This is a genomic window from Allobosea sp. LjRoot9, assembly GCF_964252745.1.
Lineage (GTDB): Bacteria > Pseudomonadota > Alphaproteobacteria > Rhizobiales > Beijerinckiaceae > Allobosea.
This window is the reverse complement of the sequence record NZ_CAXUPC020000012.1, coordinates 112,900-167,710: the sequence shown is the minus strand read 5'-3', so window position 1 is coordinate 167,710 and position 54,811 is coordinate 112,900. Positions and strand designations below refer to the sequence as shown.

58 protein-coding genes and 1 tRNA gene (2 of these 59 running past the window's edge) are annotated in these 54,811 nt (G+C 65.2%); 35 read left to right on the top strand and 24 right to left on the bottom strand.

Features of this window, described 5'->3' with window-relative positions:
* Positions 1 to 600, top strand: the 3' portion of a protein-coding gene (locus ACSQ3P_RS29290) for an SGNH/GDSL hydrolase family protein (protein WP_436168948.1). 615 nt of this gene lie to the left of the window's left edge; only the last 600 of its 1,215 coding nucleotides appear in the window; its start codon lies beyond the left edge, outside the window; its stop codon occupies positions 598 to 600.
* A gap of 274 nt (positions 601 to 874) precedes the next feature.
* On the opposite strand, the gene ACSQ3P_RS29285 is transcribed toward ACSQ3P_RS29290, so the two are convergent.
* Positions 875 to 2,296, bottom strand: a complete 1,422-nt coding sequence (locus ACSQ3P_RS29285) for a glutamate synthase subunit beta (RefSeq protein ID WP_069688475.1) — start codon at positions 2,294 to 2,296, stop codon at positions 875 to 877.
* Positions 2,297 to 2,300: 4 nt separating this feature from the next.
* Positions 2,301 to 7,001, bottom strand: coding sequence for a glutamate synthase large subunit (gene gltB / locus ACSQ3P_RS29280; RefSeq protein WP_436168947.1), 4,701 nt, complete (start codon positions 6,999 to 7,001; stop codon positions 2,301 to 2,303).
* Positions 7,002 to 7,616: 615 nt separating this feature from the next.
* Between gltB and ACSQ3P_RS29275 the strand changes: the two genes are divergently transcribed.
* Positions 7,617 to 8,678, top strand: coding sequence for a threonine aldolase family protein (locus ACSQ3P_RS29275; RefSeq protein WP_436168946.1), 1,062 nt, complete (start codon positions 7,617 to 7,619; stop codon positions 8,676 to 8,678).
* 83 nt (positions 8,679 to 8,761) lie between these two features.
* Entirely contained in the window at positions 8,762 to 9,625 is an 864-nt protein-coding gene (locus ACSQ3P_RS29270) for a hypothetical protein (protein WP_436168945.1), read from the top strand.
* 125 nt (positions 9,626 to 9,750) lie between these two features.
* Here the strand turns inward: ACSQ3P_RS29270 and ACSQ3P_RS29265 are convergent, their stop codons facing one another.
* Positions 9,751 to 10,221: an Hsp20 family protein gene (locus ACSQ3P_RS29265; RefSeq protein WP_436168944.1), complete on the bottom strand. Its 471-nt coding sequence runs from the start codon at positions 10,219 to 10,221 to the stop codon at positions 9,751 to 9,753.
* A gap of 309 nt (positions 10,222 to 10,530) precedes the next feature.
* Between ACSQ3P_RS29265 and ACSQ3P_RS29260 the strand changes: the two genes are divergently transcribed.
* Positions 10,531 to 11,586: an alpha/beta fold hydrolase gene (locus tag ACSQ3P_RS29260; protein WP_436168943.1), complete on the top strand. Its 1,056-nt coding sequence runs from the start codon at positions 10,531 to 10,533 to the stop codon at positions 11,584 to 11,586.
* On the opposite strand, the gene hisN is transcribed toward ACSQ3P_RS29260, so the two are convergent.
* Positions 11,491 to 12,273, bottom strand: a complete 783-nt coding sequence (gene hisN / locus ACSQ3P_RS29255) for a histidinol-phosphatase (RefSeq protein WP_436168942.1) — start codon at positions 12,271 to 12,273, stop codon at positions 11,491 to 11,493. The two genes, ACSQ3P_RS29260 and hisN, sit on opposite strands and share 96 nt — an antisense overlap.
* A 389-nt stretch (positions 12,274 to 12,662) precedes the next feature.
* On the bottom strand, positions 12,663 to 13,583 hold the full coding sequence (locus ACSQ3P_RS29250) for an N-formylglutamate amidohydrolase (protein WP_436168941.1): 921 nt from the start codon (positions 13,581 to 13,583) through the stop codon (positions 12,663 to 12,665).
* Between the two features lie 261 nt (positions 13,584 to 13,844).
* Between ACSQ3P_RS29250 and cpdR the strand changes: the two genes are divergently transcribed.
* The 3 genes from cpdR (at position 13,845) to ACSQ3P_RS29235 (ending at position 15,088) form a co-directional block, all read left to right on the top strand.
* Positions 13,845 to 14,204 (top strand): cell cycle two-component system response regulator CpdR, encoded by a 360-nt coding sequence (gene cpdR, locus ACSQ3P_RS29245; protein ID WP_054143348.1) that lies wholly within the window; start codon positions 13,845 to 13,847, stop codon positions 14,202 to 14,204.
* Positions 14,205 to 14,333: 129 nt separating this feature from the next.
* Positions 14,334 to 14,408 (top strand) — tRNA-Val (locus ACSQ3P_RS29240).
* 167 nt (positions 14,409 to 14,575) lie between these two features.
* The gene (locus ACSQ3P_RS29235) at positions 14,576 to 15,088 is read left to right on the top strand and encodes a hypothetical protein (RefSeq protein WP_436168940.1); all 513 of its coding nucleotides are present in this window, start codon (positions 14,576 to 14,578) and stop codon (positions 15,086 to 15,088) included.
* Between the two features lie 116 nt (positions 15,089 to 15,204).
* On the opposite strand, the gene ACSQ3P_RS29230 is transcribed toward ACSQ3P_RS29235, so the two are convergent.
* Positions 15,205 to 16,101, bottom strand: coding sequence for a hypothetical protein (locus tag ACSQ3P_RS29230; RefSeq protein WP_436168939.1), 897 nt, complete (start codon positions 16,099 to 16,101; stop codon positions 15,205 to 15,207).
* A gap of 23 nt (positions 16,102 to 16,124) precedes the next feature.
* Positions 16,125 to 16,841 carry a hypothetical protein gene (locus ACSQ3P_RS29225; RefSeq protein ID WP_436168938.1) on the bottom strand — a complete coding sequence of 239 codons (717 nt, stop codon included), beginning with the start codon at positions 16,839 to 16,841 and terminating at the stop codon, positions 16,125 to 16,127.
* Positions 16,842 to 16,875: 34 nt separating this feature from the next.
* Between ACSQ3P_RS29225 and ACSQ3P_RS29220 the strand changes: the two genes are divergently transcribed.
* The gene (locus ACSQ3P_RS29220) at positions 16,876 to 17,757 is read left to right on the top strand and encodes a GIY-YIG nuclease family protein (protein ID WP_436168937.1); all 882 of its coding nucleotides are present in this window, start codon (positions 16,876 to 16,878) and stop codon (positions 17,755 to 17,757) included.
* Positions 17,758 to 17,769: 12 nt separating this feature from the next.
* Here ACSQ3P_RS29220 and ACSQ3P_RS29215 read toward each other — a convergent pair whose 3' ends face one another.
* Complete coding sequence (locus ACSQ3P_RS29215; protein WP_436168936.1) at positions 17,770 to 18,798, bottom strand: PIN domain-containing protein; 1,029 nt, start codon at positions 18,796 to 18,798, stop codon at positions 17,770 to 17,772.
* 392 nt (positions 18,799 to 19,190) lie between these two features.
* On the opposite strand from ACSQ3P_RS29215, the gene ACSQ3P_RS29210 reads away from it, so the two are divergent.
* The gene (locus ACSQ3P_RS29210) at positions 19,191 to 19,370 is read left to right on the top strand and encodes a hypothetical protein (RefSeq protein ID WP_436168935.1); all 180 of its coding nucleotides are present in this window, start codon (positions 19,191 to 19,193) and stop codon (positions 19,368 to 19,370) included.
* A gap of 49 nt (positions 19,371 to 19,419) precedes the next feature.
* Here the strand turns inward: ACSQ3P_RS29210 and ACSQ3P_RS29205 are convergent, their stop codons facing one another.
* The 12 genes from ACSQ3P_RS29205 to ACSQ3P_RS29150 form a co-directional block, all read right to left on the bottom strand.
* Entirely contained in the window at positions 19,420 to 19,779 is a 360-nt protein-coding gene (locus tag ACSQ3P_RS29205) for a response regulator (RefSeq protein WP_436168934.1), read from the bottom strand.
* A 90-nt stretch (positions 19,780 to 19,869) separates the two neighbouring features.
* Positions 19,870 to 20,604 carry a flagellar type III secretion system pore protein FliP gene (gene fliP, locus ACSQ3P_RS29200; protein ID WP_436168980.1) on the bottom strand — a complete coding sequence of 245 codons (735 nt, stop codon included), beginning with the start codon at positions 20,602 to 20,604 and terminating at the stop codon, positions 19,870 to 19,872.
* Complete coding sequence (locus ACSQ3P_RS29195) at positions 20,604 to 21,116, bottom strand: flagellar basal body-associated FliL family protein (RefSeq protein ID WP_436168933.1); 513 nt, start codon at positions 21,114 to 21,116, stop codon at positions 20,604 to 20,606. Before ACSQ3P_RS29195 ends, fliP begins: the two co-directional genes overlap by 1 nt.
* Positions 21,116 to 21,820 carry a flagellar basal body L-ring protein FlgH gene (gene flgH, locus ACSQ3P_RS29190; protein ID WP_310146598.1) on the bottom strand — a complete coding sequence of 235 codons (705 nt, stop codon included), beginning with the start codon at positions 21,818 to 21,820 and terminating at the stop codon, positions 21,116 to 21,118. The genes ACSQ3P_RS29195 and flgH overlap by 1 nt, the downstream gene beginning before the upstream one ends.
* A complete protein-coding gene (locus ACSQ3P_RS29185; protein ID WP_436168932.1) occupies positions 21,817 to 22,329 on the bottom strand; it encodes a MotE family protein in 513 nt (170 codons plus the stop codon). Before ACSQ3P_RS29185 ends, flgH begins: the two co-directional genes overlap by 4 nt.
* A 233-nt stretch (positions 22,330 to 22,562) precedes the next feature.
* A complete protein-coding gene (gene flgI, locus ACSQ3P_RS29180; RefSeq protein WP_436168931.1) occupies positions 22,563 to 23,684 on the bottom strand; it encodes a flagellar basal body P-ring protein FlgI in 1,122 nt (373 codons plus the stop codon).
* Positions 23,684 to 24,148, bottom strand: a complete 465-nt coding sequence (gene flgA, locus ACSQ3P_RS29175) for a flagellar basal body P-ring formation chaperone FlgA (RefSeq protein WP_436168930.1) — start codon at positions 24,146 to 24,148, stop codon at positions 23,684 to 23,686. The genes flgI and flgA overlap by 1 nt, the downstream gene beginning before the upstream one ends.
* A 12-nt stretch (positions 24,149 to 24,160) precedes the next feature.
* Positions 24,161 to 24,949 carry a flagellar basal-body rod protein FlgG gene (gene flgG, locus ACSQ3P_RS29170; protein ID WP_069688498.1) on the bottom strand — a complete coding sequence of 263 codons (789 nt, stop codon included), beginning with the start codon at positions 24,947 to 24,949 and terminating at the stop codon, positions 24,161 to 24,163.
* Positions 24,950 to 24,978: 29 nt separating this feature from the next.
* The gene (locus tag ACSQ3P_RS29165) at positions 24,979 to 25,317 is read right to left on the bottom strand and encodes a flagellar hook-basal body complex protein FliE (protein WP_436168929.1); all 339 of its coding nucleotides are present in this window, start codon (positions 25,315 to 25,317) and stop codon (positions 24,979 to 24,981) included.
* Positions 25,317 to 25,736, bottom strand: coding sequence for a flagellar basal body rod protein FlgC (flgC, locus tag ACSQ3P_RS29160; RefSeq protein ID WP_069688500.1), 420 nt, complete (start codon positions 25,734 to 25,736; stop codon positions 25,317 to 25,319). Before flgC ends, ACSQ3P_RS29165 begins: the two co-directional genes overlap by 1 nt.
* A 38-nt stretch (positions 25,737 to 25,774) precedes the next feature.
* Positions 25,775 to 26,155, bottom strand: coding sequence for a flagellar basal body rod protein FlgB (gene flgB, locus ACSQ3P_RS29155; protein WP_436168928.1), 381 nt, complete (start codon positions 26,153 to 26,155; stop codon positions 25,775 to 25,777).
* Positions 26,156 to 26,327: 172 nt separating this feature from the next.
* Positions 26,328 to 27,002, bottom strand: a complete 675-nt coding sequence (locus ACSQ3P_RS29150) for a response regulator transcription factor (RefSeq protein WP_436168927.1) — start codon at positions 27,000 to 27,002, stop codon at positions 26,328 to 26,330.
* A 411-nt stretch (positions 27,003 to 27,413) separates the two neighbouring features.
* Between ACSQ3P_RS29150 and ACSQ3P_RS29145 the strand changes: the two genes are divergently transcribed.
* Genes ACSQ3P_RS29145 through ACSQ3P_RS29085 form a run of 13 tightly spaced genes read left to right on the top strand, consistent with a single transcriptional unit; the run spans position 27,414 to position 37,699 of the window.
* Entirely contained in the window at positions 27,414 to 28,682 is a 1,269-nt protein-coding gene (locus ACSQ3P_RS29145; RefSeq protein WP_436168926.1) for a flagellar hook protein FlgE, read from the top strand.
* 46 nt (positions 28,683 to 28,728) lie between these two features.
* Positions 28,729 to 30,207 (top strand): flagellar hook-associated protein FlgK, encoded by a 1,479-nt coding sequence (flgK, locus tag ACSQ3P_RS29140; RefSeq protein ID WP_436168925.1) that lies wholly within the window; start codon positions 28,729 to 28,731, stop codon positions 30,205 to 30,207.
* 4 nt (positions 30,208 to 30,211) lie between these two features.
* Positions 30,212 to 31,264, top strand: coding sequence for a flagellar hook-associated family protein (locus ACSQ3P_RS29135; RefSeq protein WP_436168924.1), 1,053 nt, complete (start codon positions 30,212 to 30,214; stop codon positions 31,262 to 31,264).
* Between the two features lie 43 nt (positions 31,265 to 31,307).
* The gene (gene flaF, locus ACSQ3P_RS29130; protein WP_436168923.1) at positions 31,308 to 31,655 is read left to right on the top strand and encodes a flagellar biosynthesis regulator FlaF; all 348 of its coding nucleotides are present in this window, start codon (positions 31,308 to 31,310) and stop codon (positions 31,653 to 31,655) included.
* 20 nt (positions 31,656 to 31,675) lie between these two features.
* Positions 31,676 to 32,140 (top strand): flagellar biosynthesis repressor FlbT, encoded by a 465-nt coding sequence (flbT, locus tag ACSQ3P_RS29125; RefSeq protein WP_436168922.1) that lies wholly within the window; start codon positions 31,676 to 31,678, stop codon positions 32,138 to 32,140.
* Between the two features lie 9 nt (positions 32,141 to 32,149).
* Positions 32,150 to 32,428, top strand: a complete 279-nt coding sequence (locus ACSQ3P_RS29120; protein WP_436168921.1) for a flagellar hook capping FlgD N-terminal domain-containing protein — start codon at positions 32,150 to 32,152, stop codon at positions 32,426 to 32,428.
* 10 nt (positions 32,429 to 32,438) lie between these two features.
* Complete coding sequence (locus ACSQ3P_RS29115; RefSeq protein WP_069688509.1) at positions 32,439 to 32,705, top strand: flagellar biosynthetic protein FliQ; 267 nt, start codon at positions 32,439 to 32,441, stop codon at positions 32,703 to 32,705.
* A gap of 43 nt (positions 32,706 to 32,748) precedes the next feature.
* Positions 32,749 to 34,836, top strand: a complete 2,088-nt coding sequence (gene flhA / locus ACSQ3P_RS29110; RefSeq protein ID WP_436168920.1) for a flagellar biosynthesis protein FlhA — start codon at positions 32,749 to 32,751, stop codon at positions 34,834 to 34,836.
* Positions 34,833 to 35,588, top strand: coding sequence for a flagellar biosynthesis protein FliR (fliR, locus tag ACSQ3P_RS29105; protein WP_436168919.1), 756 nt, complete (start codon positions 34,833 to 34,835; stop codon positions 35,586 to 35,588). Before flhA ends, fliR begins: the two co-directional genes overlap by 4 nt.
* Positions 35,589 to 35,594: 6 nt before the next feature.
* Entirely contained in the window at positions 35,595 to 35,996 is a 402-nt protein-coding gene (locus ACSQ3P_RS29100; RefSeq protein ID WP_436168918.1) for a hypothetical protein, read from the top strand.
* A gap of 54 nt (positions 35,997 to 36,050) precedes the next feature.
* Entirely contained in the window at positions 36,051 to 36,728 is a 678-nt protein-coding gene (locus ACSQ3P_RS29095; protein WP_436168917.1) for a rod-binding protein, read from the top strand.
* Positions 36,729 to 36,734: 6 nt separating this feature from the next.
* A complete protein-coding gene (locus tag ACSQ3P_RS29090) occupies positions 36,735 to 37,247 on the top strand; it encodes a hypothetical protein (RefSeq protein WP_436168916.1) in 513 nt (170 codons plus the stop codon).
* Positions 37,244 to 37,699: a hypothetical protein gene (locus ACSQ3P_RS29085; protein WP_436168915.1), complete on the top strand. Its 456-nt coding sequence runs from the start codon at positions 37,244 to 37,246 to the stop codon at positions 37,697 to 37,699. Before ACSQ3P_RS29090 ends, ACSQ3P_RS29085 begins: the two co-directional genes overlap by 4 nt.
* Before the next feature lie 127 nt (positions 37,700 to 37,826).
* Here the strand turns inward: ACSQ3P_RS29085 and fliI are convergent, their stop codons facing one another.
* From fliI to ACSQ3P_RS29070, 3 genes are read right to left on the bottom strand one after another with little or no spacing between them, the layout of a single operon-like run.
* Positions 37,827 to 39,152 carry a flagellar protein export ATPase FliI gene (gene fliI / locus ACSQ3P_RS29080; protein WP_436168914.1) on the bottom strand — a complete coding sequence of 442 codons (1,326 nt, stop codon included), beginning with the start codon at positions 39,150 to 39,152 and terminating at the stop codon, positions 37,827 to 37,829.
* Between the two features lie 53 nt (positions 39,153 to 39,205).
* Complete coding sequence (flgF, locus tag ACSQ3P_RS29075) at positions 39,206 to 39,931, bottom strand: flagellar basal-body rod protein FlgF (RefSeq protein WP_436168913.1); 726 nt, start codon at positions 39,929 to 39,931, stop codon at positions 39,206 to 39,208.
* Positions 39,932 to 39,933: 2 nt separating this feature from the next.
* Positions 39,934 to 41,019, bottom strand: a complete 1,086-nt coding sequence (locus ACSQ3P_RS29070) for a DUF1217 domain-containing protein (RefSeq protein ID WP_436168912.1) — start codon at positions 41,017 to 41,019, stop codon at positions 39,934 to 39,936.
* Positions 41,020 to 41,176: 157 nt separating this feature from the next.
* Between ACSQ3P_RS29070 and motA the strand changes: the two genes are divergently transcribed.
* The 13 genes from motA to ACSQ3P_RS29005 all read left to right on the top strand — a co-directional run bounded on the left by motA (position 41,177) and on the right by ACSQ3P_RS29005 (position 54,031).
* A complete protein-coding gene (motA, locus tag ACSQ3P_RS29065) occupies positions 41,177 to 42,094 on the top strand; it encodes a flagellar motor stator protein MotA (protein ID WP_436168911.1) in 918 nt (305 codons plus the stop codon).
* A gap of 1 nt (position 42,095) precedes the next feature.
* The gene (locus ACSQ3P_RS29060; protein WP_310146547.1) at positions 42,096 to 43,043 is read left to right on the top strand and encodes a flagellar motor switch protein FliM; all 948 of its coding nucleotides are present in this window, start codon (positions 42,096 to 42,098) and stop codon (positions 43,041 to 43,043) included.
* The gene (locus ACSQ3P_RS29055) at positions 43,024 to 43,341 is read left to right on the top strand and encodes a hypothetical protein (protein WP_436168910.1); all 318 of its coding nucleotides are present in this window, start codon (positions 43,024 to 43,026) and stop codon (positions 43,339 to 43,341) included. Before ACSQ3P_RS29060 ends, ACSQ3P_RS29055 begins: the two co-directional genes overlap by 20 nt.
* 64 nt (positions 43,342 to 43,405) lie before the next feature.
* A complete protein-coding gene (gene fliN, locus ACSQ3P_RS29050) occupies positions 43,406 to 43,807 on the top strand; it encodes a flagellar motor switch protein FliN (protein WP_436168909.1) in 402 nt (133 codons plus the stop codon).
* Positions 43,808 to 43,820: 13 nt separating this feature from the next.
* Positions 43,821 to 44,876 carry a flagellar motor switch protein FliG gene (locus ACSQ3P_RS29045; RefSeq protein WP_436168908.1) on the top strand — a complete coding sequence of 352 codons (1,056 nt, stop codon included), beginning with the start codon at positions 43,821 to 43,823 and terminating at the stop codon, positions 44,874 to 44,876.
* A 14-nt stretch (positions 44,877 to 44,890) separates the two neighbouring features.
* Positions 44,891 to 45,955, top strand: a complete 1,065-nt coding sequence (locus ACSQ3P_RS29040; protein WP_436168907.1) for an EscU/YscU/HrcU family type III secretion system export apparatus switch protein — start codon at positions 44,891 to 44,893, stop codon at positions 45,953 to 45,955.
* A 171-nt stretch (positions 45,956 to 46,126) separates the two neighbouring features.
* On the top strand, positions 46,127 to 47,365 hold the full coding sequence (locus ACSQ3P_RS29035) for a flagellin (RefSeq protein WP_436168906.1): 1,239 nt from the start codon (positions 46,127 to 46,129) through the stop codon (positions 47,363 to 47,365).
* A gap of 135 nt (positions 47,366 to 47,500) precedes the next feature.
* Positions 47,501 to 49,111, top strand: a complete 1,611-nt coding sequence (gene fliF / locus ACSQ3P_RS29030) for a flagellar basal-body MS-ring/collar protein FliF (protein ID WP_436168905.1) — start codon at positions 47,501 to 47,503, stop codon at positions 49,109 to 49,111.
* The gene (locus ACSQ3P_RS29025) at positions 49,108 to 49,803 is read left to right on the top strand and encodes a hypothetical protein (protein WP_436168904.1); all 696 of its coding nucleotides are present in this window, start codon (positions 49,108 to 49,110) and stop codon (positions 49,801 to 49,803) included. Before fliF ends, ACSQ3P_RS29025 begins: the two co-directional genes overlap by 4 nt.
* Before the next feature lie 2 nt (positions 49,804 to 49,805).
* A complete protein-coding gene (locus ACSQ3P_RS29020) occupies positions 49,806 to 51,089 on the top strand; it encodes a MotB family protein (protein ID WP_436168903.1) in 1,284 nt (427 codons plus the stop codon).
* The gene (locus tag ACSQ3P_RS29015) at positions 51,086 to 52,288 is read left to right on the top strand and encodes a chemotaxis protein (RefSeq protein ID WP_436168902.1); all 1,203 of its coding nucleotides are present in this window, start codon (positions 51,086 to 51,088) and stop codon (positions 52,286 to 52,288) included. Before ACSQ3P_RS29020 ends, ACSQ3P_RS29015 begins: the two co-directional genes overlap by 4 nt.
* Positions 52,285 to 53,502: a flagellar hook-length control protein FliK gene (locus ACSQ3P_RS29010; RefSeq protein WP_436168901.1), complete on the top strand. Its 1,218-nt coding sequence runs from the start codon at positions 52,285 to 52,287 to the stop codon at positions 53,500 to 53,502. Before ACSQ3P_RS29015 ends, ACSQ3P_RS29010 begins: the two co-directional genes overlap by 4 nt.
* Complete coding sequence (locus tag ACSQ3P_RS29005; protein ID WP_436168900.1) at positions 53,450 to 54,031, top strand: transglycosylase SLT domain-containing protein; 582 nt, start codon at positions 53,450 to 53,452, stop codon at positions 54,029 to 54,031. Before ACSQ3P_RS29010 ends, ACSQ3P_RS29005 begins: the two co-directional genes overlap by 53 nt.
* Positions 54,032 to 54,057: 26 nt before the next feature.
* Here the strand turns inward: ACSQ3P_RS29005 and ACSQ3P_RS29000 are convergent, their stop codons facing one another.
* Positions 54,058 to 54,811, bottom strand: the 3' portion of a protein-coding gene (locus ACSQ3P_RS29000; protein WP_436168899.1) for an MFS transporter. Its footprint extends 449 nt past the window's final position; only the last 754 of its 1,203 coding nucleotides appear in the window; its start codon lies beyond the right edge, outside the window; the stop codon is at positions 54,058 to 54,060.

Here is a 54,811-nt window from a genome sequence, read left to right as displayed (position 1 = left end):
GTGCAGAACCCCCGCCTCTCCGCCGATTTCGTTTCCTTCAACGAGCTCTACCGCCAGCAGGCCGAGAAGGCCGGCGGGCAATATCTCGATCTCTGGGGCGCCTTCGTCGACGCCGAGAACCGCTATACGGCGATGGGGCCGGATGTCTCGGGCCAGACCACACGGCTGCGGCTCGGCGACGGCATCCATTTTACGACGGCGGGAGCGCGCAAGGCCGCGCATTTCGTCGATGTGCTGATCCGCCGGCAGATCGAAAGCCAGCCGCAGCCGGGCCTCGTCGCCGTGCCGGTAGCGCCAGCAACCGGCGCACCGACCGATCCCGAGCTTCAGGCCGGCGGCATCGAGCGGCTGATCGACGCCATGGTCGGTAATCTGCCCGCCGCGCCCGGGCTGCCGACCGCCTTGCAGGTCAAGCCGCTGGCCGGGCCGATCCAGCCCCTGACCGGGCAGGCGAGCGCGGGCGAACAGGCGCTGCTGGTCTCGATCCCGGATGCCCGGGGACGCGGCGAGGCCGCAGCCCAGCTCGACCGCATCTTCGGCGAAGGCATCGCGCCCGAGCCGAAGCCCGGGCGTCTCGACGACTACAAATGGCCCCGCTGAATCCGGTCTACTCAATCCTGACCGACTCCGGGGAGCTTGTCGCGAAACTCGCTCCGGCTAGAGCATTTCCGAGCGAAATGGACACCGGTTCGCGTGAAGAAAATACGATAAAACAAGGAGCTAGAGCATTTTCGCGATTCGGAGAAACGCGGAAATGCTCTAGTCGGCTGGCGTGGCTTTCGAGAACCGGAGCGCAGCGGACTTCAAGTCCGTCAGCACCGGAAGCGCAGAAAGCCGCGTCAGACGGCCGCCGGAGTAGAGTTACGCGGCAGGCTCACCTTGGCAGGATCGTCTCGCCCATCAGGTGCTTGTCGATCGCATGCGCCATCTGGCGGCCTTCGCGGATGGCCCAGACCACCAGCGACTGGCCGCGCCGCATGTCGCCCGCGGTGAAGACCTTCTCGACCGAGGTCTTGTAGGCGAGCGTGTTGGCCTCGACATTGCCGCGCTTGTCGAGCGTGACGCCGAGCTTCGCCAGCAGACCCTCATGGACCGGCGAGACGAAGCCCATGGCGAGCAGCACGAGATCGGCCTTGAGATCGAACTCGGTGCCCTCGATCGGCTTGAACTGACCGTCGACCCTGGCGCAGCGCAGCTTGCGGACCTGGCCGTTCTCGCCGATGAACTTGATCGTGCCGATGGCGAAGTCGCGCTCGGCGCCTTCTTCATGGCTCGACGAGGTGCGCAGCTTGAGCGGCCAGTTCGGCCAGGTCAGCGCCTTGTTCTCCTTGACCGGAGGTTCCGGCATGATCTCGATCTGCGTCACCGAGAGCGCGCCCTGGCGCACCGAGGTGCCGATGCAGTCGGAGCCGGTATCGCCGCCGCCGATGACGACGACATGCTTGCCCGAAGCCAGGATCGGCTTGGCGTTGCCGGTCGCAGGCTCGGCCCCGACACGGCGGTTCTGCTGCGGCAGGAAATCCATCGCGAACTGGACGCCGTCGAGCTCACGGCCCTCGATGGCTAAGTCGCGCGGCTTCTCGGCGCCGCCGGTCAGGCCGACGGCGTCATATTGCGCCAGGAGCTCGGCAGGATCGATATCGACGCCGACATTGACGCCGTAATGGAAAATGACGCCCTCGGCCTCCATCTGGCGGACGCGGCGCTCGACATGGGACTTCTCCATCTTGAAGTCCGGGATGCCGTAGCGCAGCAGGCCGCCGGCCCTGGCCTGACGCTCATAGAGATGCACCTCATGGCCGACGCGCGCGAGTTGCTGCGCGGCGGCGAGGCCCGCCGGCCCGGAGCCGATCAGCGCGACCTTCTTGCCGGTCTTGACCTTGGCCGGCTCGGGCGTGATCCAGCCCTCCTGCCAGCCCTTGTCGACGATGGCGCATTCGATCGACTTGATGGTGACCGGCGTGTCCTCGAGGTTCAGCGTGCAGGACGCCTCGCAGGGCGCCGGGCAGACGCGGCCGGTGAACTCCGGGAAGTTGTTGGTCGAGTGCAGATTGGTCAGCGCCTCGCGCCACTTGTCGTTGTAGACGAGGTCGTTCCAGTCCGGGATCTGATTGTTGACCGGGCAGCCATTGTGACAATAGGGGATGCCGCAATTCATGCAGCGCGCCGCCTGGTCACGCGTCGCCTCGACCCCGAGCGGGATCACGAATTCCTTGTAGTTCCGGATCCGGTCCGAGGCCGGAAGATACTTCCGGTCGCGGCGGTCGATCTCGAGAAAGCCGGTTACCTTGCCCATCGTCTTACTCCGCCGCGACCGACATGCTGGCCTGCGCCTGCTCGATTTCCTGTAGCGCACGCCGGTACTCGACCGGCATGACCTTGACGAATTTGGGCAGGTACTCCGCCCAGTTGTCGAGAATGTCCTTGGCGCGAAGCGAGCCGGTATAGCGCAGGTGATCGCTGATCAGCTGGTGCAGGCGCTCGGCATCGTAGCCGGACATATTGGCCATCACGTCGATGCGGCCCTTGAACTCGAGATCGCCGCCATGGTGGTGGATGCGCTGCATCAGCTCCTCCTCCTCGGTGACCGGTTCGAGGTCGACCATGGAGAGGTTGCAGCGCTTGGCGAAGCTCTTGTCCTCGTCGAGCACATAAGCGACACCGCCCGACATGCCGGCCGCGAAGTTTCTGCCGGTCTGGCCGAGCACGACGACGACGCCGCCGGTCATGTATTCGCAGCCATGATCGCCGGTGCCCTCGACCACCGCAATCGCGCCGGAATTGCGCACCGCGAAGCGCTCGCCGGCGACGCCGCGGAAGTAGCATTCGCCCGAGATCGCGCCGTAGAGCACGGTGTTGCCGACGATGATCGACTGCTCGGCCAGCGGCCGGGCATCGGGCGAAGGCTTGATGATCAGCTTGCCGCCGGAGAGGCCCTTGCCGACATAGTCGTTGGCCTGGCCGGTGAGGTCGAGCGTGACGCCGTTGACGACCCAGGCGCCGAAGCTCTGGCCGGCGGTGCCGGTGAGCTTCACCGTGATCGTGTCTTCGGCCAGGCCGGCATAGCCGTAGCGCTTGGCGACCTGGCCTGAGAGCATCGCGCCGGTCGAGCGGTCGACATTGCGGATCGGGCTTTCGATCACGACCTTGTCGCCCTTTTCGAGCGCGCCTTGCGATTTTGCGATCAGCATGCGGTCGAGCACCGTATCGATCGGGTGCTGCTGCAATTCGACATGGCGGATCGCAACCTCGGGGCCGACGTCGGGCTTATGGAAGATGCGGGTGAAATCGAGCCCCTTGGCCTTCCAGTGTTCGATCGCCTGCTTCTTGTCGAGCCAGTCGGAGCGGCCGACGAGGTCGTCGAAATTGGCGACGCCCAGGCTCGCCATGATCTCGCGCACGTCCTCGGCCAGGAAGAAGAAGAAGTTGATGACGTGCTCGGGCGCGCCCTTGAAGCGCTTGCGCAGGACGGGATCCTGCGTCGCGACACCGACCGGGCAGGTGTTGAGATGACATTTGCGCATCATGATGCAGCCGGCGGCGATCAGCGGCGCGGTCGCGAAGCCGAACTCGTCGGCCCCGAGCAGCGCGCCGATGATGATATCCCGGCCCGTGCGCAGGCCGCCATCGACCTGCAGCGCGATGCGGCCGCGCAGCTTGTTCATCACCAGGATCTGGTGGGTCTCGGCGAGGCCGATCTCCCAGGGCGAACCAGCATGCTTGATCGAGGTCAGCGGGGACGCACCCGTGCCGCCCTCATAGCCCGAGATGGTGATGTGGTCGGCGCGCGCCTTGGCGACGCCCGCCGCAACCGTGCCGACCCCGAGCTCCGAGACGAGCTTGACCGAGACGTCGGCGGCCGGGTTGACGTTCTTCAGATCGAAGATGAGCTGGGCGATGTCCTCGATCGAATAGATGTCGTGATGCGGCGGCGGCGAGATCAGACCGACGCCAGGGGTGGAATGGCGCACCTTGGCGATGCGGGCATCGACCTTGTGGCCGGGAAGCTGGCCGCCCTCGCCGGGCTTGGCGCCCTGCGAGATCTTGATCTGCATCATCGCCGAATTGACGAGATACTCCGTCGTCACGCCGAAGCGGCCCGACGCCACCTGCTTGATCGCCGAGCGCATCGAGCGCCCGTCGGCCATCGGCGCGAAGCGCTCAGGCTCCTCGCCGCCCTCGCCGGTGTTCGACTTGCCGCCGATCGTGTTCATCGCGATGGCGAGCGTCGAATGCGCCTCATGGCTGATCGAGCCGAAGGACATCGCCCCCGTCGAGAAGCGCTTGACGATGGACGCTGCCGACTCGACCTGCTCGATCGGGATCGGCTTGCGCTGGAGCGCATCCGCGTCCTTGATCTCAAACAGGCCGCGAATGGTCGAGAAGCGCGAGCTCTGGTCGTTCACCAGCTCGGCATAGGCCTTGTACTTGTCCTGCGCATTGCCGCGCACCGCGTGCTGGAGCAGCGCGATGTTCTCCGGCGTCCAGGCATGGTCCTCGCCGCGCAGGCGGAAGGCGTATTCGCCGCCGATATCGAGCGAGTCGCGATAGATCGGCGAATCCCCGAAGGCGTCGCGGTGGCGGCGCACGGTCTCCTCGGCGATCTCGGGCAGGCCGACACCCTCGATCGAGGAGATCGTGCCGGTGAAATACTTCTCGATCGTCTCGGTCTTGAGCCCGACAGCGTCGAAGATCTGCGCACCGCAATAGGACTGGTAGGTCGAGATGCCCATCTTGGACATGACCTTGAGCATGCCCTTGCCGACCGACTTGATGAAGCGCTTCACCACCTCGTAGCGGTCGACTTCCTTCGGGAATTCGCCGGCCTCGAACAGAGCCTCGAGCGTCTCGAAGGCGAGATAGGGGTTGATCGCCTCGGCGCCGAAGCCGGCCAGGCAGGCAAAGTGATGGATCTCGCGCGGCTCGCCCGATTCCAGCACGAGGCCGACCGAGGTGCGCTGACCCTTGCGGATCAGGTGGTGGTGCACGGCCGCCGTCGCCAGCAGCGCCGGGATCGGGATGCGGTCCGGGCCGACCTGCCGGTCGGACAGGATGATGATGTTGTAGCCGCCATTGACGGCAGCCTCCGCGCGCTCGCAGAGCCGCTCGATCGCATGCTCCATGCCGGCCGCGCCATCGCGGGCGGGATAGGTGATGTCGATCGTCTTGGTGTCGAAACGATCCTCGTAATGGCCGATGCAGCGGATCTTCTCGAGATCGTCATTGGTCAGGATCGGCTGGCGCACTTCGAGCCGCTTGCGCCGCGAGGTACCCTCCAGGTCGAGGATGTTGGGACGCGGCCCGATGAAGGAGAGGAGGCTCATCACGAGCTCCTCGCGGATCGGGTCGATCGGCGGGTTCGTGACCTGCGCGAAATTCTGCTTGAAATAGGTGTAGAGCAGCTTCGACTTCGACGAGAGCGCCGAGATCGGCGTGTCCGTGCCCATCGAGCCGACAGCTTCCTGGCCGGTCACGGCCATCGGCGCCATCAGGATCTTGGTGTCTTCCTGGGTGTAGCCGAAGGCCTGCTGGCGATCGAGCAGCGGCACATCGGTGCGCTGCGCCCGCGCCTCGACCGGGGGCAGTTCCTCCAGCACGATCTGGGTGCGCTTCAGCCAGTCCCTGTAGGGGTTGGCGAGGCAAAGGCTCGTCTTGATCTCGTCGTCGCCGATGATGCGGCCCTGTTCGAGGTCGATCAGCAGCATCTTGCCCGGCTGCAGGCGCCACTTCTGGACGATGCGCTCCTCGGGGATCGGCAGCACGCCGAACTCGGAGGCCAGCACCACGAGCCCGTCATCGGTGACGAGATAACGCGCGGGACGCAGGCCGTTGCGGTCGAGCGTCGCGCCGATCTGGCGGCCATCGGTGAAGGCGATCGCGGCGGGCCCATCCCAGGGCTCCATCAGCGCGGCGTGATATTCGTAGAAGGCGCGCCGCTCCTCATCCATCAGCGGATTGCCGGCCCAGGCTTCGGGCACCAGCATCATCATGGCGTGAGCGAGCGAATAGCCGCCCTGGACCAGGAATTCGAGCGCGTTGTCGAAGCAGGCGGTGTCGGACTGGCCCTCATAGGAGATCGGCCAGAGCTTCGAGATATCGGGGCCGAACAGTTCGGAATCGACCGAGGCCTGGCGCGCCGCCATCCAGTTGACGTTGCCGCGCAGCGTGTTGATCTCGCCGTTATGCGCCACCATCCGGTAGGGATGGGCAAGCCGCCAGGACGGGAAGGTGTTGGTGGCGAAGCGCTGATGGACCAGCGCCAGCGCGCTGACGAAGCGCGTGTCGGTCAGATCCTTGAAATAGGAGCCGAGCTGGGTCACCAGCACCATGCCCTTGTAGACGATGGTGCGGGCCGACATCGAGACCGGGTAATAGGTCGCGGTGGCGCGATCCTGGCGCTTATAGACCTTGTTGGAGACCGACTTTCTGAGGACATAGACCTTGCGCTCGAAATCGTCCTCATCGGCGATCTCGGCCGGGCGGCCGACGAAGAGCTGGCGATGGACCGGCTCGCTCTCCTTCACGGCCTCGCCGAGATCCGACGAGTCGACCGGCACGTCGCGCCAGCCCAGGAAGATCAGCCCCTCCTCGGTGACGGCCTGCGCCACGATCTCCTCGCAGACGGCGCGATCCTCGGCTTCCTGGGGCATGAAGAACTGGCCGATGGCGTAGTGACCGGCCGCCGGCAATTCGATGCCGAGCTTGGCGCACTCCTCCATGAAGAAGCCATGCGGAATCTGGACGAGGATGCCGCAGCCGTCGCCGAGCTTGGGGTCCGCCCCGACAGCGCCGCGGTGGTCGAGATTATGCAGGATCTGCAGGCCCTGCTGGACGATCGCATGGGTCTTGCGGTTCTTCATGTCGGCGATGAAGCCGACACCGCAGGAATCCTTCTCATAGGACGGGTCGTAGAGCCCCTGGCGCTCGGGCATTGCAGGATCACGCACTGCCGGGAAAGCCGCAGCTGCCGCCGCCACGCTCGACTTGCTGGTTTCGCTCATCGTCAAACCCCGCTTCACGCTGCCTGCCAGCTTCCGCCAACAGTCGCCTTCGAGTCCACACTATCCTTCGCCGCGCCAGCCCTCGTGCCGAGCCCGATCGGGCAAGCAGCAAGGATGGGGCCAACGTGGCCAAGTCATTCCTGGGGAGGGTGGCTTGCGCTGTCTTGGGGCGCCCGCGTCCTCCGCAGGCGCCTCGGGCTTGTCGCCCTGCCGCGCCTGTCTAAGCCGCCGCTTTACGGGCGGCGCGCGCACGATTGGTTTTGGCGGTTGTAGCCTTACCCCTCGTCATGTGTCCGCTCCGTTGCGATCGGCCGCCGCAAGCGCTAGGCGGCTCACGGTCGGCGCAGTGAAAATGGGACAGCAACACTGTCCTATTGCGATGAATTTGCCAGAATTCTAATCTCGGCACAAGCGCCGATTACGAGCAGGGCCGAAATTTTATTGCGATATCGCTCGCCCCCGAGACATATCCGGAGCGAAAGCCCAACATTGCCAGCACGCTTCTTGTTTTCCGCCGGTTTTCCGACCCCCGCCGCGTTTCGACCATCGTCGCATGCAGACCGGCGATCCGCCGATGCGCTTGTTAGCGTCACAGCCCGGCGCTACCCCTTGGATATGAACTTCTTCAGCGACAACACCGCCGGCGCGAGCGCTCCCGTCATGGCAGCATTGGCGGCCGCCAATGACGGCACCGCGACAGCCTATGGCACCGACGCCTGGACGGGCCGCGTCGAGCGCCTCTTCGCCGAGATCTTCGAGCACGAGGTCACGGTCTTCCTCGTCGCCAGCGGCACGGCGGCCAACTCCTTGGCGCTCGCCAGCATCACCCGTCCCTGGGGCGCGGTGCTGACCCATGAAGAAAGCCATGTCGCCGACGATGAATGCGGCGCGCCGGAATTCTTCAGCGACGGCGCCAAGCTCGTCGGCCTGCCAGGCGCCGGCAACAAGATTTCGCCCGGCCCCGTGACGCAGGCCCTCGCCCGCATGCGCGAAGGCGCGCTGCATCAGGTCCAGCCGCAGGCGATCTCGATCACGCAGGCTACGGAATGCGGGCAGATCTACACCCAAGCCGAGGTGCGCGCCCTGAAGGACGCCGTCGCGCCGCGCGGCCTGACCATGCATATGGATGGCGCCCGCTTCACCAACGCGCTCGTCGCGCTCGGCTGCTCGCCGGCCGCAATCACCTGGCAGGCCGGCGTCGACGTGCTGACGTTCGGCGGCACCAAGAACGGCGCCTGGGCGGCGGAAGCCGTGATCTTCTTCCAGCCCGAGGCCGCAGCCGAGATGAAGTGGCGGCGCAAGCGGTCGGGCCACACCCTGTCCAAGGGCCGGTTGATCGGGGCGCAGTTCGAGGGCCTGCTCGGTGGCGGCCACTGGCTCGAACTGGCGCGCCACGCCAATGCGATGGCCAAGCGCCTGGCCGATGCGCTCATCGCCCTGGACATCCCGCTCGCCTGGCCCTGCCAAGTCAATCAGGTGTTTCCGATTCTGTCGGCGGACCTCCAGACGAAGCTGAAGGCGGCCGGCGTCGGCTACCTGCCCTGGTCGCAGACCGCGCTGCCGAAGGATATCCCTTTCGCGGAGGGCGAGACCATCGGCCGCTTCGTCATGGCGTTCTCGACCGGCGAGGCGGATGTCGAGCGCCTGATCAATGTGTTCACCGCGGCAAAAGGCTGAATTCTCCCCCGATTTCAGCCGCACGCACGCCGTAATCCCTAAGGAAGACTGAAGACCCAGTTCAGTCGCCCAAAGGAGACGACATGGTATTTCGATCGACCGCGCCCTCGCGCCTGGTCCTGACGAGCCTGGCGGTAGCCGGCGCGCTCGCAGGTTCCGTTGGCGGAGCGGCAGCGCAGTACTACCTCTATGAGGAGGAAGAGGCCTATCCGCGCGGCTATTACGAACGCTACGCGCCGCTGCCTCCCGCTCCGGTCCCACCCCGCTCCATCGGCCGCGTCGCCGCGCGCGACTTCGGTCTCGCCCGCGTCGACCGGATGGTGCGCACCGGCTCCTCCTATGTGCTCGACGGCCAGACTGCCAATGGCGGCCGCGCCCGCCTGATCTTCGACGCCCATAGCGGCGACCTGATCGACCGCATCCCCCTGCCCGATGCGCGGCCGAGGCCCGCACCCGCCCCGCATATCGCCCGCGTCGATCCGCGCGACGACAGGCCGGCGCCGCGGCTGGTGCCGCGCCCACCCGAGCGCCCGCCCGCGCTCAAGCCGCCAGGCCAGGCGAGCGCGCCGGCGACGATCCTGCCGCCGAGCCCGGCCGCGCCGCCGCGCGCGACCGAACCGCTCACCCCAGCGGAAAAGCCGGCCGCGACGGCCAGCGCCCCAGCGACGACGGCCCCGAGCTCGCCAGTGGCCCCGGCGCTGCCGACACCCGGCCCGGTCAACCCCGCGACCGGCACGGACAAACCGCAGCTCGTCAATCCCCAGCTCGTCAACCCCAACGACGTGCGCGGCACGGACGAGGCGGAGCGCAAGCCGCCGCTGGCCCGCGCCGACCCCTCGGGCATCGCTGTCGCGCCCGTCGAACTGCCGCCGGTCCAGCTCCCGGATGCGACGCCCTCGACGCCGAAGCCTGAGACGCCCGCCGTTCCGGTTACGCCGCTGGACTGAGGCAAGCCCGCCTTACGGCCCTCGGCCAAAAAATTGGCCAAGAAAAAGGGCGTCCCCGGTCACCCGGGGACGCCCCATTCGTTTCAGGGTTTCAGGTCAGGCGCGCGTTACGCGGCCTTGCTGCGTTACGCGGCCTTGGCGACCTTGGCCTCGAGCACCTTGGCGGGCTTGGCCCCGCCGATCGCGATCTGGCGCGGCTTCTTGGCCTCGGGGATCTCGCGGACGAGATCGATATGGAGCAAGCCGTTCTCGAGGCTGGCGCCGGTCACCTGCACATAATCGGCAAGCTGGAAGCGACGCTCAAAAGCGCGCGCCGCGATGCCCTGATGCAGAACCTCGCGTTTTTCAGCGGATTCGGTGCCCTGCTTCTCGCCACGCACCGTCAGCGCATTCTCCTTGCTCTCGATGGCAAGGTCGGCTTCGCCAAAGCCCGCGACCGCGATGCTGATGCGGTAGGCGTTTTCGGCGGTGCGCTCGATGTTGTAGGGCGGATAGCTCGGCGCGGCCTCGGCGGTGGTGGCCTGGTCGAGCAGCGAGAACAGGCGGTCGAAACCGACGGTCGAGCGATAGAGCGGGGAAAGATCGAAGTGACGCATGATGTCCTCCTGGGAAGCGACAAGTTCGGTCCAGCCCGCCTCATCATGAGCACGGGCCTGGTTTAGCCTCGCGCAGCCGGTCTTGGCCTGCGCAGAGATGATCTGGTCTCGCCTTTTCGGCTTTTCAAGGGGGCGCGAAGACAGGCATAAGCAAGCTAGTGCGGCCGCGAAGGCCCGCCCGATTCGAAAGCCCTTCGATCGCATCGCATCCGGGCTGGCATGTCCGCGTGCGAGACTTGATCGACAACTCGGGGTTAAGCGCATGGCTCACGCGAAAGACCGGTTTCCTCTTCTGCGCGCCCTGCCCTGATGGCCGAGGCCCAGCTCTTCGCCCATCCCGATTATCCCGTCCCGGGGCATGGCAAGGCCTGGTTCGCGAAAACGCGCGATGGCGCGCAATTGCGCTTCGCAAGCTGGCGACCGACGGTCAAACTGGTGCGCGGCACCATCCTCCTCGTCCAGGGTCGGGCCGAATTCATCGAGCGCTACAGCGAGACGATCGTCGAGCTGCGCCGGCGCGGCTTCCATGTGATCAGCTTCGACTGGCGCGGCCAGGGCGGCTCGCAACGCTTCGTGCGGCGCTGGCGCAAGGGCCATGTCGGCTGGCTCAGACATTATGAGCACGACCTCGCCCTGGCGCTGGCGCAGATGCGCGAGACGCTGCCCGAGCCCTATTTCGTGCTGGCGCACTCGATGGGCGCGGCCCTGTGCCTGGACGCCGCGCGCCGCGACGCCTTGCCGGTCTCGCGGCTGGTCGCGCTCGCCCCCATGCTGGGCCTCTCCATGATCGAGCGCCCCGATATGGCGCGGCGGCTGGCAAACCTGCTGTTCTGGCTCGGTCTGGGAAAATCCTTCGTGCCCGGCGGCGGCGACACCGCGATCGCGACCAAACCCTTCGAGGGCAATCGGCTGACCAGCGACCCCACCCGCTATGCCCGCAACAGTGCGCTCTCGGCCGGCGCGCCGCATCTGTGCATCGGCGACCCGACGATCGGCTGGGTGCATGCGGCCTTCCCACTGATGGCGCGCTTGAACGCTCCCTCCGCCGCCCGCGAGATTCGCGTGCCGACGCTGGTCATCGCCGCCGGCCAGGACCCGATCGTCTCCACCCCGGCGATCGAGCGTTTCGCGGCACGGCTCAAGACCGGAGCCGCACTCGTCCTGCCGACCGCGCGCCACGAGATCCTGATGGAGAGCGACGAGATCCGCGCCCAGTTCTGGGCGGCCTTCGACGCCTTCATTCCCGGCGAGGACCAGATCGCGGCCAGCTCAACCGGCGAGCAGGCTGAGCGCGGCCTGATGCAGCGTCTTGTTGCCGGCGGCGATGACCGTGCCGCCCCCGGCGGCGCTGCCGCCATCCCATGAGGTGACGATGCCGCCCGCGCCCTCGATGATCGGGATCAGCGCGACGATGTCATAGGGCTTGAGGCCGGCTTCGATCACCAGATCGACATGGCCGGCCGCGAGCATGCAATAGGCATAGCAATCGCAGCCATAACGCGGCAGCCGCACCTGGCTTTCGACGCGGGCATAGGCTTCGGCCTCCGCGCCCTTGAACAGCGCCGGCGAGGTGGTCATCAGCGTCGCTTCGCTAAGATTCGTGATCTGGCGCGTGCGCAGGACGCGCGGGCCGTTGGGCCCCTCATAGCGCGCCTGGCGGCCATCGCCGGAATAGCGCTCGCCCGTGAAGGGCTGGTGCATCATGCCATAGACCGGCACGCCGCCGCGCGTCAGCCCGATCAGCGTGCCCCAGACCGGAATGCCGGAGATGAAGGCGCGCGTACCGTCGATCGGATCGAGCACCCAGACATATTCGGCGTCGATGTTCTCATTGCCGAACTCCTCGCCGAGCACGCCATGGGCGGGAAAGCTGCGCTTGATCAGATGGCGCATCACGTTCTCGCCGGCCCGGTCGGCCTCCGTCACCGGATCGAACACGCCGCCGAGCGATTTGTCCTCGGTGGCATGATGGGCGCGAAAGAACGGCAGGATCGCCTGGCCGGACTGCGTCGCCAGTTCGGCGATGAAAGCGCCGAAATCGACAGTGCTCATATACCAGCCTCCCGTTATTTTGTTGCTGCGCAGCATTGCATCCGACCGTAGCCCTGCGGCACGAGCCTGTCATGCAAGCGGAATCATCGGAAAACAAGGGAATCGGCCGGTAATCCGCCATCATTCTTGCGTCTGACGCATGGCCCATAAGACTTTACGCAAACCCACTTGCGTTTTTGCGCTGCACCGTCATATTGTGCACTGCGAAGGGGCGATCACCTCAAGCCTTCGTTGCCCTCCTTGGGCGTTTCCTCCCTAGACTTGGGCCGCCACGCAAGTGTGCGGCCCTTTTTTCTGGGTTGCGGTGGCAAGCAATCCGGCCGCCGGGGATTTTGTGTTTCGCATCGGCCTGCTCCGAAAACCGCAACCCGCTTTTCGTAGCCGCTGCTCTATTCGGCCGCCTCGCGCCATTCGTCGAGCCAGCCGCTCCAGCGCGCGAAGCAATCCGCCATCGCAGCGGTCACGCCCCGCTCCAGCTCCGTAAAGCCGGCATGCGGCTCCAGCGTCGCCTCATTCATGTAGAGTGCGCGGTTGATCTCGATCTGCAGCGCATGCACGCCCGAGGTCGGCGCGCCGTAATGCTCGGTGATGAAGCCCCCGGCATAAGGCCGGTTGCGCGTGACGGTCAGGCCCAGCCGCCGGAAGGCCTCCTCGGCGATGTCGACGATATAGCCCGACGCGCTGGTGCCGAAGCGGTCACCCAGGATGACGTCGGCCTTGGCGAGCCCGTCGCGGTCGAGCCCGGTCGACGGCATCGAATGGGCATCGACCAGGATACAGGTGCCGAAGGCGCCATGCGTGCGCTGGATCAGGCTGCGCAAGCCGGCGTGATAGGGGCGGTAGAGCGCATCGATCCGCGCCAGCCCCTCCTCGACCGGGATGCGGCCGAAATAGATCTCATGCGCATCGCCGACGATTCGCGGAATCGTGCCGAGCCCGCCCGCGACCCGCATCGAGCGCGTATTGGCGAAGGCCGGCAAACGCCCATCGAACATGCGCGGATCGAGCTCATAGGGCTCGCGATTGACGTCGAGAAAGGCGCGCGGGAACTCGGCGACCAGGAGCGGGGCTCCAAGCGCCACGGCCTGGGCGAAGAGCAGGTCGATATAGGCGTCCTCGGAGCGGCGCAGGCTGCGCAACGGCAATCGCGCCCGCTCGACGAAGGCCTTGGGATAGCGCCGTCCGGCATGGGGCACGTCGACCACCACGGGCACGACCTGCAGCGCCGGCTGATGCAGCGTGAAGGGCCGCTCGATCTCGGCGACGACATCCTCGGGATCGGCTTTGAAGAAGGCGGTTGGGACGCTCATGTCGCCGAACTGAAGCACACAAAACGGCGCTGTAGAAGCATTACCCGCGCGGCTGTTTAACCAAGACCGGATTCACGCGTTGTTTACCATGCGCATGCCTTATAGAAGGACATGGTTCCAAGCCCGCAGCTGGCCGGCTAACCCGGCTGCTCGCCGGCCCGGGATATGGCGCAGGCGCCAGACAATACGACCGGATGGAAACCGCCGCGCCCGGCGGCCTTCATCTTGAGACAGGCCTTTCGGGACGGACATAGCAGGCCCATGACGAAGATACTTCTCGCCGAAGACGACAACGACATGCGCCGCTTCCTGGTCAAGGCCTTGCAGAATGCGGGCTATGACGTGGCCTCGTTCGACAACGGCCTCTCGGCCTATAACCGCCTGCGCGAAGAGCCCTTCGAGCTGCTCCTGACCGACATCGTGATGCCGGAGATGGACGGAATCGAACTGGCGCGGCGCGCCACCGAGCTCGACCCAGACATCAAGGTGATGTTCATCACCGGCTTTGCGGCAGTCGCCCTGAACCCCGATTCGCAGACGCCCAAGGATGCCAAGGTGCTGTCCAAGCCCTTCCATTTGCGCGAGCTCGTCAGCGAGGTCGAAAAGCTTCTGGCGGCCTGACGCTTTTGCAGCTCAAGCGGCTTGCAAGGCGCCGCATGAGCCGCTATAGCCGCACACCTCGCAACATGGTCAGCCGGCAACGGTGACACCCTGTTCCGGCAGCCGCGACGATATCCCGACGCGGCAGACGGGCGCGTAGCTCAGCGGGAGAGCACTACGTTGACATCGTAGGGGTCACAGGTTCGATCCCTGTCGCGCCCACCATTTTTCCTCGGTGTTTACTGGGGTTTACGGCCTCCCTCCGGGGAGGCCGTTTTCGTTTTGGGGTCGCGACAACGAAAAGAGAACCCGGCGAGCGGGGCTCCCAGACGGCAAGCCCGTATGAGAGCATAGCACCCGTTGCCCGCGTCATGAGACGCGAAGGAACCGCCATGATCGTCCGCACTGTGTCCGAGATCGACAAGCACCTCGCGACGATCGAGCTGTCGACCAAGCACGCGATCCAGGCGCTCGCCGCGCTCACGTCGCCGGCGGATGCGCTCCGGCAGATGAAGTTCGGAAAGACGGGGCGCCATCCGATCGAGGACCGGGCCCTCAACGTCGTCGAGCAGATCAATCAGACTTTCAGCTACCTAGTGGCGCTCAACGCTGCCAAATGGCTGCTTGAGGCGCATCCCGACGCCGGCGGGTTTTCCCTGGCTCCGGGAGCGCATGCGTCGCAGCGGCTGGATATCATGAGCATCGAGCCGGACCTCGTCGGCGGTGAGGCCTTCGCAGCGACGAGCCCGCAGAGCAATCGCAAGCTCGACAAGGATCTGAAACGTCTCGCCGGCGACCCCGCCCGGCATCGCTACGCCTTCTTCTACTCTCCCGGCTACGATCCCGGGCGCCATCCTCAGCTCGAAAAAGTCGAGGGGGTCCAGGTCCGCTGCGTTGACATCTGACGCGACGTCGGAATCTCGGGCAGCGTTCCGGATTGAAGAAGACAACGGGCTCTCTTCACCGTCGGCGCAGCGGCTTCGAAGGTCGCTGATTACCTCACCCGGGCGATCGGATGAGGCTAATTCAAGTAGACACCCTGTACGCCGGCATTGGTGAACATGGCCTTATTCTGATCGCAGACGGCTTTGTGTCCGTCCTGTCGTAGATCAGACCGGTTCCGAACGAGAATCTCGCCTAAAGCATCGACGAATTTGTCGCCGAATTTTTGGCCCTCATCCATCAGGGCCTTGTGCCGCTTCTGAATGAGAGCCTCATCGATCCGGTAAAACGGTTTGCACGTGAGAGCTATCACGTGTGCGCCTGCGACGATCGCTATCCCGTACATCTCGTCACGGGCAACGTCGGTCTTCACTGGATTTTCTTCATAGCTGGGGCGTTGCACGCGCCCGCTCGGATCGGTGACCGGCGCACCCTCCAGAAACGCGATCTTCAATCGCCGTGCGTCTTCGGGGGTGAGCCAACGCATCCCCTCGGGCGGTGCCGACGCTATGAAGCGGATGGCTTCTCGGCTTAAACCGAGATGGGTCAAGAACGATCCGATTTCCGCATTGCCCATGCCCGTCTCGATTGGCTTGCCATCCCGGATGACGTAAGCGGCGTGGAAGCCAATCCTGGCGCCCTTGCTGAAGTATCGACGCTTTCCCGAGAGCCACACCAAGCCGCAGGCCGACGCACATTCATCGACGACCATCGTCGCCAACCCCTGGATATTCACTGCCGCGCCTATCCGGAATGCCTCGTCGATCGACCCCCCCGGACTGGACAGCACTACCAGTCCCCGATTGATGCCGTTGACCTGCCGCTCGAACTCCGCGGCGTCGCCCCGGACGAACAGCCCCCTGACTATAATGGCGGGAACCTGCTTCGGATCTGGGTTGCGCACCAGCTTGATCTCGGCGGCGAGCGAATAGCTTCCGGCGAGTATGGCAGCGCAAAGGCCGAGAACGATCCGCATGAGAAGCATTCCAGTCGAGGAGGCTATTGGATTGATAGCGGCGGCGGTTCGTTTGGTGAAGCCAGACCGTTCGGCCAAAGGACGGCTTGAAGCCTCGGCTCAAGCCAGTCGGCCAGCTTCTCGACCTCCGCGATCGCCGCGAACAGGTCGGCGCGCGCGATCGAGACCTGCAGGTTAACCGTCGCGTATTCGCTCAGGACAGCCGACGACGCGAACACCTTGTCATGCTCGCTGATGAAGAACGGCGGGACGTAACGCTTCCTCGTCTGCGGGTTATGCGCCGGCTGCCGGCTGTGTAGGTCCTTGCTGTGTTGCGCATCGTTACGCGCCAGGATCACCTGCTCGATTATCCCGAAATCGACGGGACAGTTTTTCCAGTCGCCGCCGACGATCTCGCCGAACACTTGCTTGTAGAATGGGATGAGACCCTTCTTGCGGAGTTGGCGACGCGTCTGCTCGGTCAACTTGAACCCCAGCAGGCGCTGCCACGTGAGGAAGAACGTCTTCAGGGTGTCCGAGAGCATCGAGATGCTTGCGATCCCGGCCGCCTCCAGCCCATACCACGCTTCCTGGTATTCGATCTGGAATGCCGGCTCGTCGCCATCCTCATTGTACGGCTGAATGAACGGCTCCTCCTCCTCTTCGATCTTGCGCAGCATCTCGCGGAACGGCGGGGCGGCGTTGTCGTAGAAATACCGGATGAAGCGCGTCCGTTCCTTCAAGAACCATTCGACTTCCATCGCGATGCCGCCGCTCCTGTGATACGTCGGTACGATGCTGTTGAATGACCTGCTCGGCAATGTCGGCGTGGACCCCACGCGCACATTGGTGCTGCGGCACAGGCCAATGGAAAGCCGACTGGCGAAGGCGTTGCCGCTGATCGCGAGCGAGCGCCCGCACCTCTTCAATATCTTCCAGTCCTATCAAGGGCCTTCCGTCGAACGGTCGATGCTCGGCCTTGAGGGCGGCTGGCTCGCAAGCTTCATCGCGTACGGCCCGGCGAAGGCCGCGTTCGTCGGGATCTATAAGATTGGGAATTCGGCCCCGCACACCCGCGAGCAGTTCTGGGCCTGCCCCGAGAATCAGGCCCTCGCCAAACATGGCTATTGGGGATTCACCGAGGCCGAGACACGGACGCATCAGTTGCGATTCGACCTCACCGAGACCAGGCACTATGCCGACTGGCGCGGTAAGCTGATCGTGGGTTGGCCGCCGCCGGAGCGCGGCTGGTATCGGCGGGCGCACAACAACATCATGCCGGTGCTGGCGATCCGTGAGGAGAGCGCGTTCGCCACCGCACTGCCGGAGTGGGACGAGGCCGAATTCACTTGGGCGGAACTGTCGATCCTGCCTCAGCGCTGGCGAGCCGCCCTTGAGCACTGGCGCGGGATCTACGCGATATGGGATTCGACCGACGCCAAGACATATGTCGGCTCGGCCTATGGTCGGTCGAACATTTTGGGCCGTTGGGAAGCCTATGGGGCGACCGGCCACGGCGGCAACAAGCTTTTGCGCGAGCGCGACCCGTCAAACTTCCGGTTCACGATCCTTCAGCGCGTCTCCCCCGACATGCTGGAGCCGGACGTCATGCGACTTGAGAGAACGTGGAAGAACCGGCTGCACACCCGGGCACCTTACGGCTTGAACAAGAACTGACTAAGTCGGGGCCTAGGTGTCGAGCATGTCCCACTCGTCGCCGAGGACCCATCTCAGCGCCGACAGTTTGCCGCTTAGCATTCCCCATTCGAAGTCGTCCCAGGGTCCCAGGTTTTCAATTCCGACCTCTTCCTCCGTTCGCCTCGCGGCTGCCTTCGCTCCTTCGTAGATCGAGCGGGGCGACTGCTTGCCGTGCTTCGACCGATCGTAGAGCGCATCATCGACGATTTGCCACTCGCCGGCCTCGATCTGGTGCATCCAATATATATGCCGATTGTACCAGATCTGGCGCCTCAGCAGTTCCACCGCGTCGAGCATTTCGGACAGCGAACGGTCCGGCTCAAAATGGTTGAAATCGGCGATGTAGTCTTCGAGAAGATCGGGATGGATGTCGTTGAGCACATCAGCAATCGAGACCGAGTACGTCGACCATTCCGGTTCGAAGATCGCGGCCAGGTCGGGATGCGGTATCTGGTGATTGAGGCCGCTGAAATCCTGGTGGTTCAATGTAACAAACGCGAATCGGTCTCGACTTCGCTTTCTGCGCGCCTTGACCGCGTCATCATAGATCTCGATCAGGACGGCGTCGCCCGTGCTGTTCTTAGTCTCGTTGAAAGGCTTCTTCTTTCCCAACGCCCGATCGAATACGCGCGTCTTTAACGCGTCGGTTGTCTCGACGACCGACGCGGCATTCAGGATCTTCTCGATCAGGTCCACCGACTCCTGCACCGCGCCGCCCTTGAACGCGATCTTCTGGTCGAGCTCGTTGAGCGCGTGCATTGTCGCCTGCGCCGCCTCGGGGGTGAGGAATCTCTCGGCTGCGTCGCGCACCGTCTTGAAATGCGATTTGGCCGAAACCTCGGCTTGCTTCACCACCCGCTCCTTGTTGCGTTCGAACTCGTCGAGCACGACGCGGGGCATGATGAGCTCGATCGACTTGTCATTGATCAGGTCCTGTAAGGCCTGGATCACCGGCTTCTTGCGATGGTCTTTTACTAGGTCGAGCCAGACGCATGTATCGATGAGGATCTTCAGCTTCATAGCAGCCCCCGAATTCAAGTCGGCATAGCGGGCTAAGCGGAAATTTTGGGGCAGTGCAACCAGGCCGTGAGGTCCCTCGCGGCCCTGCCCGGAACAATGGTCTCCAGTTCACCCTGAAGGACATTTTCATGCTCCGATATCTAGACCAGCTGCCCCACCACGGCTGAGTCCAATTCGAGGCGTCTGCAAGGCGCGGGGCGTCGCCAACTTCGAGCGGAGCCTCATCGAATTCGCACGCAAGCCGCCCTGACGACTCGTGCGCACTGAGGTACGGCTCGGGCGAGCCTCATAGGGCGGCGGAAAACCACCGCCGGCATCCTTTTTGCACGTCACCGTCTTCGTGAAACTGACATCGAACGCAGGCTATGAGCCCGCGATCAGTGGAGTTGCCGATGACCTTGCAGCAACGCGTGCGCATTCACACCGAAGACGACCACGAACGCGCGACACAGCGGATCGACGAGATCGCGCATGCCCAGGCAGGCTCGCGCGAAGAGGCGGAGCTCCTCGCTCTGCTGGAAGCCGTCGAGCGCTGGGAGAGCCATCAGGAGTGCTGGTCCGACTGGCTTTGACGGGCAGCCGCCGACGCAAGCCCCGCCATCGACGCGCCTGTTCTCGCCCTCAGCCCTGATAGCGGGCGACGATGCCGAGCAATGTCGAGGGCTCAAAAGGTTTGACCATCCAGGCGCTGGCGCCGGCGCGACGACCTTCCGCCTTGATCTCGGCGCCGTTCTCGGTGGTCAGCATGATGATCGGGATGTTCTCCCCCTCGGGCCTCGCCCGGCAGGCGCGGGTGAACTGGATGCCGTCCATCAGAGGCATGTTGAGGTCGGTGATCACCAGATCCGGCTTGAACTTGTCGAAGGTCGCCAAGCCCTCCTCGCCGTTCTCCGCGGCGGCCACGTCATGGCCGGCATTGCGCAATGTCAGGCAGAGCAGGCTGAGCAGGGTCTTGGTGTCGTCGATGGCCAGGATCTTCATTCACCTCACTCCAGAACAAGCGCGCTTCGATGACGCGCCGGTCATCTGATTTGGACAGCCACGGAACAACTCGAACACCCCAACACAAATCTAGGAAAAGGATCTGACCAAGCCACCGATCAGGAGATTCCAGCCGTCGATCAGGACGAAGAAGATCACCTTCAGGGGCAGCGAGATCACGGTCGGCGGCAGCATCATCATGCCCATCGACATCACCACCGTCGCAACGATCATGTCGATGACGAGGAATGGCAGGGCGATCAGAAAGCCGATCTCGAAGGCGCGCCGCAATTCCGAGATCATGAAGGACGGGATCAGGATCCGCAGATCGACGCTCTGTGTCGGGTCGGTCGGCCGGATGCTTTGCGGCGCGATGTCGGCGAAGAGGCGCAGATCGGCCGGGCGGGTCTGCGTCAGCATGAAATCCCGAAACGGCTCGGTGATCTTGGTATAGGCCTCGCCTTCGCTGATCTTGTTCTCGACCAGCGGCTGGACGCCGTTCTGCCAGGCCTTGTCGAAGGTCGGCGCCATCACGAAAAAGGTCATGAACAGGGCCAGGCTAATCAGGATCAGATTGGCCGGCGTGCTCTGCAGGCCGAGCCCCGAGCGCAGGAACGACAAGGCGATCACGAAGCGGCTGAAGCTCGTCACCATCATCAGGAGCCCGGGCGCGACCGAAAGGATCGTGAGCATCGCCACGATCTGCACGATGCGGCCCGAAGCCGAGGCCCCGCCCGAGGGCAACAGCCCGTCGAGCCCGAGCGACTGGGCGCCGGCGGCGGCGACCCCGGCCAGCAGGAAAATGAGCGTCGCGGCTAGCTTGATCACTGGACGACCAGGGTTTCGATGACGATGTCGCGGACGAGACCTTTCGAGCGCACCGCGATCCGCTCGGTGAGATCCTCGCGCAGGTTTCGCAGGCCCGCCGCGCCCTCCATCTGCCGCGCCGTGACGCTGCGCAGGAAGGCCAGGATATCCTCGGTGATGGCGCCGATCAGCGGCTCGGCGCTGAGCGCCGCCTTCTGTTCCAGCACCAGCGCCGCCTCGATGCGCACCCAGGCATTCGCCGGCGCGGCAAGATTGGTCACGATCGGCGCGAGCCGCTTGAGCACCAGCCCTCCGGCCATCGCAGGATTGACGCTGAGATGGGGCGAGGCCTCCTCCATCCGCTTCATCACGGTGGTCTCGACCGTGCCGATGACACGGGTGCCCCAGAGCGCGCCGGCGCCGGCCGCCAGCAGGGTCAGCAGCACGGTCGGCACTGCTGCCCGCAGCGCCGGCAGGGAGCGTCTGGAGCGTTTCCGGCCAGCCGGCAGTTTGAGCTTGGGTGTGGCCATCAGAACGGCATGACCCGGTCATAGACCTGATGGCCCCAGCCCGGCTGCTGCACCTCCATGCCGCGACCGCGGCCGCCATAGGAAATCCGCGCCTCCGCGATCTTGTCGTAAGAGATCGTATTCGTGCCGGTGATGTCGCGCGGCCGCACCATGCCGGCGATATTGAGGACGCGCATGTCGTAGTTCACGCGCACCTCCTGCGAACCGTTGATCATGAGATTGCCGTTGGGCAGGATTTCCGTGACGACGGCGGCGACGGAGAGATCGACCTCCTCCGAGCGATCGGTCAGCCCCTTGCCGCGCGACGAGGATTCGGAATCGACATTCGAGCTGATATTGGCCGAACTCGAATTGCCGCCGAAGGCGGCGAGGAAATCGAGCCCGAACTTGGCGACCGAGTTGCGCGAGCGGTTAGAGTTGTTGTCGAGCTTGGCCTTGTCCTTGATCGAAATGCGCACCGTGACGACGTCGCCGAGCTTCATCGCCCGGGTGTCGCGGAACAGATCCTCGCTATGGCGCGTGTAGATCGAGTTGAACGAAACATCGACCGGGCGGCCCGATTGCTGGCCGACCGGGATCGCCTCGCGCGGCGTCGACAGGCCGCTCCCGACGCGGGACAATTGCGGTTCGCGGTTGAGTTCGGCCAGGTCTTGCGAGCAGCCGCCGAGCGTGACGGCGCAGGCCGCGAGGATGAGAGCCTTCATCGGGTCTGGACTCCGGTTGTTGGCGTTCTGTTGGCGGGCGCACGGCGGCCGCCCAGGGCTTCGGCGAGTTGAGCCGCACGTGCGGCTTCCATTTCGTTGAGCACCGCGCTGGCCGTGCGCGGCGGCAGCTTGCCCAGGAGCGAGACGGCCATCGCCTCGTCCATTGCTGCAAGCTGCAGCGCCGCCGCCTCGGGGCGCATCCGCGCGAAGATCTCGGTGATGCGCGTCTCGGTCTGCTGGATTTCGGCATCGCGCTTGGCGGTCAGGGCCTCGAGCTCGGCTTTCCGCTCCTCGAGCTTCTTGAGCGTGTCGGTCAGCTTGGCTTCGAGCGTCTTCAAGGTATTGGCCTGCCACGCGAAACGGGCCTCGGCCGCGGAATCGCGGATGCTGGCGCAGAAATTCGCAGCGTCGGAGGTCCCCGAGGCTGCAGCGGGCGGCGTCGTCCTCGGCGTCTGCGCCTGCGAGGCCAGCGGGATGCCGGCCGACGCCAGGATGGCGACTGACAGCAACCACCCGCCCAGAGATGTCCTCAGCAGCATTACGAGCAACTCGCTTGAGAGATATGATGAGACTATTGGGCGCGATGCTTTCGCGGGGCTGACCTCAACGAAGGAAACCAGCAGAATCCAATAAAAACGCCGGGATCAACAAGTGACCCCGGCGTTTCCTATGCATGCAGCGAAGCTAGAGCCTTGCGCGGAAAAGTGGGTACCGGTTTTTCGCAGGAGCAATGCTCTCAGATCTATTGAACGACGAGATCTGCCTGCAGGGCGCCCGCGGTCTTGATCGCCTGGAGGATCGCGATGATGCCGGCAGGTTTCAGCCCGATCTGGTTGAGCCCCCGCATCAGCGTATGCAGGTTCGCTCCGTTGATGATGGCGAGCCGGCCCGTTCCCCCTTGCGTCGCCGTGACCGTGGTCCGGGGCACGACGACCGTCTCGCCATTGCTCAGCGGCTCGGGCTGCGACACCGTCGGCGTCTCGGTGACGCGGACAGTGAGATTGCCATGCGTCACGGCAACGGTGGAGATCTTGACGTCGCGGCCGATCACAACCGTGCCGGTGCGCTCGTCGACGACGACGCGGGCGGGCGAATCCGGCTCCAGCGTCAGGCGTTCGATCTCGGCGATGAAGCGGGTGGTCGAGAGATTGACCGGCCGCGTCAGGCTGATGGTGCGGTGGTCGAGCGCGAAGGCCACGGTCGATTTGTAACGTTCGCGGCTGAAGGCGTTGATCGCGCCGGCGACCCGCTCGGCCGTGGCGAAATCCGGATTGCGCAATTCGAGCGACAGGACATGCAGGCTGGCGAGCTGGTCGGCTACCTGGCGCTCGACCAGCGCCCCACCTGGAATCCGCGCCGCGGTGGCGACGCCCTGCGTCACCCGCTCCGCCTCGCCCTGGACCGAGAAGCCGGAGACATTAAGCCGGCCCTGCGCCAGCGCATAGGTCTGTCCATCGGCCGCGAGCAGCGAGGTCACCACGAGCGTGCCGCCGAGCAGCGAGGTCGCATCGCCCATCGAGGCGACGCTGACATCGATGCGGCTGCCGCGCCCCGCGAAGGGCGGCAAGTCGGCCGTCACGATGACCGCCGCGACATTGCGGGTGCGCAGCGTGCTGTTGCGGACATTGACGCCCAGCCGGTCGAGCATGGATTGCAGCGCCTGGCCGGTGAAGGGCGAATTGCGGACGCTGTCGCCCGTCCCCTGCAGGCCGATTACCAGGCCATAGCCCACGAGCTGGTTGTCGCGCACGCCCTGAAGCCCGGCGATGTCCTTGATGCGGACGGTCGCCCCGGCGGGAGCGGCGCCCTGAACCGCCATCATGAGCGCGCAGATGAGGGCGACAAGTCTCGACCGGAGCGCCATCACTCGCCTCCGACGCGGATGGTGCCGTTGGCCTGGACGACGCCGATGACCGTGAGACCGGTGTCGGGATTGCGCGCCTTCACCATTTCGTTGACCGAGGCCGATTGCAGCGGCTCGACGATCCCTGTGATCACCATCTCGTTCTCGCGGAAGACGACCTGCGTCGGCACGCCGCGCCGCACGATCTTCGCATCGTCCACCGCATTGATCGGGATCGGCTGGCCCGGCAGCAGGGTGCGCCGCGCCACCTTGCCGACAAGCGCCAGGCGGTTGTCGACCGATACCCGCATCGCCAGCCTGAAGGCGCGGTCGATCAGATGGGAATCGGTGATGACGTCGCCGGGATAAAGCGTGACGACAGGCACCGGCAGCATGATGTCGCCGGGCGCCGCTTGCGCGCAGCTTGCGCCCAGGCAGAACAGGGTGGCGGCCAGAAGCGATGATCGCGCCGGAACTCGGGTCATGGGCGGGCTTCCTTACCGGATGCCGGTGGAGACGGTGCCGGCCATCTGGTCGGCGGCGGTGATCACCTTGGCGTTCATCTCATAGGAGCGCTGGGCTGCGATGAGCGCCGTGATCTCCTTCACGGGATCGACATTGGACGCCTCGAGATAGCCCTGGCGCAGCTTGCCGAAGCTGGTGCTCGCCGGCGTGCCGTCGACCGGCTGGCCCGAGGCTACGGTTTCCCGATAGAGATTGCTGCCCAGCGGTTCCAGGCCAGCGTCGTTGGCGAAGTTGACCAGCGTGATCTGGCCGAGCTGTCGCGGCTGGACCTCGGTCGGGATCTTGGCCAGCACCAGCCCGGATTCGTTGACCGTGATGTCGGTCGCATCGGCCGGGACGCGGATGACGGGGTCGAGCAGATAGCCATCGGCGGTGACGATGTCGCCATCGGCATTGGTGTTGAAGGTTCCGGCGCGGGCGTAGAGCGTCTCGCCCTCCGGCGCCGTGACCTTGAACCAGCCGCGGCCGTCGATGGCGAGGTCGAGCTTGTTGCCGGTCTGGGTCAGCGCGCCCTGGATGTGCAGGTTGCGGATCGCCGCGGCGCGCACGCCCAGACCGAGCGAGGCGCCTTCCGGGATCGAGCCGTCGCCGCCGCGATTGGGCACGCCGCGAGAGCGCTCGGTCTGGTAGAGCAGATCGGTGAATTCCGGCCGCGCACGCTTGAACGAGGTCGTGTTGATATTGGCGAGGTTGTTGGCGATGACCTCGACATTCAACTGTTGAGCGCTCATTCCGGTCGCGGCGATGGCGAGGACTTTCATGAGATTTGGACTTTCATGGAATTGGCTCCTCAGATCGCCATGTGGATGAATTCTTGGTAGGCGGAGACGACCTTGTCACGCATGGCCATCGCCAGTTGCAGCGACTGCTCCGCCGACATCACCGCCTGGACCACGTCCTGGACGGCAGCCTTGCCCTGGACGCCGGCGACGGCCGCGGCCTCGCCCTGCGCCAGATTGTCGACGAAGCCCTGGGAGACGCTCGCGAAGACCGAGCCGAAATCGGCGCCCGGAGCCTGGGTCGCGGCCTCGGCGGTAAAGCCCGGCCGGACGGCCGAAGCACTGAGGCTCTGCAGCCCCTGCCCGATTTGGCCCGCGACCGGGGCAAGCGCGGAAATTGCGTTCAGCATCAGCCGTTCCTCAGCAGGTCGATCGTCATGGATTGCATCGAGCGCACCTGCTTGATCATCTGCAGGTTGGCCTCGTAGGAGCGATTGGCCTCGCGCATGTCGGCCATTTCGAGCAGCATCGAGACGTTGGGCAGCTTGACGTAGCCCTTCGCGTCGGCTGCCGGATGGCTCGGCTCGAACTCGACACGGAAGGCCGATTTGTCGACGCCGACGCCCTTGATCTTGACCAATGCCGCGCCGAGCGCGCGGTCCATGGTATTCTCGAAGGTCACGGTCTTGCGCCGGTAAGGATCGGCGCCGGCGGTCTTGCCGGTCGACTGTGCATTGGCCAGATTTTCGGAGACGACGCGTACACGCGTCGACTGGGCCTGGAGGCCGGCACCGGCGATGCGAAGCGATGCGTCAATAGGGTCGATCATGGTCTAACCTTGCCTTTTCAAGCTTAAATCCAACCGGTTCAGCTCTTGACTGCGGTCATCATCATGCGGTGGAAGCTTTTCACGAGATTCGTCATCAGCGCGTAGTTGCGGCCGATGTCGCCGGCCTTGAGCATTTCCTGCTCGAGGCTGACCGAATTGCCGGAATGGACAACCGACCAGCTCTCGCCCTTGCGCTGCTTGGCCGTCATCGTCTCGGCCGGCGTCGTGGTGATGTGGTTTGGCGATGTCGCCGCCACAGTGAGCGTGGTTTTCCTGACGATGGCGTCGAAAGGCTCGATATCGACCGCTCCGTAGCGCGGCGTATTGGCGTTCGCGACGTTCTGCGCCACGGCGTTCTGTCGAACGGCAAGCCAATTCGCTTTCTTGGCGGCAATATCGAAGAGGTAAATCGGCTCCACCTGGGGCGCTCCCGAAATCGTTGCAATGCAACAATACGAAGCGTTACTTGTGCGAAGCTGTTGTTGTGGATTTTAGGGAAAACATCGGCTCAAATTGAGCTTAGGGCGACACCGAGCCAAAGCGTTTTGGCTTCATCGCGGGACGCCGGCCTCAAGGTCGGCGCCCGAAAGGTCAGAGTATCGTATAACCGAGGTAACGCTTGGAATCGATCGGATCGTGGCCAAGTCTAGCACGAAGTTTCTTCCGCAGCTTGCTCACATGGCTTTCGACGACGGCCTCGTCCACTTCCGCGTCGAACAGGCCATAGACCGCGTTGAAGACTTGCGACTTGGTGACCCAGCGTCCGCGATTGCGCATCATGAACTCGAGGATGCGGCGCTCACGCCGCGGCAACATCATGATCTTGCCGCCGACATCGGGATCACGGCCATCGAAATACACCGTGATATCGCCCCGGTTGATCTCATCGTCGGTGGAGCGCCGCTTGTCGGTCCGGCGCCGCATTGCATGGACCCGCGCCAGGATCTCGCGGACATGAACCGGCTTGCGGACCACATCGTCGACGCCGGCGGCGAAGAGCTCGAGGGTCTTCTCGAGTGAGGTCGCCTCGTTCATGGCGATAACCGGAGCCTGCGAGCGACGACGGATCATCATGGGGAAGCTTGCGCGACCTTCACAATCACCAAGAAGGAAGGCCTCGACATTCTTGATATGGTCGGCAGGCGTATCCTCGACCCACTCCTGGAAACGGGATGGCGAGAAACCGATTGATGGCACGCCCTCGCCGGTGAAAAGGGATTGATATCCCTCCGTCACCAAAATTCGATCATCAACAACAATATACATAGACACCCCCCAGCGTCAGGTTCGGCCGGCCTCACAGGAAGCAGGAACAATAGCAGATTGTGTGTCGGATTGTTGCCCGTCAATATAATATTGCTGCAACGCAAAACAACAACAACGCTGCGAAAACCCGGAATGAATATCCAGATACGTATTTATTTGGTTGAATAAACCAATCATTAAGCATGCGAGATTCTCGCATCGTCGCGGCCGGCAAACCGACTATGGGCGAGCCCCCGACACGAGGTCTCAGGGCCGCACAAAAGCGGCCCTATTATATAATGAGTGGAATCCAGTATAATTTCTGCCTGCGCGATAAGAAATTTATTAAAGATTTACAAGAAACAAGACGAAAGCTCCACACAAGCAAATCATTGCGTAATGCCATTCGAGATTTGAGCTTGGAGAGTGGCGATGAGCATTTTCGGCATCATGCGAACCGGCGTGTCCGGCATGGCGGCGCAGGCAAGCAAGATGAGCGCGGTCGGCGACAATATCGCCAACGTCAACACCACAGGTTACAAGCGCGCCTCGACAGAATTCTCCTCGTTCATTTCTCAAGGAGGTGCGGGCGAATACAACTCCGGCGGTGTTTCGACGACCTCCCGCTACGCCATTTCCAATCAGGGCGTGATCATGGGGACGACCTCCACCACCGATCTCGCCATCAACGGGGAAGGTTTCTTCGTCGTCTCGGATGCCGGCGGCACGCCCTATCTGACCCGCGCCGGCGCCTTCGTCGAGAACGGCGACCATGACCTGGTCAATTCGGCCGGCTTTTACTTGATGGGCTACCCGATCACCAATGGCGACGTCTCCGTAGTGGCCAACAGCCTGGACGGGCTGCAGCGCGTCAACCTGGCCAACGTCGCCTATGAGGCGAACGCCACCACGAGCGGAACGCTCAAGGGCGTTCTTAACTCTAACGCGACGGTCGTCGCGGCGGGCAGCCTGCCTTCGGACAACGTGGCCGGAAGTACTTATTCGAGCAAGGCGTCGATCGTTACTTACGACACCTTGGGCAACAAGGTTTATCTCGACGTCTACATGACGAAGACTAGCACGGGCCCCGATACATGGCAGGCCGCAATCTTCGCGAAGGCCGACGCCAACGCCGCCACCGGAGGCTTCCCCTATGGTGCGGCCGGGTCGGCTCCCCTGGCGACGGCGGCGCTGGCCTTCGACGCTGCGGGCCAGTTGACGACCGCGCCGGCCACGGTCGGTGTCGCCATTCCCGGCGGCAGCACGATGACGCTCGATTTCAGCGCGACCTCCCAGGTCGCGATGGACACGAACATGGAGCTCGCCGTCAACGGAAACGCGCCAAGCGCCGTGGACAGCGTCGACATCGCCGCGGACGGAACGGTCTACGCCGTGTTCGAGAACGGCAACCGGATCGCCACCTACAAGATCCCGCTGGCCACGGTGCCCAGCGTCGACCAGCTCACCCCGCTATCGGGCAACGTCTATTCGGTCAGCCAGCTCTCCGGCGACGTCATCGTCGGCTTCCCGGGAAGCGGCGGTCTCGGCTCCATCAACTCCAAGGCGCTCGAACAGTCGAATGTCGACCTGGCGACCGAGCTGACGGCGATGATCGAGTCGCAGCGCAGCTACACCGCCAATTCCAAGGTCTTCCAGACCGGCTCCGAACTGCTCGACGTCCTGGTCAACCTGAAGCGCTGAGCCGCAGCCAGGAAATACGCGACGAAGAATAACGGAAAGCAACCCAATGAGCCTGTCATCCGCCCTGAACGTGGCCCAGTCGTCGCTCTCCGTGACCGGACTGCAGACCGCCGTCATCTCACGCAATGTCGCGGGTGCCGACAGCGACTACTACAACCGCAAGAGCGGCCTCGTGGTCACGACCTATGGCGGCGCGGTCAAGGTCGCCTCGATCGGGCGGACGATGAACACCGTGCTGTTCACCAACAAGCTCAGCGCGACCTCCACGACCTCCGCCCAGCAGGCGATCGTCGACGGGCTCGACCAGCTCGAAGCGACGGTGAACGATCCTGAGCTCGACCAGTCGGTCGCCGCCAAACTCGGCAGCCTCACCAACGCGCTGCAGCAATACAGCATCACGCCCGATGATCCGTTGCTGGCTCAGAATGTCCTGAGCGGCGCGGACGCGCTGGCCCGTGCGCTCAACCAGGCCAGCGACACGGTCAGCGGCGTCCGGGAACAGGCGGATGCCGACATGGCCGCCGGCGTCGACCGCGTCAACGGCCTCCTCGCCGAGTTCGAGCAAGTGAACCGGGCGATCGTCAAGGGCACCCAGGCCGGCTCCGACATCACCGACCAGCTCGATTCGCGCGACCGCATCCTGTCCCAGCTCTCGGAGGAGATCGGCATCAGCGTCTCGACCCGCTCGGGCAACGACATGGTGATCTACACCGATAGCGGCGTCACCCTGTTCGAGACGACGCCGCGCAGCGTGACGATGGCGCCAAGCTATGCCCTCAGTGCCGGCGCCACCGGCAACGCGGTCTTCATCGACGGTGTCGCCGTAACCGGCGCCAACTCCGTGATGCCACTGAAATCCGGTCAGATCTACGGCTCCTCGGTCATCCGCGACGATGTCGCGGTGACCTACCAGAACCAGCTTGACGAGATCGCCCGCGGCCTCGTCGAGGCCTTCGCGGAAAGCGACCAGGGCACGCCGGCGACGCTGCCGGACCAAGCCGGCCTCTTCACCTGGCCCGGCGGCCCGGCTGTTCCGGCGATGGGCACCGTCTCGCCGGGCCTGGCGGCTTCGATCCGCATCAACCCGAATGCCGATCCCACCCAGGGCGGCGATCTCGATCGTCTCCGGGACGGCGGCATCTCCGACCCGTCGAACCCGAATTACGTCTACAATTCCAGCGGCGCGGCCAGCTATTCGGACCGGATCCAGGGCCTGCTGACCGCTCTGGCTGCCGATCGCTCCTTCGATCCGGCGGCCAAGGCCGACCCCAGCACCAGCCTGACAGGCTTCGCCAGTTCCTCCGTCGGCTGGCTGGAGGCGCAGCGCCAGTCCAGCACCACCACGCTGGGCTACCAAAAGGCCTTGCTGGAGCGCACCTCCGAGGCCCTGTCGAACGCCACCGGCGTCAATATCGACGAGGAGATGACGCTGATGATGGAGCTGGAGCGCTCCTACAGCGCCTCTTCGACCCTGATCACCACGATCGACAAGATGCTGAATTCGCTGCTCGAGGCTGTGAGGTGACGTCATGAAGACAAGTTCTGTTTCCTCCTCCTCATTGTCGACCATGCTGCGCAGCACGATCCTGAAGGCGCAGGAGAAACTGGTCGGCGCCAACAAGGAGATGACGACGGGCCGCTATGCCGATATCGGCCTCAGCCTCGGCGCCCGCACCGGCGTGACGGTCAATCTGCGCAACCAGCACGACCGCACCTCCGGGATCATCGACACCAACGGGCTCGTCTCGCAACGGCTCCAGGTCACCCAGCAGGCGCTCGGCGGCATGCTCGACACGGCCCAGAATTTCCTCAAGACCCTGCTCAGCGTCCGCAACGGCGAGAGCGGCGTCGACGTCCTCGTCTCCGAGGCCACGAACAATCTTCAGGCCACCATCGGCGCGGCCAACAGCTCGATGGGCGGGCAATACATCTTTGCCGGCATCAACACACAGCAGCAGCCGCTGACGGATTATTTCTCGGGCGCCACAGCCCCCAACAAGGCGGCGGCCGATGCGGCCTTCACCAGCTATTTCGGCTTCACCCAGGACGATCCGGCTGCCGCCAACATCACGGCCGCCGACATGACGACCTTCCTGCAGACCGACTTCTCCGATGAATTCGCCGATCCCGCCTGGGGAGCGAACTGGTCGACCGCACTCGACAAGAACATCCAGAGCCGGATTTCTCCGAACGAGGTCGTCGAGGTCTCGGCCAACGCCAATTCGCAACAGATGCGCGATCTGGCGAAGGTCTACGCCATGGTCGCCGATACCGGCACCAAGGGCTTGAACCAGAACGCCTACCAGGCCCTGGTCGACGAGGCGATCAAGGTCGTCAACGGCGCCATCCAGGGTCTCATCGCCAATCAGGCGCAATTGGGTTCGGCAGAGGCCAGGGTCACCACCGCGAGCGAGAGGCTCACGACCCAGCGTGACATCCTGGCCCAGCAGATCCTCTCCAATGAGGGCGTCGACCCCTATGAGGCGAAGGTGCGCGTCGACCAGCTCACCACCCAGGTGGAGACGGCCTACGCGCTGACCGTGAAGCTGCAGAGTCTCAGCATCCTCAACTACATGCGCTGAGCACCCCGCTCCGCTCACCCCCCGATCAAGCTGGAGGACACCCATGTATCACAGCTCGTACATCGCCGCGGCCGAAGACGATTGCACCGTCGCGCGAGCAACCGAATGGCGAGCGCTGGACCAGGCGGTCAAGCTGCTCGAAACGGCCCGACCGACCGGATCGGCCTCACGCGAGACGATCGAGGCGATCGCCTTCGTCGGACGCCTCTGGACGCTGCTGATCGAGGATCTCGCGAACTCCGACAACGCGCTCCCCGAGGCGCTGCGCGCCTCGCTCATCTCGATCGGCCTGTTCGCGCTCAGGCAGGGCGAATTGCTGCGCCTCGGCCAGTCCGAGGACTTCGACTCCATCATCGACGTCAACCGGATGATCAGGGACGGCCTGGCGTGAGACAGGAGGTGAGGAAGACAATGAACCTGTCCCTGCGCGCCAACGAGAAGATCTACATCAACGGAGCGATCCTTAAATTCGATCGCAAGGTGAGCCTCGAGCTGCTCAACGACGCGACCTTCCTGCTCGAGAGCCATGTCATCCAGGCCGACGAAACCACGACGCCGCTTCGGCAGCTCTACTTCACCATCCAGGCGATGCTGATCGAGCCCAAGAACAGCGGCCTCATCAAGCTGATGTTCGAGCGCATGCTGATGACCACGGCGCAGATGTTCGAGGATGCGACCGTGCTCGCCGGCCTCCAGCACATCGACCTCCTCGTGACGGAAGACCGCTTCTTCGAGGCGCTCAAGCATTTGCGCGGCCTCTACCCCACCGAGGCCGCCATCCTCGCAAGCTCCGGACAGGCTCCGGCGTCTAAGCTCGATGCAGTGGTCCCGACCAAGGCGATCGCAGCTCCGATACTCACTTCACAGGTTGCTTAGGAGGCGATCATGGACGTGGCCAGCACAACCAGCGCGCAGAGCTCGACTACGAGCACCAGCACGACCAAATCGACCACCTCAAGCGGCATGGCGGATTACAACACCTTCCTGAAGCTGCTGATCGCCCAGGCGAAGAACCAGGATCCGACCAATCCGACGGATCCGGCCCAATATGTCCAGCAATTCGCCGCGCTGTCGCAGGTCGAGCAGTCGGTCTCGACCAATTCGAAGCTCGACCAGATCATCGCGAGCCTCGACAGCCTGAAGACGACGACGACCGCGACCTGAGGAGCACGCCATGAACGAGGCCGATGCGCTCGACCTGATGCGCGACGCCGTCTGGGCGATCATCCTCGGCGCCGGGCCGGCTGTGGGCGCCGCGATGGCGATCGGGGTCACGATCGCGCTGATGCAGGCCCTGACGCAGGTGCAGGAGGCCACGCTGACCTTCGTACCCAAGATCGTCGTCATCCTCGTGGTGATGGCGACCACCGGATCCTTCACCGGCGCACAGATCTTCGCCTTCACCGAGCGCGTCTACGGGCGCATCGAGCGCGGATTCTAGAGCATCGCGCTCGCCCCCCTTCCGGCGGCAGGAAAAACCCAGCATGACGATCCAGGACGTCTCATCGGGCAAGGCTGTGCCGAACAGCGGGCGCGATGTCGGCTTCGCCGTCGGCATCATCGGCATCCTGTCGATCCTGTTCCTGCCGATCCCGGCCTTCGCCATCGACCTCGGGCTCGCCTTCTCGATCTCCCTGTCGGTCCTGATCCTGATGGTCTCGCTCTGGATCCAGAAGCCGCTCGAATTCTCCTCGTTCCCGACGATCCTGCTGGTCGCGACGATGTTGCGGCTCTCCCTCAACATCGCCACGACGCGCGTCATCCTCTCGCATGGCAATGAAGGCTCGAACGCCGCGGGCTACATCATCGACGGCTTCTCGCGCTTCGTCATCGCCGGCGATTTCGTCATCGGGCTGATCGTCTTCATCATCCTGGTCACCGTCAATTTCATCGTGATCACCAAGGGCGCGACCCGCATCGCCGAAGTCGGTGCCCGCTTCACGCTCGACGCCATCCCCGGCAAGCAGATGGCGATCGACGCCGATCTCTCGGCCGGCTTGATCGATGCGCCCGAGGCCCAGAAGCGCCGGCGCGAGCTGGAGGAGGAAAGCTCCTTCTTCGGCTCGATGGACGGCGCCTCGAAATTCGTCCGCGGCGATGCGATCGCGGGCCTGATCATCACCGCCGTCAACATCCTGGGCGGCATCATCATCGGCGTGACGCGCCATGGCATGTCGCTGTCGGAATCCTCCGACGTCTTCGTCAAGCTGGCCGTCGGCGACGGTCTCGTCACGCAGATCCCGGCCCTGATCGTTTCGCTCGCGGCCGGCCTGCTCGTCTCCAAGGGCGGCATGCGCGGAACGGCCGAGCAAGCGATCCTCGGCCAGCTCGGGCATTATCCGCGCGCGCTCTTCGTCGCCGCCTTCCTGATGCTGATCCTGGCGCTCGTGCCGGGATTGCCGCTGCTGCCCTTCGCCCTGCTCGGCGGGTTGATGGCCTTCGTCGGCTACACCATTCCCAAGCGCCTGGCCGAGCGCGAGGCGGCCGCCGAGGAAATCCGCGCCATGGAGGCCGAGCAGGCCGTCCATGACAGCAAGGACACGATCAAGGACTCGCTGGCGATCTGCGAGATCGAATTGAGCCTGGGCAAGCAGCTGTCGGCCGAGATGCTGAACGCCCATAGCGAGCTCGCCCATCGCGTCGCCAAGATGCGCAAGAAATTCGCGGCGCAATACGGTTTCGTCGTGCCGGAGATCAAGCTCTCCGACAGCCTGCGCCTGTCACCCAAGGCCTATGAGTTCCGCATCCACGGCACGGTCGTCGCCTCCGGCGAGATGCGCCCGGGCAGCATGCTCGTCGTCGTCGGCGATGGCCGCCTGCCGGACCTGCCGGGCGAGGAGGTTCGTGAGCCGGCTTTCGGCGTCAAGGCGATGTGGGTCTCCGAGAGCTACGCCAATGAGGTGAAGCGCGAGGGCATGCACCCGGTCGACCGCCTCTCGGTGCTGCTCACCCATCTCAGCGAGACGATCCGCAAGAATCTCGGCCAGCTCCTGTCCTACAAGGACATGCGTGGCCTGCTCGACCGGCTCGGCCCCGAATACAAGAAGCTGCTCGACGAGATCTGCCCGGCGCATATGTCGCTGTCGAGCCTGCAGGCCGTGCTGCGCCTGCTGCTGTCGGAACGGGTTTCGATCCGCAACCTGCATCTCATCCTGGAGGTGATCGCCGAGATCGCGCCGCATGTGCGCCGGGCCGAGCCGATCGCGGAACATGTGCGCATGCGCATGGCCCAGCAGATCTGCGGCGATCTCGCCGAGGGCGGCGTGCTCAACATGCTGCGCCTCGGCAATCGCTGGGACCTCGCCTTCCATGAGAGCCTCCGGCGCGACGCCAAAGGCGACGTCATCGAATTCGACATCGATCCGCGCCTCATCGAGGAGTTCGCCGCCGAGGCGACGACCGCGATCCGCAGCCGGATGGACCAGGCGCAGAACTTCGTCCTGGTCACCAGCCCCGATGCGCGCCCTTACGTCCGCATGATCGTCGAGCGCATCTTCCCGGCGCTGCCCGTCCTCTCCCATGTCGAGATCGCGCGCGGGCTCGAGGTCAACCTGCTGGGCACGATCTCGTGACGCTGGTCACGCCCGAGATCCTGCTGCACGCCTTCCTGATCTTCTGCCGCATCGGCGCATGCCTGATGCTGATGCCGGGTTTCTCCAGCCCGCGCGTGCCGGTGCGGCTGCGCCTGCTCATGGCCGGCGGCATCACCCTGGCCTTGGCGCCCTTCGCCTTGCCAGCCTTCGCGGCTGTCGGCGCCGATCCCGGCCCGGCGACGCTGCTGCGGCTCATCGTCTCCGAGACGATGACCGGCGCGCTGATCGGGCTGATGGCCCGCTTCTTCTTCCTCGCCCTGCAGACGATCGCGACCGCGATGGCGACCGCCACGGGGCTTGGACAATTGCCGGGCTTGCCGATCGACGAGGCGGAAGCGTCAGCGCCTTTCGTCACGCTGATCACGATGACCGCGGCGACGCTGATGTTCGTGACGAACCAGCACGCCGAGGTCATCCGGGCGCTGGCCGGCTCTTATGCGCGCATCGCGCCAGGCACCGCATTCGATGCACAGGCCGGCCTGATCCAGCTCGCCGACCGCGCCTCGGACAGCTTCTTCCTGGCTTTGAGGATCGGCAGCCCCTTCATGATCTACGGGGTGGTGGTCAACCTCGCCATCGGGCTGATGAACAAGCTCACCCCGCAGATCCCGGTCTATTTCATCTCGCTGCCCTTCGTCATCGCAGGCGGCCTGTTCCTGCTCTATTTCACGGGCCCCGAGGCGTTGCGGCTGTTCATCACGGCCTTCTCCTCCTGGCTCGCGCATGGCTGAACCGGGATGCCGCGCAAGCGCCTGAAATCGATCGAGCGGATCCTGGCGATCCAGTCGCGGATCCGTAGCCTCGCCGAATGGCGCCAGAAGGCGATCGAGCGGAAAGCCACCGAGACCAAGGATGAGGCGCGCGCGCTCGTCGCCTCGCTCAATGGCGACGGCCTCGTCGACGGGCTGTTCGCGGATATGACGGCCAAGCGCCTGCACCGGGTCTCGCTGTCGCTCTGGGAGCTGGAGGCCGCCGCCGCCGAGCAGGCGAAGCGCGTCGTTGTGGAAACCGGGCGCGAGAAACAAACCGCGCGCCTCGCCGATCATGTCCGGCGGATCAAGCTTCGTGCCGACCAGGACGATGTATTGGTCGAGATCATCGACAGCATCGAGGGCAAGCGGGCGGCAAGCCTCGAATAAGCCTGATGGTGCAATCTCCCGACGTGATCGTTCAATGACCTTGGAAAGGCGACCATGGCGATTTCTCCTCCATCCGACATCGTTCTCGACGTCGCCCTCGCCGCCGATCCGCAGCGTCAGCGCGCAGCCTTCGACCGGCTTGCCCGCATGGCCGTGCCCGGCGCTGCCACCACGCAGTTCGCCTCGGCGATCGAAGGCGCCGGCGCTGCCCTGCAGGCTCCGGGGCTGGCCAGCGCGCGCGACAAATTCGCCAGCCTGACGCTCACCAAACCATCATTTGCCAAACCATCATTTGCCAAGCCGTCTGCCGCAGCAGCAGGCGACCAGAGCGCCACCGCCAAGACGCTGCGCCAGTTCGAGGCGCAAGTGATCTCGACCTTCATCGAGCAGATGATGCCGGAAGCCACGACCAACACCTTCGGCAGCGGGCTCTCGGGCGGCGTCTGGCGCTCGATGCTGTCCGAGCAGATCGCCGGCGAGATCGCCAAGACGGGCGGCCTCGGCATCCGCAGCAAGGTCATGGCCGCGCTCGCGGCACGGTCCGGCAACACCGCGGGCGCGGAGCCCGGCACGGTGGTCGCAACGACCCAGAAGGCCTTGGCCCCGACGGCCAGCGCCGGCGCGAGTTCGCGCGACCTCGCCATTCCGCTCGCGGTCGAACGCAAGCTCCTGAACATCACCCGGCCCAGCGCGATCGGCGTGGGCCGAACCTCCACAACCCGACAGGTGTGACGCATCATGAGCGAACAGCAAGACGACATCGCGATCCTCGAACCGTACCCGCTGGCTCAGGACACGCCGGACGCCTGGGGCTCGGCCGGAGCCATCGCGCTCAGGAGCACGAGCCCGGCGGCACCGGAAATGCCCTCCGAGGCCGGGCGCGCCATGTGGACCGTGCTGGAGCATCTCGAACAGGTGCTCGACCATGAGACCTCCGAATTGATGGCGCTCAGGAACGCCGACCTCAACCGCCTCAACGAGACCAAGAGCCGCTTGCTCCTCGACGCCAGCCGGGCCGTGCGGGCGATCAGCAACGAAACCATCGACGGCCCGCTCCTGGCGCGATTGTCGACGCTGCGATTGAAGCTCGAGCACAACCGTCTCGCCATCGCCATGCATCTCGATGCAGTGCGCGAGATCGCCGCCGCGATGGCCACCACTTTGATGGATGCGGATTCGGACGGCACCTATTCCGCCACGGTCACCTCACAGCTCGCCGCGCCGATGCCCGCCAAAGCGACCGCGATATGACGACAGCACGCCTCTTCCTGCTCGGCGCCTGGGTTTGCGGGGTGACCCTGATCTCGGGCCATCTCGCTCTGACCTGGCGGGCCGAACGGCCGCCCGCCACCGAGACGCCCTTCTTCGAAGGGCTGGAATATGAGGAAACCAGCCTGCTCCATGTGCCGATCCTGGCCGGCGGCGAGGTCAAGGGCTATGTCGCGGCCCAGTTCGTCTTCACGGCCGACGCCCACACCTTGCGGCAGATGACGGTGAAGCCCCATCCCTTCGTCCGGGACGAGGCGCTGCGCGCGATCTACTCCAATACCCAGATCGATTTCTCGCGGCTGGAGCGGGTCGATATCGACGCGCTGCTGAAAAGCGTGAAGACCAACGTCAACGCCCGCCTCGGCGGCGAGTTGATCAAGGACGTGCTCGTCAAGGAATTCAACTATGTGCGCAGGGAGCAGCTGCGCAGCTGAAATTTCGGCCAGAACGCGTTCGTCACTGCGAAGCGTAGCGAAGCAATCCAGGAGCCGGCGCAGGAGCCCTCCTGGATTGCTTCGCTGCGCTCGCAATGACGTATCCTGAACGGCCTGGAGCGCGCCCTCACCCCTGCTGCAGCGCGCTCGCCAGATCCTGGAACACGTCGGCGCTCAGCGGCGCGCCCATGTCCTGGTGCAGCGCGGTGTAGATGCGCGGCACGAGCGCGATCGCCGTGTCGAGCTCGGCGTCGGCGCCGGCCTGGTAGCCGCCCATCAGGCGCAGATCCCGCGTATCCTCGAAGCGCGCGACGAGGCCCTTCATCCGGGTGGCGAGGACGCGCTGCTCCGGTGTCCAGACATGGTGCGCCAGGCGCGAAACCGAGGACAGCACGTTCACCGCCGGATAACGGCCCTGATCGGCGATGGAGCGGTCGAGCACGAGATGCCCGTCCAACGTGCCGCGGATGCTGTCGGCGACGGGGTCGTTATGGTCGTCGCCGTCGATCAGCACCGAGAAGATCCCGGTGATGGCGCCCGCCCCTTCGATGCCCGGGCCGGCCCGTTCGAGCAGCTTGGGCAGGGCACTGAACACGCTCGGCGTATAGCCGCGCGCAACTGCGGGTTCGCCTGCCGCCAGGGCGACGTCGCGCGCGGCATGGGCGAGACGTGTCACCGAATCGATGATGAGCAGGACATCCTCGCCCTGGTCGCGGAAATATTCCGCCACCGCCATCGCCGTGTTCGGGGCGAGCCGGCGCATCATCGCGCTCTCGTCGCTGGTCGAGACGACCGCAACCGCATTGGCGCGCATCGCGCCCAAGGTGTCGTCGAGGAATTCGCGCACTTCGCGCCCGCGCTCGCCGACGAGCCCGATGACGATCGTGCCAAAGCCCGGCGCCCGCGCCAGCATCGAGAGCAAGGTCGATTTGCCGACGCCGGAGCCGGCGAAGACGCCGATGCGCTGACCCGCGCAAAGCGGCGTGAACAGGTCGATCACCTTCACGCCCGTGCGGATAGGCCGCGTGACGCGCGCGCGCTTCATCGCTTCCGGCGGCGGCCCATCGACGCGCATCGCGGTATCGCCAGGCAGCAGCGGCCCGGCCTCGTCGAGCGGCTCGCCAAAGGCGTTGATCACGCGGCCCTTCCAGCTCTGCGCCGGCCGCAGCGTCATCGCGCCGGCGACGCTGGCGCGCGCGCCGAGCCCGACGCCGACGGTGGTCGCGAACGGCTTGACCAGAACGCCGTCCCGGTCGATGCGGATGGCCTCGCCGAACTCCTCCCGCCCATTCGCGGAGAGCGCGATACGTTCGCCCAGCCGGACGAAGCGGGAGAGCCCGGCGACACGCACCGCTGCCGGCGTGACCTCTGAGACCGCGCCGCTGATCCGCACCAATTCATGCGTTTGCGGCCCACCGGCAATGGCTTGTTCGAGACGGGCGAGAGCGTTCATCGCAATCCTGTGCGGGCGGCGAAAGGGTCAGGTTCAGTCAGTCGGCCAGACGGTCAGCTGGTCTCGCCAAGCGAGCGGATGGCGCCGTCGACGGATTTCTCGCCCTTGTCGATCGCATTCGCGGCGCTCTCAAAGGCGCGCGTCACCATGATCAGTTTCGCCATCTCGCGGATGGGATTGACGTTGGAGCCTTCGACAAAGCCCTGGCGGACACCATTGACGACGAAATCAAGGATGGGCGTCGCCGCCTTGTCGGGGATCACGCCGGAATTCTCGTAGCGTTGCAGCTTCGCATTGGGGTCGATCGTGAACAGGCCGAGCGCCCCGACCTGCTGGGTGCCCTGCCAGATCATGCCGTCCTTGGCGATCACGGGCGGGCCGCCTTCCGGATCGAGCAGCATCGGCGAGCCGCCGGCATCGAGGACCGGGTAGTTCGAATGCGTCTGCAATTCGCCCTGGGCCGTGATCTTCATGCGGCCGTCGCGCGTATAGACAGTACCCGCGGGGGTTGAGATGGCGAGGAAACCGTCGCCTTCCACCGCGACGTCGAGCGGGTTCCCGGTCTTGTCGACGCCACCATGCATCCGGTTGATGAAGCTCTCGCCCTCCGAGGCGAAGTTGACGCCGTCGGGCCCCTTCTTCGACAGGAAGGTGCTGAACTTGACCTCCTCGGCGCGGTAGCCGGCAGTGTTCATGTTCGCGACGTTGCGGGCGAGCGTCTCCATCCGCTTTTCGAGGACGAGTTGGGCCGAAAGGCCGACATAGATGGCAGACTGCACGGTCAGATGCCTCCAAGGCGAAGTTTCTGCAGGCTCGCCAGCACGTCTTGGCCAATCAAGGCGGAAGAGGGTTGGCTGAAGAGCAGCATGGTCGGGTTCGAGGAAGCGCCGCTCTCCGCACCCGCCAGGCTGGTGAAGCGCTGCATGAAGCGCTTGAGCCCGTCTGGATCCTGCAGTGACTTGAGGTCGAGCTTCTTCTCGATCATCGTCGCCTGTTTGTCGATCGGCATCGCGGAGGTCTCCGCGGGGATGCCGAGCGCCGTCTGGACGACCTTCAACAGGGCGGCGTCCGCCAGGATCTGGTAGGCGGTCTTGATCGTTGGCGCCTTGCGTTCAAAATAGAGCGCGAGACGAACGTTGTCGTCGCTGGCGCCGGCATCCTGCTCGAGCTTCTGGCGCGTGTATTTCTCGACCGTGGTCTTCGTCTGGCCGCTTCTGACGGCCGCGTTATGGCGATCGACCGTCTGCTGCATCATGGCCTTGTCGCTGGTTGCCTTTGAGCCCTTATCGGCAAAATCGAAGGCATTCAGGAAGGCGCGAAACTGCTTGTCGATCGCCGGATCGTCGAAGTGAAGCGGCGAATCCTTTCCGAGATGGAGCGCCTGGGTGACGGCTTCCTTCTCCTTTGGCGTGTCGACGACCGACTCCAGACCGAACGCCTTGATCGCGTAGTCGAACATGCGCGAGGCGCTTTTGTCCGTGAAACTGGTAACCGTCTTCACCTTGCCGATATTGGTCTGGAAATAGGTCGTGTCGGCTGTCTCGGTCGAAAAATCGAACGCTGCCGCCAGTTCACGATAGCGCGGGTCCGTGAGCTTGTTGGCGAAGCTGTCGGAATCCGTGACCCCGCCTGCGAGGACTTTGCGCATGAAGGCCTTGGCATAGGCCATGTCACCCAGGCCGAAGGCCTCCACTGCATAGCGGTAGAGTCGATCGTCCTTCATGAAGTCGTCGAGCGTCTTCACCTTGCCGATGTTCTTCTCGAAATAGGCTGCATTGCTGGCGACATCAGGCTTTGCGGCTGTCCGTGCGAGCGACTGAGTCAGGTTCCGCGTCACCGCCTGATAAGCGATCATCGTCGTGGTCATCGGCGCCTCCGCAGCAACGGGGTTATTGCGATCTTCGCCGATCACGGTCCCGCGCAAGGCTTGCGTGGACCTGACCGAGATGAGCGCGCCGGTTTCAGCCTCGCGCAAGCCAGCTCGTCTACTCCTCGCCATGTAGATTGCGAGAAGGAGCGGCGCGTTGAGCGTACTGATCGGACTGACGATAGCAGTAGGTTCGCTGATCGGTGGTTTTGCCGCCATGGGCGGGCATGTCGCCGTGCTCTGGCAGCCATGGGAGCTGGTCATCATCCTGGGAACGGCGATCGGAACCTATATCATCGCCAACCCGATGAAGACCGTCTCCGATACCGGCGCGGCGGTGACGGAAGCGCTGCGAAACGCCGTACCGAACCAGGCGCATTACTTCGAGATCCTCGGCGTCCTCTATGCGTTGATGCGCGAATTGCGCAACAAGGGCCGCGCCGAGGTCGAGGCGCATGTCGAAGCTCCCGCTGAATCCGCGCTCTTTGCGAATGCGCCCAGCGTCCTGGCGGACGCCAGGCTGACGACCTTCATCTGCGATTATTTCCGCCTGGTCATCGTCGGCAAGGCGCAGGCCCATGAGGTCGAGGCCCTCCTCGACGAGGAGATCACGAGCCAGCTCCAGGACAGCCTGAAGCCCTATTACGCGCTGGGCATGGTGTCGGAGGCCCTGCCCGCGCTGGGCATCGTCGCCGCCGTCCTGGGCGTGATCAAGGCCATGGGTGCGATCGACCAGTCGCCGGCCCTGCTCGGCGGCTTCATCGGGGCCGCGCTGGTCGGCACCTTCGCCGGCATCTTCTTCTCCTACGCGGTGATCGGGCCCATCGCCCAGAAGATCAAGACGACGCGCGAACGGCAGGCCCGGGTCTATATCGTCGTCAAGCAGACCATCCTCGCCTTCATCGGCGGCGCCGCCCCTCAGGTCGCGCTCGAATATGGCCGCAAGGTCATCTCGGCCAGCGAGAGGCCCTCGATCGACGAGGTCGAGGACAAGACGATCAGCGCAGCTCCGCCGCGCGGCGCTGCCGCCGTCGCCACAGCCGCCAACGACCGTCCCCAGCAGGAAGCCGCCTGACATGAGCACAGCTGCACAGCCCCTCCGCGAGGACAAGCTGCTCGACTCGACGGGCATCTCGATCGACCGGCTGCCGATGCTGCAGATGGTCTTCGACCGACTGGCGACGAGCTGCGCCGACGCGGTGCGGCAGATGTCCTCCTCGCCGGCCTATTTCTCGCTCGCCGGCGTCCAGAGCCAGCGCATCGGCGACGCGCTCAACGCCCATGCGTACAACGCCATCGCCGGCATCTTCCATGCGCGTGAATGGGATTCGCGCATCCTGATCGGCTTCGATCGCGATTTCATCTTCACGCTGCTGGAGGTGATGTTCGGGGCCGATGGCAGCGAGGCGCCGTTCAAATACGAGCCCGACTTCCCCGATGACGAGCGCCCCTACACCAATATCGAGATCCAGGTGGCCCAGGCGCTGTTCGAGCTCGCGGCCCGCAACCTGAAGAGTGCTTTCGCCCCGGTCTGCGACGTTTCCTTCGATTTCGAGCGTGTCGAGACGCGCATGTACTTCGCCACGATCGGCAGCCGCAGCAACCTCGCCGTCAAGGCCCAGTTCCTGGTCCAGGGCCTCGACAATTGCGGCCAGATGTTCGTCGTCATCCCGCAGACCGCGCTGAACCCGATCCGCCAGAATCTGGCCCATGTCCATTCCGGCCAGTCCACCGCCCGGGACCCGCGCTGGACCAAGCAGATCCGCTCCGAGGTGCAGCGGACGGAAGTCAAGCTCTCGGCGATCCTCGAAGAGCGCGCCATGACGCTCGGCGAGATCGGCTCGCTGCAGATCGGGCAGGTGATCGAGCTGCAGGCGTCGCCGCAATCCAAGATCCAGCTCCAGTGCAATGACGAAACCGTCTTCTGGTGCCAGCTCGGGCAGCGCAACGGCTCCTATGTGCTGCGCATCCAGGACCACGCCAACGAGGAACAGGAGTTTCTAGATGACCTTCTATCTCGGTGAAGTCGTACTCTTCGCGGCGCTGCTGCTCACCAGCCTCCAGGTCCTGCGGATGCGCAGCGAGCTCAGGCGCATGCGCAGCTTCCATGCCGAATTCCAGAGCGTCTTCAGCCAGACCGAGGCCGCTCTGGGCGCGATCCAGTCCACCGTCCGCGATCTCCAGGCCAGCGGCCGCGAGGTCGTCGAGGAGCTCGGACAGCGGATCGACACGGGCTGCAATCTCCTGCGCGAGCTGAAATCGGCCAACGCGCGCGCCGAGCGCATCTCGCCCCGCACGAGCCGAGACGCCAACGCCGCCTGAAATGCCTTCATCCCCGCTGCCGGATGCGACCGGCAGAGCGTTCCCATAGTCTCCGGAGAACCCCATGACGAAGCCAAACAAATCCGTGAAGCTGCCCGAGCTGACGTCGGAGGACATCCCCGCCGGCGTGGCGGAGGCGGAAACCGAGAACGCCTCGGCCACGGCGGAAGGAGCGCCCGGAGCCGTCACTGAGGCGAATGAGACGCTCAATCTCGACGCCGTGATGCGCATTCCCGTCAATATCCAGGTCGTGCTGGGCAGCGCCACCATGCAGGTCGCCAATCTGATGAAGCTTCGCCGCGGCGCCGTCGTGCAACTCGACCATCGCGTCGGCGAACCGGTCGATGTCGTCGTGAACGGACGGATCGTCGCGCGCGGCGAGGTCGTGATCGTCGAAGACGACAACAGCCGCTTCGGCGTGTCGCTCACCGAGATCGTCGGCGTCCAGGCCAAGTTCGAAGCGTGAGTGGATCGGACCGATGACCGGGACTGTGAAGGACAACAGGGCGAACGCCACGCCAGCCATCGTCCCGGCGGGTGACGGGCTCAGCGGAGCGCAGAAGGCGGCCGTCCTGGTCCTGGCGATGGGCAAGCCCCTTGCCGGGCGGATGCTGAAGCATTTCGAGCCCGGCGAGATCCGCCTGCTGATGCGCTGCGCCGCCGAACTCGGACCGGTCCCGGCCGACAATATCGCGATGCTGGTGGAGGAGTTCAGCGATCGCTTTTCCAGCGGCGTAAACCTGGTCGGCTCGCCGCGCGAGGTCCAGAAGCTATTGACCGGCATGCTGCCGGCCGAGGAGATCACCGAGATCATCGGCGAGACGGCGGATGCGGCGAACCGCTCGATCTGGGACCGCGTCTCGATGATGTCGGAAAGCGTGCTGGCGGGCTATCTCGCCAAGGAGCATCCGCAGACCATCGCCTTCATCCTGTCCAAGCTCAGCCCGGCCTGCGCCTCGCGGATCATGACGCAATGGCCGGCCGGCCAGCGCCACGAACTGATGCGCCGGATGCTGAACCTCAAGCCGGTGGCGGAGCAGCCGGGCGCGATCGTCGAGAAGGCGCTCTATGAAGGCTTCACCCTGAATCTGGCGCGCAACAAGGGCGCCGACACCCATGCCCGCATGGCCGACATCCTCAACAAGATGGACAGCCAGGACATGGAGGAGGCGCTCGACAGCCTGCAGCGCGTGCGCCCGGAATCGGCCGAGATGCTCAAAGGGCTGCTGTTCGTCTTCGAGGACATCGTCAAGCTCTCGCCCCGCGACCGCATGGCGATCTTCGACCAGGTGCCGACCGACCGCCTCGTCCTGGCGCTCAAGGGAACCGAGACCCTGTTCAGGGAGCAGATCCTGTCCTCCCTGGCGACGCGCGCGCGCCGCATCGTGCAGCAGGATCTCGAGAACGGCGAGCCGGCGCTGCAGCGCGACGTCATCGAGGCGCGCCGCGCCATCACCGATGTCGCGCTCGACATGGCGGGCCGCGGCGAGATCGAGCTCAATTCGGAGCGCGAGGACGGCGCTTACTTCCAATGAGACGGTGACCGGCATTGTCCGAGCAAGACCAGGAAAGCAAGACCGAGGAGGCCTCCGAGAAGAAGATTCGGGACGCTGTCGAGCGCGGCAACACGCCCTCCTCGAAGGAGGCGCCGATCTTCGCCAGCATCGCCGCGACCTTGATCGCGAGCGTCTTCCTGATCCGCGCCAGCGGCGGCGAGCTCGCACGCTTCCTCTCGAACTTCCTCAGCGATCCCGCCGGCTTCGACATCTCGACGAACAAGAACACGACGACGCTCCTGGTCTATGTCGCCGTCCAGGCCAGCCTCTTCGTCGGGCCGATCCTGCTGCTCTTCATGGTCTTCGGGCTGAGCGCCTCGTTCCTGCAGCATGCGCCGCAGTTCTCACTGGAACGGATCAGCCCGCAATGGTCGCGCATCTCTCCCGGGAAGGGCTGGTCGCGCATCGCCGGGGCGCAAGGCCTGATGGAATTCGGAAAGTCGCTGGCCAAATTCGCCGCCATTGCGGTGACGACCTGGCTGATCCTCAAATCGGACAAGAACACGGTGGTGACGGCGATGCTGCAGGACCCAAGCACGATTCCGGAACTGGTCCTCACCATCGCGACCCGGCTGCTCTCGGCGGCTTGCGTCGCGACGATCGTGATCGTCGCCGCCGACCTCGTCTGGACGCAGAAATCCTGGCGCCGCTCGCTGCGGATGACGAAGCAGGAGATCAAGGACGAGCACAAGCAGGCCGAGGGCGACCCGATCCTGAAATCGCGCCGGCTCTCGCTGGCCCGCGACCGCGCCAGAAGCCGCATGATGGCCGCCGTGCCGCGCGCCACGATGATCATCGCCAATCCGACCCATTACGCGGTGGCGCTGCGCTATGTGCCCGAGGAAGGCGGCGCGCCACTGGTGCTCGCCAAGGGCATCGACCTGATCGCCCTGAAGATCCGCGAGATCGCCGAGGCCAACGACATTCCTGTGATCGAGGACCGCGTCCTGGCGCGCTCGCTTCATGCCGGCGTGCAGATCGACCAGATGATCCCGCCGGAGTTCTACAAGGTCGTCGCCGAGCTGCTGTGCCTGGTCTATGCCCGCAAGGTGGCTTGAGCGCTCCATGCGCTCAGGTCAGCCTCGCGCAAGCTTCGGCTGCGACAAGGGAGTGGATGGCAGGTTGACCTGATGGGCGCGTCCCACATCGTCAAAGGCATGATGCCGCCCTGCCATACCGGTTAAAATCCGGAATGTTCCCCATCATTCATCGATAGAGGAACAGAAACCATGACCAGCCTTCTCACGAACTCCTCGGCCATGACCGCGTTGCAGACGCTGTCCATGACCAACAAGAACCTCGCCACCACGCAGAACCGCATCGCCACCGGCCAGCGCGTCTCCACCGCTTCGGACAACGCCGCTTACTGGTCGATCGCCACCACCATGCGCTCGGACAACAAGGCTCTCGGCGCCGTCAAGGACGCTCTCGGCCTGGGCGCTGCGACCATCGACACGATGTATACCGGCCTCAACGGCACGGTCGACGTCGTCTCGGAGATCAAGGCCAAGCTCGTCGCCGCCCGTACCCCCGGCGTCGACCGCGACAAGATCCAGAGCGAAATCACCGAACTCCAGAAGCAGCTCAAGAACACCGGCGACTCCGCTGTGTTCAACGGCGAGAACTGGATCTCCGTCGACTCCGCTTCGGCAAGCTACAATTCGACGAAGTCGGTCGTCTCGTCCTTCTCCCGCGCCGGTGGCGTGGTCCAGATCGACACGGTGACCGTCGACCTCGAAGCGATCAAGCTCTACGACAGCAAGGCGGATGCGACCCCGGCCACCAACGTGGTCACCGGCCCCAGCACCGGCACCTTTGTCGCCGCGGCCGGCAACATCACCGTCCAGGTCGGTACTGGCGCCACGTTGAACGTCGCCACGACGGCGACCTCGACGCTGGACAGCATCGCCAAGGACATCATGAAGCTTGGCATCGAGGGCTTGACCGTCGCTGTCGACTCGGCAAACGGGCAGCTGGAGTTCGCCAACCGTAACGCCCAAGGCGTCACGATCACCCTGAACAGCGGTCTGACGGCACCTGCCGCGCTGGCCACCGCTCCGGCGACGCAGACCGGCAAGGGCATCCTCGACAAGTCCTACGACGCCTATAACGGGACGGCGTGGGAAACCTTCAGCGTCAACGATCTCGACATCTCGGCGCTGACCGACAACGCCGCAGACCTCGCGAAGCTCGAGACCTATATCTCGGCCGTCGACGATGCTCTGGGTGACATTACCGATGCCGCCACCAATCTGGGCGCCATCAAGAACCGCATCGGCCTTCAGCAGGACTTCGTGCAGGCCCTGACCGACTCGCTCGATCGCGGTGTCGGCCAGCTCGTCGACGCCGACATGAATGCCGAATCGACCCGCCTCCAGGCTCTGCAGACGCAGCAGCAGCTCGGCATCCAGGCGCTGTCGATCGCCAACTCCGGCAGCCAGAGCATCCTCTCGCTGTTCCGTAGCTGACGCCTCCGCGCCACCGCCGACGCCAACGGGCCACGCTCCTCACGGAGCGTGGCCTTTTCGTTGCGCGACGCAATGCTCGCGCAAGGCTGGCGAGGAATACTTCCGTCATAACCTCCGAAGCTCGAAGGAACGACGATGCCGGGTCGGCAATACGCTGAAGAGATTTGGCTCAACCTCCAGCAGCTCGGGCATAAGCGCCTCGCAGCGCTCGCCGCGATCGGGCTGTTCGTCTTCGGGGCGATCGGCGCCAGCGCCTATTATCTCAGCCGGCCGGAGATGTCGGTCCTGTACAGCGGCCTCCAGCGCGAGGACGTCAACCGCATCGGCGCCGCCCTGCAGGAGGCCGGGGTCGTCTTCGACGTGAACGCCGAGGGATCGCAGATCCTGGTCAAGCCGTCGCAGGCCGGCCAGGCGCGCATGCTGCTCGCCGAGAAAGGCCTGCCGCGCAGCACCAGCGGCGGCTACGAGCTCTTCGACAAGCTCGGCTCGCTCGGGCTGACCTCCTTCATGCAGGAGATCACCCGCGTGCGCGCCCTCGAAGGCGAACTCGCGCGCACGATCCAGCTCATGCGCGGCGTCAAGGCGGCGAGCGTGCATCTCGTCCTGGCCGATAAGGGCTCCTTCCGCCGCGACCAGCAGCCGGCCTCGGCCAGCGTCGTCGTGCGCACCGAGACCTCGGGCGCCGGCAACATCGCGCAGGCCGTGCGCCATCTCGTCGCCTCCGCCGTGCCCGGCCTCACCACCGAGAAGGTGACGGTGCTGAACACCGACGGCACCGTGCTCGCCGCCGGCGGCGAACCCGGCCAGATGCAGGCGGGCAAGCTCGCCGGGCTGCAGCAGAACGTCAATCGCGAGATCCAGGACAATGTCCGCAAGGCGCTGACCCCTTATCTCGGCCTGGAGAATTTCGAGATCAGCGTCGCAACCGACCTGAACACCGACCGCAAGGAGACCAGCGAGACCGTCTTCAACCCCGATTCCAAGGTCGAGCGCTCGGTCCGCGTGGTGCGCGAGAACGACACCTCGCAGAACGCCGCGACCCAGGAGCCGACCACGGTCGAGCAGAACGTTCCCGAGCGCGCGGTGCGCGCCGATGGCGGCCAGCGCTCCAGCGAGGAGAAGCAGCGCCGCGAGGAGCTGACGAATTACGAGATCTCCTCGAAGAAGACGCAGACGATCAGCGATGGCTACTCGATCGCGAAGATGTCGATCGCGGTGCTGATCAACCGGCCGCGCCTGGTCGAATCGCTCGGGGCCGCGCCCTCGCAGGAACAGATCGACCAGCGGCTCGACGAGGTCAGGCAGGTCGTCAGCTCTGCCGCCGGCATCAGCAACCAGCGCGGCGACAACATCAAGGTGCTGGCCGTCGACTTCCTGCAAGGCAGTCGCACGCTCGAGCCCGCCGCGCCCATCGGCATCGGCGAGGCGCTGCTGCGCCAGTCCGGGACGCTGATCAACGCGGTCACGATCCTGGCCCTGGCGGCGCTGATCATCTGGTTCGGCCTGCGGCCCTCGATTGGCGCCCTGCTGAAGCGCCCCGAGCCCGCGCCGGTCGTCGCCTCAGTCACGGCCGGCGACGCCCCGGCCCAGATCGCGGGGCCCGAGCTCGGCCTCAACCTGATCGGCGATCTCACCCAAGCCTCGCAGCGCTCGCCGCTGAAGAAGCTGGAGCAGCTCATCGACTTCGATGAGGCTCAGGCCGCCGCCGTCCTCAAGCAGTGGATCCAGGAAGGAGCGCGCGCGTGAAGCACCGTCCGGTCAGCGACTTCATCCCGAGTTTCGACATCGAGGAGATCAGCCCCCCGGACGTCGCCGCCGAGAGCGCAGCCTCTGACAGCGCCGCGGTCGAGCTGCCGCCCTTCCTGCTCAAGCTGCCGCGCGAACCGGCGCCCGATCTCGACCAGATCTTCGAGAACGGCCGCCAGGCCGGGCTCACTGAGGGCCGCGCCGAGACTGAGAGGCACATGACGGCGTTGCGCCGGGAGGCTGCCGAGACGCTCGCCGGCGAGCGCCGGAGCTGGGCCGACGATGTCGCCATGCGGCTGGAGGCGGAGCTTCCCAAGGCGCTCGAAGCACTCGGCGAGACCCTGTCCGACACGGTCGGCCGCCTGCTGTGCCCGTTCCTGGAGGCAGAGCTGAGGGACGCCGCGAGCCGGGCGCTGATCGAGCAGATCACGCCGCTGCTCGCCGGAAGCGACGGCTCGCTCATCCGCATCAGCGGTCCAGCCCGCATCCTGACGACGCTGCGTTCGGTCTTCCCGGAAGGCCGGGCGGTGGAATTCGCCGAGAGCGACGCAGTCGAGGTCGCCATCGTGGCGCAGGACACCGTCATCGAGACCCGCATCGAGGCCTGGGTCGCCCGGCTGGAGGGCAAGGGGCCCGACCGCCGGCGCCGCCGATCCGAAGCTCTTGGCCCAGCAACGAACCGGAACGCGTGAGCATGAGCAAGGATCAGCCGGACATCATCATCGTCCGCCGCTCCGCGGGGAGGGTCGCGGACCAGCCCAAGACCGGCGTCTGGAAGATTGCCCATGCCGACTTCATGACGGCGATGATGGCGCTGTTCCTGGTGCTCTGGCTGGTGAATTCGACGAACCGCGAAACACGCTCGCGCGTCGCGCAATATTTCAACCCGATCCGGCTCTCGGACACGACCGCCGACCGCAAGGGCGTGCGCAATCCCCAAGATGCCGACCCCGGCGAGGCCGAGCACGCCATCCGCCATGAAGGCCACGAGATCGGGGCGGCCGGCTCCGGGTCCGAACGCCGCCCGAGCATTCCGGCCAGGGATCCAAGGCAGGGCGCGGCGGGTTTCGAGGACCCTTACGCTGTCCTGGCCGAGGTCGCCGCGAGCAAGACCGAGCCCAGGGCCGACAAGGCCCTGCCCCAGCCCCTAGCCGCGACGGGTGCGCCCGGCGTGAGGGGCGACGAGGTGCCGCGCGACCCGTTCGATCCGAATTTCTGGCGCCAGGCACTGCAGGGCGAACCCGCCGTCAAGCCAGACACCAGAGCGGTCGCGACGGTCTCGCCGGCAACTGCCCCGCCCGCGCCTCAGCCCCAACCCACACCCATTGCCCCGGCACTGAGGCGGACGGAGCCGGAAACCGCCCCGGTTCTCGCCCAGGCGAAGGAGACCGGCGCAGAGCAGCCGGGAGCCGTTGCCACTTCGGGCGCGGCGGCGTTGCCGATGAGCCCACGCAGCGTCGCTCGGCCAGAGCCGGCCCTGAGTGTCAAGCCCGGCGCCGAGCAGACCCCGGCCGACACCGCCGTCGCCAGGGCGATCGCGGCTGCGATCTCAGGCGGCAAGGAGGACAGCCAACGTCGCGACAGCCCCCAGGTCGATGTCCGCCAGACCGATGAAGGCCTGCTGATCAGCCTGACCGACGACGCCAATTTCGGGATGTTCGCGATCGGCTCGGCCGACCCGCATCAGGAGACGGTCAAGGCCATGCAGCGCATCGCCTCCGTCCTGAACAAGCGCGAAGGCGCGATCATCATTCGCGGCCATACCGATGGGCGGCTCTTCCGCGGCCGGCAGAACGACAATTGGCGGCTCTCGACTGCGCGCGCCCATGCCGCGCAGGACCTGCTGATCCAGGGCGGCATCGACGAGGCCCGCATCGAGCATGTCGAGGGCTATGCCAGCCGCAAACCGCGCGCGGCCGACCCCAACGCGGCGGAAAACCGCCGGATCGAGATTCTTGTCAGAGAGAAGCGGGCATGAGGCACATCGCGCGAGGCCTCTGGATTGCGTCCACGGTCTGCCTTCTGGCGTCGCCGGCTCGGGCACAGACTGAGGCCGCCCCTGCCCCGTCTCCGCAGCCCTATCAGATCGTGCGGACGCTGCAGTCGCTCCAGAACGAGGCCGCCACCGGCAGCAAGGCCGCCCATGCGGCGCAGGCCAAGCTGCTGCGGGATGTCGAGCAGCCCCTGCTGCAGCAACCTCCGGAGATCTGGACCGATCCGCGCAACACCCGCGCCATCGTGCAATATGTGCTCAGCGGCGGCCAGCCCACGGTGCTGCGAGAATTGCTCGCCCGCGGCGAGCCCGTCGGCTTGCCGCAGGGCCTGGCCGAGGGCGCGCTCGCCTATGTCACGGGCGACAGCGCCAGGGCGCGCACGCTGCTGCTGCCGCTGGACCCTGCGACCCTGCACGAAACGCTCGCCGGCCATCTCGCGCTCATCCAGGCCAGCCTGATCATGCGCAGCGACCAGAAGCGCGCACTGGAATTGCTCGACCAGGCTCGCCTGCTCGCTCCGGGTTCGCTGGTGGAGGAAGGCGCGCTGCGCCGCGCGGTCTTCATCGCGGCCGAGATCAACGAGCTGGACCGCCTGGAAAAGGCGACCGCGCAATATATCCGCCGCTTCGACCGCTCGGTCTATGCTGAGAATTTCCGCCAGAGCTTCGCGACCGGGCTGATCCGCTTCGACATCGGCCGCGATGCCGACAAGTTTCCCCGGCTCGTCGCCACGCTGCAGGCCTTCGACCGCGAGCAGCGCCGCGCCGTCCTGCTGATCATCGCGCGCGACGCCCTGCTCAAGGGCCGCTTCGAACAGGCACGCCGTGCCGCCGACGAGGCGGCCAGGCTGCCGGGCGCCGATCCCGACACGGCCGCGCGCACCTCGCTTTATGCCGCCGCCGCGCGCATTGCGGTCGACCGTGCCGACGGCGCGCTCGTCACGCTGAAGACGATCAACCCCGCCCGCCTGCCCCCCGCCGAGACCGAGATCCTGCAGACGGCCCTGCGCGTCGCCTCGCATATCGTCGATGCACCGGCCCGCCCCACCACGACGCCGAACGCCGAGTCCGAGCCCGCTGGTATCGACCCCGGCATGAAGCGGCTCGTGACCATGGCGGAGAGAAGCCTGCGTGAATCGCAGGCCCTGCTCGATTCTCCGCCCAAGGCAAGGAAGACGCCATGAGCAACCTCGAAACGCCAACTCTTCCGCAAGGCCGCGCCGCCGCGAATGCGACCGGCAAGGATGCCAAGGCGCGAGGCGGAATCGGCGGGCGCGAGGAGCGCGGCTCGGCTTTTCGCGCCCTGCTCCAGAGCGTGACCAACACAGCGCCGCAGGGAAAGCTCGCCCCTGCCGAGAAGGGCGCGGAAGTGGCCTTCGCGGAATCGAGCGAGGATGGCGCGGCAGCTGGACCCGACGTGACCACTGCTGCGGCCATGCCGCCGCAGCCGGACGCTGCGACCTCACCGGACGCGGCGGCGCGGCTGCTGCTGGGCGCCCTGCAAACCCCGGCCCGCGACGCTCAGGAGCCGCGCAAGGAACCGACCAGACGCGACGCCTCGCTCGCCAGCTTGAGCAGCGCCCTGGCGCAGGCTGGTCGGATGGCCGGCGCCGACACGGCCAAGGGCGCCGCCCGCCCGCTCGCCGGAGAACAAGGCCCCGCCATGCCGAGCGACGATGAGTCGGGCCCGGACCTGCCGGGGGCAACGGCTTTGTCCCAGCTCAATGACCTGATCGACGACAAGGCCGGCGCCACTGAGGCCATGAAGGAGGATAGCCAGCCGGCAAAACCGCTCTCCATCAGCATCACGCGCCAGGAGACCTATCTGCCGCCGGTCATGCGGCTGTCACCGTTCCAGCAAGTGGTCGAGCCGATCAGGCAGGCGGCCGTCGAACTGGCCGCCTCGCGCGCGGAGGCCGTGCCCGAGCTCGGGTCGGACAAGCCGGCCGAAATCTCCGCGCCCACCAAGATCCTCCATATCGAACTGCGCCCGGTCGAGCTCGGCAGCATCATCGTCAAGCTGCGGCTGTCGCAGGGCGGCATGGAGATCCGGCTCGAGGCCAGTCGCGCCGAGACGGCGCAGATGCTGGCCAATGACAAGGATGCTTTGCGCGAGGTCATCAAGGCGAGTGGCTATGCGATCGACGCCGTCTCCGTGGAAACGGTCCATATCGATGCCCCGGCCTCAGACCGCCAGCCCGGACAGGGCAACGCCTCCGACGAGCGCTCGGGCGGGCGTGACGGAGACGGGCGCGGCTTCGAGCAATCCCGACAGGGCGAGCACCGGCAGGAACCGCGCCAGCGCGGCTGGGTTGCCGACATCGCCTCCAGCAAGGACGAATCCCATGACCTGGATGATGCCCGCAGCAAGGGCCGCGATCCGTCTCGCTATCTTTAGCCTGCTCGCTATCTTTAGCCTGGCCTCGCCGGCGCTCGCGCAGACCGTCTGCGAGGAGCACATGATCCGCGTCGCCAAGGCCTACGACATTCCTGTCGGCGTGCTCTATTCGGTCGGCCTCACCGAGAGCGGCCGGCGCAGCTCGCTGCAGCCCTATGCGCTCAACATCCAGGGCAGGCCCTTCTTCGGCGCGACCAAGGAAGAGGCCCTGAACGCCTTCAACGCCGCCCACGCCGAGGGCAAGAAGCTGATCGATATCGGCTGCATGCAGATCAACCACCATTACCACCGCGATCAGTTCCCCAGCCTCGACGCGATGTTCGAGCCCGGGCTGAATGTCGAATACTCCGCGAAATTCCTGAAGCGCCTGAAGGCGCGCCATGACAGCTGGACGATGGCGGTCGCCCGCTACCACGCCGGGCCCAACAACAATCCGGCCCAGCAGCGCTATGTCTGCACTGTCATCCGCAACATGGTCGCAACCGGTTTCGGCCAATGGACCGACAAGGCCAGAGCCTTCTGCGGGTGACGAGAGCGTTCTGCGGGTGAGGCCGGTCAGCGCCGCGCGAAGAGCGCCAGGCCGACGACGCCCATGGCGAAGGTCGCCGCGCCGGACGCCGTGATCATCACGCCGACCCCGAACTGGCCGAACAGAGCGGGAGCCGCGAGATAGCCGATCAGCGAGCCGGCGAAGACGGCGCACATCTGCAGGCGGTAGACCTGCGAGAGGCGCTGCGGCGGAAAATCATGCTGCATGATGTGGAGCAGCGCGAGATTTTCGAGCGGTCCGTTGATGGCGGCAAAGGCGGCGAAGGCCATCAGCCAGGCGCGGTCGGGCGCGAAGGGCAGCAGCATGACGCCGGCGCCGAAGATCAATTTTGAGCCGACGAGCCATAAAGCGGGACGCTGCGGCCGCAGGCTCACCAGGACGAGGTTCGCGCCGAGATTTCCCAGCCCATAGGCGGTCATCATCAGGCTGTAATCCGTGAGCGGATCGGTGCTGGTCGCGCGCAGATACAAGGCCATGCCGAGCAGGAAACCCATCGACCAGGCGATATTGCCGACGAGATCGGCAATCAGACCGTACCGCATCACGGCATGCCCGCGCATCGCGCGCAGGCCACCCGACAGCGCGTCCCTCACCGCGGCAAAACCCCGTCCGCTCGAAGTCGGCGGAATCTCGACGCCTTTCAGGCCGTGCCCGACGCCGATCGCCGAGAGCAGGAAGCCCGCCGCCGTGATCGTGAAGAACTGCCCGATCGGCACGATGCCGTTGACCAGCGCGATCAGGCTCGGGCCGAGGATGCGC

What these genes read in the sequence shown, in the direction of transcription:
- ACSQ3P_RS29285 (WP_069688475.1), bottom strand. Translation starts at nt 2,296, where the DNA reads ATGGGCAAGGTAACCGGCTTTCTCGAGATCGACCGCCGCGACCGGAAG.
- gltB (WP_436168947.1), bottom strand. Translation starts at nt 7,001, where the DNA reads ATGAGCGAAACCAGCAAGTCGAGCGTGGCGGCGGCAGCTGCGGCTTTC.
- ACSQ3P_RS29275 (WP_436168946.1), top strand. Translation starts at nt 7,617, where the DNA reads ATGAACTTCTTCAGCGACAACACCGCCGGCGCGAGCGCTCCCGTCATG.
- ACSQ3P_RS29270 (WP_436168945.1), top strand. Translation starts at nt 8,762, where the DNA reads ATGGTATTTCGATCGACCGCGCCCTCGCGCCTGGTCCTGACGAGCCTG.
- ACSQ3P_RS29265 (WP_436168944.1), bottom strand. Translation starts at nt 10,221, where the DNA reads ATGCGTCACTTCGATCTTTCCCCGCTCTATCGCTCGACCGTCGGTTTC.
- ACSQ3P_RS29260 (WP_436168943.1), top strand. Translation starts at nt 10,531, where the DNA reads ATGGCCGAGGCCCAGCTCTTCGCCCATCCCGATTATCCCGTCCCGGGG.
- hisN (WP_436168942.1), bottom strand. Translation starts at nt 12,273, where the DNA reads ATGAGCACTGTCGATTTCGGCGCTTTCATCGCCGAACTGGCGACGCAG.
- ACSQ3P_RS29250 (WP_436168941.1), bottom strand. Translation starts at nt 13,583, where the DNA reads ATGAGCGTCCCAACCGCCTTCTTCAAAGCCGATCCCGAGGATGTCGTC.
- cpdR (WP_054143348.1), top strand. Translation starts at nt 13,845, where the DNA reads ATGACGAAGATACTTCTCGCCGAAGACGACAACGACATGCGCCGCTTC.
- ACSQ3P_RS29235 (WP_436168940.1), top strand. Translation starts at nt 14,576, where the DNA reads ATGATCGTCCGCACTGTGTCCGAGATCGACAAGCACCTCGCGACGATC.
- ACSQ3P_RS29230 (WP_436168939.1), bottom strand. Translation starts at nt 16,101, where the DNA reads ATGCGGATCGTTCTCGGCCTTTGCGCTGCCATACTCGCCGGAAGCTAT.
- ACSQ3P_RS29225 (WP_436168938.1), bottom strand. Translation starts at nt 16,841, where the DNA reads ATGGAAGTCGAATGGTTCTTGAAGGAACGGACGCGCTTCATCCGGTAT.
- ACSQ3P_RS29220 (WP_436168937.1), top strand. Translation starts at nt 16,876, where the DNA reads ATGCTGTTGAATGACCTGCTCGGCAATGTCGGCGTGGACCCCACGCGC.
- ACSQ3P_RS29215 (WP_436168936.1), bottom strand. Translation starts at nt 18,798, where the DNA reads ATGAAGCTGAAGATCCTCATCGATACATGCGTCTGGCTCGACCTAGTA.
- ACSQ3P_RS29210 (WP_436168935.1), top strand. Translation starts at nt 19,191, where the DNA reads ATGACCTTGCAGCAACGCGTGCGCATTCACACCGAAGACGACCACGAA.
- ACSQ3P_RS29205 (WP_436168934.1), bottom strand. Translation starts at nt 19,779, where the DNA reads ATGAAGATCCTGGCCATCGACGACACCAAGACCCTGCTCAGCCTGCTC.
- ACSQ3P_RS29195 (WP_436168933.1), bottom strand. Translation starts at nt 21,116, where the DNA reads ATGGCCACACCCAAGCTCAAACTGCCGGCTGGCCGGAAACGCTCCAGA.
- flgH (WP_310146598.1), bottom strand. Translation starts at nt 21,820, where the DNA reads ATGAAGGCTCTCATCCTCGCGGCCTGCGCCGTCACGCTCGGCGGCTGC.
- flgI (WP_436168931.1), bottom strand. Translation starts at nt 23,684, where the DNA reads ATGGCGCTCCGGTCGAGACTTGTCGCCCTCATCTGCGCGCTCATGATG.
- flgA (WP_436168930.1), bottom strand. Translation starts at nt 24,148, where the DNA reads ATGACCCGAGTTCCGGCGCGATCATCGCTTCTGGCCGCCACCCTGTTC.
- flgG (WP_069688498.1), bottom strand. Translation starts at nt 24,949, where the DNA reads ATGAAAGTCCTCGCCATCGCCGCGACCGGAATGAGCGCTCAACAGTTG.
- ACSQ3P_RS29165 (WP_436168929.1), bottom strand. Translation starts at nt 25,317, where the DNA reads ATGCTGAACGCAATTTCCGCGCTTGCCCCGGTCGCGGGCCAAATCGGG.
- flgC (WP_069688500.1), bottom strand. Translation starts at nt 25,736, where the DNA reads ATGATCGACCCTATTGACGCATCGCTTCGCATCGCCGGTGCCGGCCTC.
- ACSQ3P_RS29150 (WP_436168927.1), bottom strand. Translation starts at nt 27,002, where the DNA reads ATGTATATTGTTGTTGATGATCGAATTTTGGTGACGGAGGGATATCAA.
- ACSQ3P_RS29145 (WP_436168926.1), top strand. Translation starts at nt 27,414, where the DNA reads ATGAGCATTTTCGGCATCATGCGAACCGGCGTGTCCGGCATGGCGGCG.
- flgK (WP_436168925.1), top strand. Translation starts at nt 28,729, where the DNA reads ATGAGCCTGTCATCCGCCCTGAACGTGGCCCAGTCGTCGCTCTCCGTG.
- ACSQ3P_RS29135 (WP_436168924.1), top strand. Translation starts at nt 30,212, where the DNA reads ATGAAGACAAGTTCTGTTTCCTCCTCCTCATTGTCGACCATGCTGCGC.
- flaF (WP_436168923.1), top strand. Translation starts at nt 31,308, where the DNA reads ATGTATCACAGCTCGTACATCGCCGCGGCCGAAGACGATTGCACCGTC.
- flbT (WP_436168922.1), top strand. Translation starts at nt 31,676, where the DNA reads ATGAACCTGTCCCTGCGCGCCAACGAGAAGATCTACATCAACGGAGCG.
- ACSQ3P_RS29120 (WP_436168921.1), top strand. Translation starts at nt 32,150, where the DNA reads ATGGACGTGGCCAGCACAACCAGCGCGCAGAGCTCGACTACGAGCACC.
- ACSQ3P_RS29115 (WP_069688509.1), top strand. Translation starts at nt 32,439, where the DNA reads ATGAACGAGGCCGATGCGCTCGACCTGATGCGCGACGCCGTCTGGGCG.
- flhA (WP_436168920.1), top strand. Translation starts at nt 32,749, where the DNA reads ATGACGATCCAGGACGTCTCATCGGGCAAGGCTGTGCCGAACAGCGGG.
- ACSQ3P_RS29100 (WP_436168918.1), top strand. Translation starts at nt 35,595, where the DNA reads ATGCCGCGCAAGCGCCTGAAATCGATCGAGCGGATCCTGGCGATCCAG.
- ACSQ3P_RS29095 (WP_436168917.1), top strand. Translation starts at nt 36,051, where the DNA reads ATGGCGATTTCTCCTCCATCCGACATCGTTCTCGACGTCGCCCTCGCC.
- ACSQ3P_RS29090 (WP_436168916.1), top strand. Translation starts at nt 36,735, where the DNA reads ATGAGCGAACAGCAAGACGACATCGCGATCCTCGAACCGTACCCGCTG.
- ACSQ3P_RS29085 (WP_436168915.1), top strand. Translation starts at nt 37,244, where the DNA reads ATGACGACAGCACGCCTCTTCCTGCTCGGCGCCTGGGTTTGCGGGGTG.
- fliI (WP_436168914.1), bottom strand. Translation starts at nt 39,152, where the DNA reads ATGAACGCTCTCGCCCGTCTCGAACAAGCCATTGCCGGTGGGCCGCAA.
- ACSQ3P_RS29070 (WP_436168912.1), bottom strand. Translation starts at nt 41,019, where the DNA reads ATGACCACGACGATGATCGCTTATCAGGCGGTGACGCGGAACCTGACT.
- ACSQ3P_RS29060 (WP_310146547.1), top strand. Translation starts at nt 42,096, where the DNA reads ATGAGCACAGCTGCACAGCCCCTCCGCGAGGACAAGCTGCTCGACTCG.
- ACSQ3P_RS29055 (WP_436168910.1), top strand. Translation starts at nt 43,024, where the DNA reads ATGACCTTCTATCTCGGTGAAGTCGTACTCTTCGCGGCGCTGCTGCTC.
- fliN (WP_436168909.1), top strand. Translation starts at nt 43,406, where the DNA reads ATGACGAAGCCAAACAAATCCGTGAAGCTGCCCGAGCTGACGTCGGAG.
- ACSQ3P_RS29045 (WP_436168908.1), top strand. Translation starts at nt 43,821, where the DNA reads ATGACCGGGACTGTGAAGGACAACAGGGCGAACGCCACGCCAGCCATC.
- ACSQ3P_RS29035 (WP_436168906.1), top strand. Translation starts at nt 46,127, where the DNA reads ATGACCAGCCTTCTCACGAACTCCTCGGCCATGACCGCGTTGCAGACG.
- fliF (WP_436168905.1), top strand. Translation starts at nt 47,501, where the DNA reads ATGCCGGGTCGGCAATACGCTGAAGAGATTTGGCTCAACCTCCAGCAG.
- ACSQ3P_RS29020 (WP_436168903.1), top strand. Translation starts at nt 49,806, where the DNA reads ATGAGCAAGGATCAGCCGGACATCATCATCGTCCGCCGCTCCGCGGGG.
- ACSQ3P_RS29015 (WP_436168902.1), top strand. Translation starts at nt 51,086, where the DNA reads ATGAGGCACATCGCGCGAGGCCTCTGGATTGCGTCCACGGTCTGCCTT.
- ACSQ3P_RS29010 (WP_436168901.1), top strand. Translation starts at nt 52,285, where the DNA reads ATGAGCAACCTCGAAACGCCAACTCTTCCGCAAGGCCGCGCCGCCGCG.
- ACSQ3P_RS29005 (WP_436168900.1), top strand. Translation starts at nt 53,450, where the DNA reads ATGACCTGGATGATGCCCGCAGCAAGGGCCGCGATCCGTCTCGCTATC.